At 61.5% G+C, this 57527-nt stretch carries 52 protein-coding genes and 2 pseudogenes (2 of these 54 only partly in view); 25 read left to right on the forward strand and 29 right to left on the reverse strand.

The features are described 5' to 3' along the window. The 6 genes from ACP146_RS14245 to ACP146_RS14270 form a co-directional block, all read left to right on the forward strand. Nucleotides 1-348 carry the final stretch of an ABC transporter permease gene (locus ACP146_RS14245; protein ID WP_422367414.1) on the forward strand. 642 nt of this gene lie to the left of the window's left edge, so only the last 348 of its 990 coding nucleotides appear in the window; its start codon lies beyond the left edge, outside the window; the stop codon is at nucleotides 346-348. 9 nt (nucleotides 349-357) lie between these two features. Further along, nucleotides 358-1527 carry an ABC transporter permease gene (locus tag ACP146_RS14250; protein ID WP_422367415.1) on the forward strand — a complete coding sequence of 390 codons (1170 nt, stop codon included), beginning with the start codon at nucleotides 358-360 and terminating at the stop codon, nucleotides 1525-1527. Between the two features lie 4 nt (nucleotides 1528-1531). Continuing rightward, the gene (locus tag ACP146_RS14255; RefSeq protein WP_422367416.1) at nucleotides 1532-3307 is read left to right on the forward strand and encodes an ABC transporter ATP-binding protein; all 1776 of its coding nucleotides are present in this window, start codon (nucleotides 1532-1534) and stop codon (nucleotides 3305-3307) included. A 28-nt stretch (nucleotides 3308-3335) separates the two neighbouring features. Continuing rightward, a complete protein-coding gene (locus ACP146_RS14260; protein ID WP_422367417.1) occupies nucleotides 3336-4442 on the forward strand; it encodes a CapA family protein in 1107 nt (368 codons plus the stop codon). Between the two features lie 25 nt (nucleotides 4443-4467). Continuing rightward, nucleotides 4468-5646, forward strand: coding sequence for a mandelate racemase/muconate lactonizing enzyme family protein (locus ACP146_RS14265; protein WP_422367418.1), 1179 nt, complete (start codon nucleotides 4468-4470; stop codon nucleotides 5644-5646). Nucleotides 5647-5722: 76 nt separating this feature from the next. Next, nucleotides 5723-6895 carry a mandelate racemase/muconate lactonizing enzyme family protein gene (locus tag ACP146_RS14270; protein ID WP_422369655.1) on the forward strand — a complete coding sequence of 391 codons (1173 nt, stop codon included), beginning with the start codon at nucleotides 5723-5725 and terminating at the stop codon, nucleotides 6893-6895. Between the two features lie 512 nt (nucleotides 6896-7407). Here the strand turns inward: ACP146_RS14270 and ACP146_RS14275 are convergent. Further along, the gene (locus ACP146_RS14275) at nucleotides 7408-9042 is read right to left on the reverse strand and encodes a Na/Pi cotransporter family protein (protein WP_422367419.1); all 1635 of its coding nucleotides are present in this window, start codon (nucleotides 9040-9042) and stop codon (nucleotides 7408-7410) included. Between the two features lie 54 nt (nucleotides 9043-9096). Then, nucleotides 9097-9882: a glycerophosphodiester phosphodiesterase family protein gene (locus tag ACP146_RS14280; RefSeq protein WP_422367420.1), complete on the reverse strand. Its 786-nt coding sequence runs from the start codon at nucleotides 9880-9882 to the stop codon at nucleotides 9097-9099. Between the two features lie 185 nt (nucleotides 9883-10067). On the opposite strand from ACP146_RS14280, the gene ACP146_RS14285 reads away from it, so the two are divergent. The 9 genes from ACP146_RS14285 to ACP146_RS14325 are packed head-to-tail and all read left to right on the forward strand — an operon-like array spanning nucleotide 10068 to nucleotide 19153. Further along, complete coding sequence (locus tag ACP146_RS14285; protein WP_422367421.1) at nucleotides 10068-10925, forward strand: MurR/RpiR family transcriptional regulator; 858 nt, start codon at nucleotides 10068-10070, stop codon at nucleotides 10923-10925. 33 nt (nucleotides 10926-10958) lie between these two features. Beyond that, nucleotides 10959-12563, forward strand: coding sequence for an ABC transporter substrate-binding protein (locus ACP146_RS14290; RefSeq protein ID WP_422367422.1), 1605 nt, complete (start codon nucleotides 10959-10961; stop codon nucleotides 12561-12563). Between the two features lie 49 nt (nucleotides 12564-12612). Continuing rightward, on the forward strand, nucleotides 12613-13443 hold the full coding sequence (locus ACP146_RS14295) for an ATP-binding cassette domain-containing protein (RefSeq protein WP_422367423.1): 831 nt from the start codon (nucleotides 12613-12615) through the stop codon (nucleotides 13441-13443). Continuing rightward, nucleotides 13440-14453 carry an ABC transporter ATP-binding protein gene (locus ACP146_RS14300; RefSeq protein ID WP_422367424.1) on the forward strand — a complete coding sequence of 338 codons (1014 nt, stop codon included), beginning with the start codon at nucleotides 13440-13442 and terminating at the stop codon, nucleotides 14451-14453. Before ACP146_RS14295 ends, ACP146_RS14300 begins: the two co-directional genes overlap by 4 nt. Next, entirely contained in the window at nucleotides 14431-15183 is a 753-nt protein-coding gene (locus ACP146_RS14305) for a glycerophosphodiester phosphodiesterase (RefSeq protein WP_422367425.1), read from the forward strand. The genes ACP146_RS14300 and ACP146_RS14305 overlap by 23 nt, the downstream gene beginning before the upstream one ends. Continuing rightward, the gene (locus ACP146_RS14310; protein ID WP_422367426.1) at nucleotides 15180-16664 is read left to right on the forward strand and encodes an alkaline phosphatase family protein; all 1485 of its coding nucleotides are present in this window, start codon (nucleotides 15180-15182) and stop codon (nucleotides 16662-16664) included. Before ACP146_RS14305 ends, ACP146_RS14310 begins: the two co-directional genes overlap by 4 nt. Continuing rightward, nucleotides 16661-17599 (forward strand): ABC transporter permease, encoded by a 939-nt coding sequence (locus ACP146_RS14315; protein WP_422367427.1) that lies wholly within the window; start codon nucleotides 16661-16663, stop codon nucleotides 17597-17599. The genes ACP146_RS14310 and ACP146_RS14315 overlap by 4 nt, the downstream gene beginning before the upstream one ends. Before the next feature lie 7 nt (nucleotides 17600-17606). Continuing rightward, nucleotides 17607-18521, forward strand: coding sequence for an ABC transporter permease (locus ACP146_RS14320; protein WP_422367428.1), 915 nt, complete (start codon nucleotides 17607-17609; stop codon nucleotides 18519-18521). Between the two features lie 2 nt (nucleotides 18522-18523). Beyond that, a complete protein-coding gene (locus ACP146_RS14325) occupies nucleotides 18524-19153 on the forward strand; it encodes a histidine phosphatase family protein (protein ID WP_422367429.1) in 630 nt (209 codons plus the stop codon). A 244-nt stretch (nucleotides 19154-19397) separates the two neighbouring features. Here the strand turns inward: ACP146_RS14325 and ACP146_RS14330 are convergent, their stop codons facing one another. From ACP146_RS14330 to ACP146_RS14365, 8 genes and pseudogenes are all read right to left on the reverse strand, one after another. Next, nucleotides 19398-20039 (reverse strand): hypothetical protein, encoded by a 642-nt coding sequence (locus ACP146_RS14330; RefSeq protein ID WP_422367430.1) that lies wholly within the window; start codon nucleotides 20037-20039, stop codon nucleotides 19398-19400. Beyond that, nucleotides 20036-23146, reverse strand: coding sequence for an HsdM family class I SAM-dependent methyltransferase (locus tag ACP146_RS14335; RefSeq protein WP_422367431.1), 3111 nt, complete (start codon nucleotides 23144-23146; stop codon nucleotides 20036-20038). The genes ACP146_RS14330 and ACP146_RS14335 overlap by 4 nt, the downstream gene beginning before the upstream one ends. Beyond that, nucleotides 23143-23616 (reverse strand): hypothetical protein, encoded by a 474-nt coding sequence (locus ACP146_RS14340; RefSeq protein WP_422367432.1) that lies wholly within the window; start codon nucleotides 23614-23616, stop codon nucleotides 23143-23145. The genes ACP146_RS14335 and ACP146_RS14340 overlap by 4 nt, the downstream gene beginning before the upstream one ends. A gap of 146 nt (nucleotides 23617-23762) precedes the next feature. Beyond that, a pseudogene (locus tag ACP146_RS14345) lies at nucleotides 23763-24053 on the reverse strand (DUF736 domain-containing protein). A gap of 3 nt (nucleotides 24054-24056) precedes the next feature. Next, the gene (locus ACP146_RS14350) at nucleotides 24057-24314 is read right to left on the reverse strand and encodes a DUF2274 domain-containing protein (RefSeq protein ID WP_422367433.1); all 258 of its coding nucleotides are present in this window, start codon (nucleotides 24312-24314) and stop codon (nucleotides 24057-24059) included. Further along, nucleotides 24311-25528 carry a TrbI/VirB10 family protein gene (locus tag ACP146_RS14355; protein ID WP_422367434.1) on the reverse strand — a complete coding sequence of 406 codons (1218 nt, stop codon included), beginning with the start codon at nucleotides 25526-25528 and terminating at the stop codon, nucleotides 24311-24313. Before ACP146_RS14355 ends, ACP146_RS14350 begins: the two co-directional genes overlap by 4 nt. A gap of 69 nt (nucleotides 25529-25597) precedes the next feature. Next, nucleotides 25598-26158 carry a hypothetical protein gene (locus ACP146_RS14360; RefSeq protein ID WP_425032757.1) on the reverse strand — a complete coding sequence of 187 codons (561 nt, stop codon included), beginning with the start codon at nucleotides 26156-26158 and terminating at the stop codon, nucleotides 25598-25600. Nucleotides 26159-26294: 136 nt separating this feature from the next. After that, nucleotides 26295-26489: a heavy-metal-associated domain-containing protein gene (locus ACP146_RS14365; protein ID WP_422367436.1), complete on the reverse strand. Its 195-nt coding sequence runs from the start codon at nucleotides 26487-26489 to the stop codon at nucleotides 26295-26297. A 250-nt stretch (nucleotides 26490-26739) separates the two neighbouring features. Between ACP146_RS14365 and ACP146_RS14370 the strand changes: the two genes are divergently transcribed. Further along, entirely contained in the window at nucleotides 26740-29070 is a 2331-nt protein-coding gene (locus tag ACP146_RS14370; protein WP_422367437.1) for a heavy metal translocating P-type ATPase, read from the forward strand. A gap of 162 nt (nucleotides 29071-29232) precedes the next feature. On the opposite strand, the gene ACP146_RS14375 is transcribed toward ACP146_RS14370, so the two are convergent. After that, nucleotides 29233-29871 carry a GNAT family N-acetyltransferase gene (locus ACP146_RS14375; RefSeq protein WP_422367438.1) on the reverse strand — a complete coding sequence of 213 codons (639 nt, stop codon included), beginning with the start codon at nucleotides 29869-29871 and terminating at the stop codon, nucleotides 29233-29235. Between the two features lie 106 nt (nucleotides 29872-29977). Here ACP146_RS14375 and ACP146_RS14380 point away from each other — a divergent pair, with 106 nt between their 5' ends. Beyond that, nucleotides 29978-30160 (forward strand): hypothetical protein, encoded by a 183-nt coding sequence (locus tag ACP146_RS14380; RefSeq protein ID WP_422367439.1) that lies wholly within the window; start codon nucleotides 29978-29980, stop codon nucleotides 30158-30160. Between the two features lie 69 nt (nucleotides 30161-30229). On the opposite strand, the gene ACP146_RS14385 is transcribed toward ACP146_RS14380, so the two are convergent. The 9 genes from ACP146_RS14385 to ACP146_RS14425 form a co-directional block, all read right to left on the reverse strand. After that, a complete protein-coding gene (locus ACP146_RS14385) occupies nucleotides 30230-30547 on the reverse strand; it encodes a DUF3325 domain-containing protein (RefSeq protein WP_422367440.1) in 318 nt (105 codons plus the stop codon). A gap of 5 nt (nucleotides 30548-30552) precedes the next feature. Further along, complete coding sequence (locus tag ACP146_RS14390; protein ID WP_422367441.1) at nucleotides 30553-32133, reverse strand: PepSY-associated TM helix domain-containing protein; 1581 nt, start codon at nucleotides 32131-32133, stop codon at nucleotides 30553-30555. 1 nt (nucleotide 32134) lies between these two features. Next, nucleotides 32135-32440 (reverse strand): hypothetical protein, encoded by a 306-nt coding sequence (locus ACP146_RS14395; RefSeq protein ID WP_422367442.1) that lies wholly within the window; start codon nucleotides 32438-32440, stop codon nucleotides 32135-32137. Continuing rightward, a complete protein-coding gene (locus ACP146_RS14400; RefSeq protein WP_422367443.1) occupies nucleotides 32437-34251 on the reverse strand; it encodes a tetratricopeptide repeat-containing sulfotransferase family protein in 1815 nt (604 codons plus the stop codon). The genes ACP146_RS14395 and ACP146_RS14400 overlap by 4 nt, the downstream gene beginning before the upstream one ends. Before the next feature lie 71 nt (nucleotides 34252-34322). Beyond that, nucleotides 34323-36896 carry a TonB-dependent siderophore receptor gene (locus ACP146_RS14405; RefSeq protein ID WP_422367444.1) on the reverse strand — a complete coding sequence of 858 codons (2574 nt, stop codon included), beginning with the start codon at nucleotides 36894-36896 and terminating at the stop codon, nucleotides 34323-34325. A gap of 164 nt (nucleotides 36897-37060) precedes the next feature. After that, complete coding sequence (locus tag ACP146_RS14410; protein WP_422367445.1) at nucleotides 37061-37357, reverse strand: hypothetical protein; 297 nt, start codon at nucleotides 37355-37357, stop codon at nucleotides 37061-37063. Between the two features lie 71 nt (nucleotides 37358-37428). Beyond that, entirely contained in the window at nucleotides 37429-40005 is a 2577-nt protein-coding gene (locus ACP146_RS14415) for a TonB-dependent siderophore receptor (RefSeq protein WP_422367446.1), read from the reverse strand. Between the two features lie 139 nt (nucleotides 40006-40144). Beyond that, nucleotides 40145-41251, reverse strand: a complete 1107-nt coding sequence (locus ACP146_RS14420; RefSeq protein WP_422367447.1) for a FecR family protein — start codon at nucleotides 41249-41251, stop codon at nucleotides 40145-40147. A 118-nt stretch (nucleotides 41252-41369) separates the two neighbouring features. Next, nucleotides 41370-41951 carry an RNA polymerase sigma factor gene (locus tag ACP146_RS14425; RefSeq protein WP_422367448.1) on the reverse strand — a complete coding sequence of 194 codons (582 nt, stop codon included), beginning with the start codon at nucleotides 41949-41951 and terminating at the stop codon, nucleotides 41370-41372. A 412-nt stretch (nucleotides 41952-42363) separates the two neighbouring features. Between ACP146_RS14425 and ACP146_RS14430 the strand changes: the two genes are divergently transcribed. The 4 genes from ACP146_RS14430 to ACP146_RS14445 are packed head-to-tail and all read left to right on the forward strand — an operon-like array spanning nucleotide 42364 to nucleotide 44836. After that, nucleotides 42364-43209, forward strand: coding sequence for a MotA/TolQ/ExbB proton channel family protein (locus ACP146_RS14430; protein WP_422367449.1), 846 nt, complete (start codon nucleotides 42364-42366; stop codon nucleotides 43207-43209). Next, nucleotides 43166-43606 (forward strand): ExbD/TolR family protein, encoded by a 441-nt coding sequence (locus tag ACP146_RS14435; RefSeq protein ID WP_422367450.1) that lies wholly within the window; start codon nucleotides 43166-43168, stop codon nucleotides 43604-43606. The genes ACP146_RS14430 and ACP146_RS14435 overlap by 44 nt, the downstream gene beginning before the upstream one ends. 10 nt (nucleotides 43607-43616) lie before the next feature. After that, nucleotides 43617-44033 carry an ExbD/TolR family protein gene (locus tag ACP146_RS14440; protein ID WP_422367451.1) on the forward strand — a complete coding sequence of 139 codons (417 nt, stop codon included), beginning with the start codon at nucleotides 43617-43619 and terminating at the stop codon, nucleotides 44031-44033. Continuing rightward, a complete protein-coding gene (locus tag ACP146_RS14445; protein ID WP_422367452.1) occupies nucleotides 44033-44836 on the forward strand; it encodes an energy transducer TonB in 804 nt (267 codons plus the stop codon). The genes ACP146_RS14440 and ACP146_RS14445 overlap by 1 nt, the downstream gene beginning before the upstream one ends. A gap of 95 nt (nucleotides 44837-44931) precedes the next feature. Here the strand turns inward: ACP146_RS14445 and ACP146_RS14450 are convergent, their stop codons facing one another. Then, the gene (locus ACP146_RS14450) at nucleotides 44932-45726 is read right to left on the reverse strand and encodes a helix-turn-helix transcriptional regulator (protein WP_422367453.1); all 795 of its coding nucleotides are present in this window, start codon (nucleotides 45724-45726) and stop codon (nucleotides 44932-44934) included. A gap of 86 nt (nucleotides 45727-45812) precedes the next feature. Here ACP146_RS14450 and ACP146_RS14455 point away from each other — a divergent pair, with 86 nt between their 5' ends. The 4 genes and pseudogenes from ACP146_RS14455 to ACP146_RS14470 all read left to right on the forward strand — a co-directional run bounded on the left by ACP146_RS14455 (nucleotide 45813) and on the right by ACP146_RS14470 (nucleotide 50629). Further along, nucleotides 45813-47384 carry an MFS transporter gene (locus ACP146_RS14455; RefSeq protein ID WP_422367454.1) on the forward strand — a complete coding sequence of 524 codons (1572 nt, stop codon included), beginning with the start codon at nucleotides 45813-45815 and terminating at the stop codon, nucleotides 47382-47384. A 345-nt stretch (nucleotides 47385-47729) separates the two neighbouring features. After that, nucleotides 47730-48371, forward strand: a complete 642-nt coding sequence (gene maiA / locus ACP146_RS14460) for a maleylacetoacetate isomerase (RefSeq protein ID WP_422367455.1) — start codon at nucleotides 47730-47732, stop codon at nucleotides 48369-48371. A 22-nt stretch (nucleotides 48372-48393) separates the two neighbouring features. After that, nucleotides 48394-48900: pseudogene (locus ACP146_RS14465) on the forward strand (efflux RND transporter permease subunit); the annotation flags it as partial. A gap of 283 nt (nucleotides 48901-49183) precedes the next feature. Then, nucleotides 49184-50629 (forward strand): TrkH family potassium uptake protein, encoded by a 1446-nt coding sequence (locus ACP146_RS14470; RefSeq protein WP_422367456.1) that lies wholly within the window; start codon nucleotides 49184-49186, stop codon nucleotides 50627-50629. A 936-nt stretch (nucleotides 50630-51565) separates the two neighbouring features. Here the strand turns inward: ACP146_RS14470 and ACP146_RS14475 are convergent. The 8 genes from ACP146_RS14475 to ACP146_RS14510 form a co-directional block, all read right to left on the reverse strand. Beyond that, on the reverse strand, nucleotides 51566-52879 hold the full coding sequence (locus tag ACP146_RS14475; RefSeq protein WP_422367457.1) for a TRAP transporter large permease: 1314 nt from the start codon (nucleotides 52877-52879) through the stop codon (nucleotides 51566-51568). A 1-nt stretch (nucleotide 52880) separates the two neighbouring features. Continuing rightward, nucleotides 52881-53375 (reverse strand): TRAP transporter small permease, encoded by a 495-nt coding sequence (locus ACP146_RS14480; RefSeq protein WP_422367458.1) that lies wholly within the window; start codon nucleotides 53373-53375, stop codon nucleotides 52881-52883. A 50-nt stretch (nucleotides 53376-53425) separates the two neighbouring features. Then, entirely contained in the window at nucleotides 53426-54430 is a 1005-nt protein-coding gene (dctP, locus tag ACP146_RS14485; RefSeq protein ID WP_422367459.1) for a TRAP transporter substrate-binding protein DctP, read from the reverse strand. Nucleotides 54431-54522: 92 nt separating this feature from the next. After that, nucleotides 54523-55032, reverse strand: coding sequence for a flavin reductase (locus tag ACP146_RS14490; RefSeq protein WP_422367460.1), 510 nt, complete (start codon nucleotides 55030-55032; stop codon nucleotides 54523-54525). A gap of 11 nt (nucleotides 55033-55043) precedes the next feature. After that, nucleotides 55044-56009 carry a PDR/VanB family oxidoreductase gene (locus tag ACP146_RS14495; protein WP_422367461.1) on the reverse strand — a complete coding sequence of 322 codons (966 nt, stop codon included), beginning with the start codon at nucleotides 56007-56009 and terminating at the stop codon, nucleotides 55044-55046. Next, a complete protein-coding gene (locus ACP146_RS14500) occupies nucleotides 56006-56752 on the reverse strand; it encodes an SDR family NAD(P)-dependent oxidoreductase (protein ID WP_422367462.1) in 747 nt (248 codons plus the stop codon). The genes ACP146_RS14495 and ACP146_RS14500 overlap by 4 nt, the downstream gene beginning before the upstream one ends. 11 nt (nucleotides 56753-56763) lie before the next feature. Next, a complete protein-coding gene (locus ACP146_RS14505; RefSeq protein WP_422367463.1) occupies nucleotides 56764-57261 on the reverse strand; it encodes an aromatic-ring-hydroxylating dioxygenase subunit beta in 498 nt (165 codons plus the stop codon). Then, on the reverse strand, nucleotides 57258-57527 hold the end of the coding sequence (locus ACP146_RS14510; protein ID WP_422367464.1) for an aromatic ring-hydroxylating oxygenase subunit alpha. It continues 1005 nt past the right edge of the window; 270 of the gene's 1275 nt are visible here — the last part of the coding sequence; its start codon lies off the right edge, out of view; the stop codon is at nucleotides 57258-57260. The genes ACP146_RS14505 and ACP146_RS14510 overlap by 4 nt, the downstream gene beginning before the upstream one ends.

Genomic DNA, 57527 nt, shown 5'->3' on the forward strand with positions numbered 1-57527 from the left:
ATGCGCGCCAACCTGGCCGACGAACTGAACAAACCCTATGTCGAGACCGCGCGCGCCAAGGGCGTCTCAGAGGGCCGGCTACTGATGCGCTATCCGGTCAGGCTGGCACTCAATCCCTTTGTAAGCCAGGTTGGCTGGGAACTGCCCTCGCTGGTTTCCGGAGCCGCGATTACATCCATCGTCTTGAACCTTCCCACAACCGGCCCCGTCCTGCTGATCGCTCTGAAGTCACAGGATATGTACCTGGCTGGCAGCTTCATTATGATTCTGAGCATTCTGACGGTGATCGGCACCCTGGTTTCCGACCTTCTGCTGGCGTGGCTGGACCCACGCATCCGCTACAAGTGAGGCGGCACCATGACCGTTTCTGACAACGCAGACAGGCTTCCCCCGGGCGGACCGGGCGACGGCAGCGTTCCGGTGACCGCGGCGCAGGGGGCCGACTATGCCAGCCAGTGGCAGCTCATGTGGTGGCGCTTCAAACGTCACCGCCTCGCCGTGATCAGCGCCCTGGTGGTGCTGGGCATTTATTTTGTGGCCATCTTCGCCGAGTTTCTGGCGCCTTTGCCGCCGAACCAAACAAGCACAAGGCACACCTATGCACCGCCCCAGGCGGTCGGTTTCCTTGTTCCCGATGAAAACGGCGGCACCCGGTTTCAGCCCCATGTCACCGGCTACAAAGTCGAAATCGACCCCATCGCCATTCGCCGCACCTTCGTTCCCGACGATACCAAGGTCATCCCGATCGGCTTCTTTGTGGCCAGTGATCCCTACCTGCTTCTGGGATTCATCCCTCTGCAGACCAAATTCATCGGTCCGGTCAACAAGGACGATCCATTTTACCTGCTCGGCGCCGACCGGCTGGGACGCGACATGCTGAGCCGGATCGTCCATGGGGCCCGGGTTTCCATGTCCATCGGTCTCGTCGGGGTTTTCGTCAGCCTCTTCGTCGGCGTACTGCTGGGTGGGATATCCGGCTACTACGGCGGCTTTGTCGACGACGCCATCCAAAGAACCATCGAGTTCTTGAAAGCGATTCCGACGATCCCGCTGTGGATGGGCCTAGCCGCGGCGATCCCACAGAACTGGTCGCCACTCATGGTCTACTTTCTGATCACCGTGCTGATTTCGCTGATCGGCTGGACCTCCCTGGCAAGGGAGGTGCGCGGACGCTTCCTCTCGATGAAAACCGAGGATTTCGTCGCAGCAGCGAAGCTCGACGGTGCAGGCGAGGTAAGAATTATCCTGCGCCACATGGCCCCCTCGTTCCTGAGCCATATCATCGCCACCCTGACGCTGGCTATCCCGACCATGATCCTGGCCGAAACCGCTTTGAGTTTCCTCGGCATCGGCCTGCGTCCGCCTGTGGTCAGCTGGGGCGTTCTGCTCCAGGAAGCGCAGAATGTGCGGGCAGTGGCCACGGCGCCCTGGCTGTTGCTGCCCGGCCTCTCCGTGGTGGTTGCGGTCCTGTCTTTGAACTTCCTGGGCGATGGCATGCGCGATGCCGCCGACCCCTACGCGGACTAGCGCTATGGACCGATCATTGAGCGAGGCCGAGAGCGCGGTTTCAGTGCTGTCCCAGAAAGCGGAGCCCACTGGCGACGTGGTTCTCGAGGTCAGAAACCTTTCCACAGAGTTCAGCCTTCGCACCGGCGCCTTAAAGGCGGTGGACGATATCAGCTTTACCTTGCGGCGCGGCGAGACCCTCTGCATCGTCGGTGAAAGCGGCTCCGGCAAGAGCGTGACGGCGCGCTCGATCCTGCGGATCGTACAGAGCCCTGGACGGGTTACGGCCGGCGAGATACTGCTGCATGGCGTAGACGGCGATCCGGCAAGAGCCGTCGATATGGCAAGGCTGGATTCGCGCGGCCGTGAAGTTCGCAGTATCCGGGGTAAGGAGATCTCCATGATCTTCCAGGAACCCATGAGCTCGCTGTCTCCGGTTCACAAGATCGGTTTTCAGATCGACGAGGCGCTAAAGCTTCATACCGATCTGGACAAGAAAGACCGCCGCGCCCGAACCATCGCACTGCTGCGCCGCGTTGAGATTCCTGACCCCGAGACGACGGTGGACCGCTACCCTTTCGAGTATTCCGGGGGCATGCGCCAGCGCGCCATGATTGCCATGGCTTTGGCCTGCAACCCCTCGGTGCTCATTGCCGACGAACCGACAACGGCCCTGGACGTCACCACCCAGGCCGAAATTCTCGATCTCATCAAGGAACTGCAGACCGACTTCGGCATGGCGGTCATCTTCATCACCCACGATATGGGGGTGGTTGCGGAAATTGCCGACACTGTCTGCGTGATGCGGCATGGCGCCATGGTCGAAAGCGGCCCGGTGGAAGCGCTCTTCAAGAATCCCCAGCATCCCTATTCCCGGATGCTGATCGGTTCCGCACTGCGGTTGGAAAGACCTGCCGAACAGCGGCTATCGCGACCTCGAATCGACGAGCGCAGGCCACCGATCTTGCGGGTGGAAAACCTTGAAAAGGACTTTGCCGCCCATAAGGGCTTCTTCAGGCGCACTCAATCCGTGGTGCGCGCCGTCGCCGATGTCAGCCTGCAACTACGCGAAGGTGAGAACCTTGGGATCGTGGGGGAGAGCGGGTCCGGCAAGACCACGCTCGGCCGCTGCCTCCTGCGCATGATCGAACCGACCGCCGGATCGGTATTCTATCGCCGGCCCGACGGCTCGGAGATCGACATCAGCCGCGCCGACAGGACTGAGCTGCGCCAGATCTATCGCGAGATCAGGATGATTTTCCAGGACCCCTTCGGCTCCCTCAACCCTCGCATGACCATCGAACAAATCGTCGGCGAGCCGCTGCTGATGATGGGCTGGAAGCCTAAAGCCATTCGCGAGCGGGTTGTCGAACTGATGGAGCGGGTCGACCTGAAGGCGGCCTTTCTGGAGCGCTACCCCCATGCATTTTCCGGCGGCCAGCGGCAGCGTATCTCTATTGCGCGCGCGCTAGCGTCCTCGCCCAGGGTGATCGTCGCTGACGAGGCGACGTCGGCCCTGGATGTCAGCCTGCGCGCTCAGGTTCTCGACCTGCTGCTATCGCTTCAGGCGCAGATGAACCTGAGTTTTCTTTTCATCAGCCACGACATCAGCGTGATCCGCTATTTCTGCGACCGGGTTGCGGTGATGTACCGGGGAGAGATCGTCGAGATCGGCGACGCGCTCGCGGTCTGTGACACCCCCCAACATGCTTATACCAAGGCGCTTCTGTCGGCCGTCCCACGACCGGACCCAACGCAGCGCAGGATTCATGAACGACACCGTTACGTGGCCAACGGATGAAGTCCAAGAGAGGATGGAGGTGACAACCATGACGCATGCCGCAGACGCCTGGAACTGGTCTCAACAACCCGAGAGCGACGACGCCACCCTGATCCTGGTCGGCGATACCAACATCCAGGGCCGCGACGACCCGGCGTCTGCGTTCAAGCATGTCAGCGCGACGCTGAAAGCTGCCGATCTTCTCTACGGCCAGTTGGAGGGCCCGCTCAGTCCCCCCTCGGAAGATCCGCAAAACCCGGATATCGCCCATAAACTGCTATGGCGCCACAGCGAGCCGAGAATGGTTGAGGGATACAAGGCCGCTGGCTTCAAGGCCTTCGCCTGCGCCAGCAATGTCTGCTATCCGCCCAGCGCCGCCCTTGCCAGCAATGCCACGCTGGATCTTGCCGGGATCGCGCATTGCGGTGCCGGCATCAACCTGGAAGAGGCACGCAGACCGGCGGTTCTGGAGGCAAATGGAATCCGTTTCGGATTCCTCAGCTACACCTCGGTCTTTTGGCATGTCAATCATGCGGCGACGGCGGACACCGCCGGCTGCGCAACCATCAAAATCCACACCGGCTATCAGCCGGGACGGCGGGCCTTGGAGATGCCCGGCACGCCGCCGCTCATCCTGACCGTTCCCGACCGCGAAGAGCTTGCGGCGATGGAAAACGACATCCGGCAGCTCAAAGAGCAGGTCGATCTGGTCGCGATGTCCTGCCACTGGGGAATATCCGGCAGCCCCGACATCGCCGACTACCAGCAAACCGTCGGGCGCGCAGCCGTCGATGCCGGCGCGGACATCGTTTTCGGCCATCATCCCCACGTCGTTCAGGGTACGGAGCTCTACAAGGGTAGGCCGATCTTCTACAGCCTGGGCAACTTCGCCTTCGACTGGGCCCGCATGCTGGGCCGCAATCTCGACGGGATCATGGTCCGGCTCATCGTTTCGAAACAGGGGGTCAAGGATGTCTCTGTCGTCCCGGTACGGCGCGATCAGGACAACCTGGTCGCCGTCCTCGATCCCTCGACACCACAGGGCGATGCAATCGTTGAACAGCTGGCGAAACGCTCACTGCCATTCGGTACCGCCATCGAAAAACGGGGTTCAGATCTGGCCTTGACTCGTGATTCCTCCGCCAAGGCAGCCTGACCGAAAACCAATTCCAGGAGCCGCAATGAAAATCAAGTCTGTCACGCCGGTCTTCGCCGACCGCTTTCTCTACGCCGTGATCGAGACCGAGGACGGCCTGACCGGATACGGCGAGTGCGGTGCCTGGGGCCAGTTGGAGCCGGCCGCAACCGCGGTTGAGAAATGCGGCGACTACCTCGTCGGCAAAGACGCGGGCGCCATCGAACACCATTGGAACGTGCTCACACGGTGGTCGTATTTCCGGGGGGCGGCGCTCTACGGCGCCGTGTCGGCGATCGATGTGGCGCTCTGGGACATCAAGGGCAAGGCCTTCGGGGTTCCGGTCCATGTCCTGCTCGGCGGGCCGACGCGCCGCAGCGCGCGCGTTTATGCACACGTCAAAGCCAAAAGTCGTGAGGAGATGATAGCCCGCTGCCTGGAGCTGAAGGATCTCGGTTTCACGGCGATCGGTCACCTTAATCCGTTTCTCGACGAGGATCGCTCGATCCCCTACGACCGCACCCACGCCCGCAAGATCGATGAGGCCGTGGCGGTGGTTCGCGATCTGCGCGAAGCCCTGGGCCCGGAGGTCGACCTCTGCATTGAAATCCACCGCCGCCTGACCCCGGCGGAAGCCATTGTATTCGGCAACGAGATCGCCCCTTATCGGCCAATGTTCTATGAAGACCCCATGGCCCCCACAGCCCCGGACTCAATGGCGCGCATCGCCGAAAAGGTTACGGTGCCTATCGCTACCGGGGAGCGCCTGTTCTCGCCCTACGAGTTCCAAACCCACATCGCCCGCAAGGCCCTGGCCTACGCGCGGATTTCGGTCTGCCTTTGCGGCGGCATCACCGGGGCGCGCAAGATTGCGGCTCTGGCCGAAGCGCAGGATATCCAGGTGATCCCCCACAATCCGTTATCGCCGATCTCGCTGGCCGCCTGCCTGCAGCTCGACGCGGCGATCCCCAACTTTGCCATCCAGGAGTACCCCACCGTGGGATTGGACTTCTCGGACCCGGCCGCGGCCGACCGCCCGGATCACCAGCTGCACGGCTTGAAACTGGTCGACGCGGTTCCGCCGGTGCAAGATGGTTTCATCAACATCCCGTCGCGTCCGGGAATCGGCATGAACCTCGTCGACGACATAGAGAAGGTGGCACCGAAGGTCGCGCGGCGGGTTTCCATGCGGGCCCACCGAGACGGCTTTGTCGTCGACCAGTGAAGAGGCGGCAGAACAGGGTTCCCACAGCGCAGGAAGGCACCAAATGACAGCAATCGTCACGGACAAGTCCGCATGCGTGAGAATCGTCGACCTGCGGGAAACGGTGGTTCCGATCAAGTCGGATCTGCGCAACGCTTACATCGACTTCAGCCAGATGACCGTCAGCGTCGTCGCCGTGGTCACCGACGTGATACGGGATGGCCGTCCGGTCGTCGGCTACGGCTTCAACTCCAATGGCCGCTATGCACCGAGCGGCCTGCTGCGCGAGCGTTTCATGCCGCGCCTGCGCGATGCCGAGCCGCAGACTCTGATCGACGAGGAAAGGGAGACTCTCGATCCTTTTCGAATCTGGGACTGCCTGATGGCCAACGAAAAGCCCGGCGGCCATGGTGAACGTTCCGTGGCCGTCGGCGTTCTCGACATGGCGGTCTGGGATGCCGTCGCCAAGATCGCCGGCCTGCCGCTCTACCGGCTCCTAGCGGATCGCTACCGCGGCGGCGAGATCGACGAGAAGGTCTTCGTCTATGCCGCCGGCGGCTACTACTATCCGCAAAAGGGCCTGCAGGGGCTGCGCGACGAACTGCGCAGCTATCTCGACCGCGGTTACCAGGTCTGCAAGATAAAGATCGGCGGCGCCTCGCTGGCCGAAGACATCGAGCGTATCGAGGCGGCGATCGCGGTGGTCGGAGCCGCGGATCGTCTCGCCGTCGATGCCAACGGGCGCTTCGACTTGGACACTGCCATTGCCTACGCCCGCGCCTTGGAGCCCTATGGCCTGTTCTGGTACGAAGAAGCGGGCGATCCCTTGGACTATCAGCTTCAAGCGACTCTCGCACAGTATTACGCCCCAGCCATGGCCACCGGCGAAAACCTCTTTTCTCACCAGGATGCGCGCAACCTGCTGCGCTACGGCGGACTGCGCGCCGACCGCGACTGGCTGCAGTTCGATTGCGCGCTGAGCTACGGCTTGGTTGAATACCTCCGCACCCTGGAGGTTCTCGCCGCACATGGCTGGTCAACCCGGCGCTGCATTCCGCACGGGGGACACCAGCTCTCCCTCAACATCGCGTCCGGCCTCGGCCTCGGCGGCAACGAGAGCTACCCCGACGTCTTCTGGCCTTTCAACGGATTCGCCGAGGACTGCGCGGTAGAAAACTCCTATGTCGGGCTACCGGATGCGGTGGGGATCGGGTTTGAGCGCAAGCCGGAACTCTATGCCGTCATGCAACAGCTGGGGAAATCCCGATAGACTCTGGCACCGGTTATCGTACCCAAAACAGCCTACAAGGCATGGACACGCTAACTGTCACGATCGCGAGAATTCTTCCAACTTGAACCGATATCGCCGATTTCTCTGGATGCGGGGGCCCGCAACCACCGAAACCGATACTCGCTTGCGGCACCGGTCTGACTATGATCTTCGGGCGCCAATGCCCCTCCCTCTCCAAAGCACTCTTTTCAGACAGCCTGAGCAGGAATCTCTAGCGGCACTTTTCGCCGAAGGAAGCTGCTTCTTCGGTGGCAATCCGGAGATCCAGGTTGTCCTCACGAAACGCCATCGTTCAGAATAAGATAGCGCGGAAGGAAGGCTTCAAAAACGACGCATGGATTCTCTCTAAATTTTCGCAAGATGAGGGAGCCACTTGACAAGCAGCGCTTCACGCTCATCACGATCGTGATGGACAAGCTTCGGTCCTGTACTCCTGCCCTCTGCGGAGATGTATGCGACAATGCCACGCCCAAACCACCAAGTGAACTTTCTTACCTATGAAATCCTGATTCCTCGGTCATCAACACGGCATAGCCGATGGCTGTGACGTGGGAGTGAATGCGTTTCAGGTCGCGGACCAAACCGATGTGCAGCCCCGACGTCTCTATGCTCTCGATCCTACCGCTGCGCAAGCGATCCAGATGGCTTTCTCCGGCCTCCCGCTCCAGCACCCTGATCTCGCGCTTTTCGTCGATCAGCTGGCGAGCCGCGGCGGTATCCCGCATAACGAACGCACTGAGCGCCAGTTGGTAGTGGTCGGCAACGCGTGCGTGAAGCTCCATCAGCTCGCGCCATCCTTCGTCAGAAAAAGTCAACTTGTTGCGGATCTTCTTCTGCGCGCCCTTGCGCAGATTCTTGCTGATGATGTCGCCAATATGCCCGAGGTTGCTGGTAAAGGACAGCAGTTCCTTGCAGTTACGGCGCGCTGCCTGGTCCAGGGGTTCACGGGAAAGGTCAACCAGAAAAAACTTGATCGCCTCGTGCAGCCGGTCAAGCCGACCGTCCAGGGAGTTGATTTCGTCCACCGCCGATTGGCCGCGCGGTTCAAAAGCATTCACGACTTTAGCCAACATTTCTTCAGCGATGTCGGCCATTCGCATCGCTTCGCGCATTGCGGATGCCAGGGCCAGTGCCGGAACCTGCACCGCGTCCTTGTCGAGATAGCGCGGCGCCTCGGGGGCCTCTACCTTGGATGATGGAAGCAGGTACTTGGTCAACACGGCCATGAGCCGGACCAGCGGCAGACCGGCCAGCACCAAGACGAGGTTGAAGAGGCTATGGAAGTTGGCAACCTGCCGCGTCGGATCTTCTTCGAGGCCGGCAACAAGGGGACCCAGAAGATCGAGCAGAGGTAGCACCAGGACAACGCCCAAGAGCCGGAAAAGCAGATTGCCCAGCGGTATCCGCCTGCTTTCCCTGTTGCTACGCAGGGTCAGCACCAGCGGGATGATCCCAGAGCCGATGTTTGCCCCCAAAACCAGAGGGAAAGCGCCTTCCGGCGTTATCAGGCCGCTGGAGACGAAACCCACCAGCAGCAACACCAACGCGACGCTCGAGTGAAACACCCATGCCAGCGCCGTCCCCAACAGCACGGCAATCACTGGTTCCTTCGTGAGAGCGAGAAGGATACTCACCAGGGCTGTGCTCGACCGCAGTTGATCTGAAGCGGCAACCGTCAGGTCGAGGGCAAGAATCATCAAGCCGAGACCAATGGCCACGCGGCCCAGATGCCGTGCCGTCGGCACCCCGCCGGCCATGAACATGAGCACGCCCAGAAAGAGGAGCACGGGAGACAAGCCATTGAAGCCGCTGGACAGGAATTGAACGACCATGGTCGAACCGAGATCCGCTCCCAGCATGAGCGCCAGCCCCGGCGCCAGCGCTATCAGCCCCCGTCCGGCCAAAGAGACCACCAGCATTGCCGTCGCCGTCGAACTCTGCAAAGCGCTGGTAACGGCGAAACCGACACCCGCGGCGGTGACCGAGTGTCGCGTGGCGCGGCCGACGACCCTGCGCAGTTCCGCCCCAAAAGCCCGCAGCAGCCCGGTTCGCACCATACGGGCCGACCACAGCAGCAAGGCAACCCCACCTGCCATGTGAAGCAGAACCTCGTGCCCGGCCATCATTACCTCTTGGATTTGGGCTCCATCGGATTCCGCAGGGAAGAACCGGTCCCTGCCTTAGGAGCCGTTCATAGCCTTTCTGAGCCTGAGCGCCACATCCGGCCGATCCGTGGTGAAGACACTGACGCCGAGTTCCAACATGCGCTGAATCGCATCGGCATCGTTGGTCGCATAGGCACCAAGACGCAGACCCGCTGCGCGGACCGCCGATACCACGTTCTCCGTAATTTCCGAGTGTTTCAACGCAAGCTCGTCGATCTGATGATCCTGCGCAATCCGAACAACTGAAGCGATACCGCCAACCTGACGCAGGATCAAAGGCTTCACCAACCAGATGAGGCCTTTGGAAGAGGCGTTTTCGCGATATCTGATCAGCGCTTCGAGAAAGAAGGAAGAAACAACGGTCCGCCGGAGCACGCCGGCAGCAGAAAGCTCCTCTGCGATCTTCTTCTCGATGCCCGGATAGGGTTCGCGCTGACGGTCGGCCTTGATTTCCAGGCGCAGATCGATGGCCGTCGGCGCGAAGATGGCGATGACATCCCTCAACAAAGGCAACTGCTCGCCGCCGGTGTCATTGACCTTGACGCTCTGCAACTCGGCCCAGGGCATGGAGGCAATCGGTCCCTCCGCGTTCGTCATCCGCTCCAAGGTCGGATCGTGATGAACGATCAGCTGGCCGTCGAGAGACAGGTGAACGTCGAACTCAACATAGTCGAGGGCCATAAGGCTGGTGTTGCGGAAGGCCGTGAGGCTGTTTTCCGGCCATAGCCCCGCGCCGCCACGATGGGATGCGATGGCCGTCTGATGGGAAGACTGTGTTTGCAACGCAGAACTGTCGGACACGCAAGGCACCCCCTTTTTTCAACCAAGCCATCGGCAACCTAGCGGTGCCGTCACAATAACGCAACAATTGGTGCGCTTTTTGTAATTTGCAATTATTGTTGCAAACTCTTCTTCCGCCGCTATACTCTCGGGCAAGCCTCTGCTCTGTACGGAGAAAAGGCGGCGCCAACGGGAGGACGGGGTCGATGAAGCTGCGAGACATCGTCGAGAAATACGATGGCCGGCTGACCGGGGCGGATCGAAAGCTCATCTCGGTCCTGCTTTCTGATCCGAAAGGCAGCGCCTACCTCTCGGTCCATGATCTGGCGAAAGCGGCGGGCGTGCACGGCACGTCAGCGGTTCGGCTGGCGCAGAAGCTTGGCTTCAACGGCTACCCGGAGATGCGCGCACAGCTGCGCGATCAGCTGACCTCCGATGGCGACCCGGCTCTGCGGGTGCGCCAACGGCTGGACAAGATGGGCGACGGCTCCCTTCTGGAAGCCGTGATCGAGAGCGAGATCGAGGCGCTGCGAGACGTGCCGACCCACATCGCGCAGGAGCAGATCGATGCCGCCGTTGACGCCCTGATGGCCGCCAAGGAGATCCGGATCTTCGGCCGCGGGCATGCCTCGGCTTTGGTCGATCTTCTAACGCGCCGCCTGACACGTTCCGGCTACCAGGCCCGTGGTTTCAAGCATATCGACTGGGAAACGCCGGAGCAGATCACGCCGCTCGAAGCGGACGATGTCCTCATAAGCTTTGCTTTTCGCTCCATCCCCGCCGGACTCCAAGAACTCATGTCGTTCGCGGTCGAGCGCGGTGTCCGGTGCATCGTCATCAGCGATCTGATCGGTCCCATCATTCGGCCAAAGCCGGACATTCTGCTCGCCGCGTCCCGCGGTCCGGAGGGCACATCGCAGTCACTGACCGTGCCGATGGCGATCTGCAACGTTCTGATCCTCGAGCTGTCACGGCAGGACGACGGGAAGTCGATGCGATCCCTCGAACGCCTGGCTGACACGAACAAGCGACTTGGCAAACGCCGTGGCGAGACTGACCGATAGTCACGACCCGCAGACAACAAGGGAGACTTAGAAATGACGGGTCTAGGTAAGAAAGTTCTCGCCAGCGTCCTGGCAATCACTTCCTCGACGATGTTCGCACCGCTGGCCCTTGCCGAGGAACGACCGGGGATCACCGTCGCGGTGAACAAACTGCCGCGCGCGCTGGACCCCGGGGATCAGACGGGCACCGTCGACGTTAGGGTCTACTATTCGATCTTCGATACCTTGATCCGACGCGATTTCATAACCCCGGCGGCAGACGGCGGCACGCGGCTGCTGCCGGGTCTCGCGACCTCCTGGGAGCGGATAAACCCGACAACCCTGGAGTTCAAGCTGCGCCAGGATGTCACCTGCCACGATGGCAACCCTTTCACCGCCGACGATGTTGTCGCCACTTTCTCGCCGGAGCGCCTGCGTGGTGCCGGTTCCTTCTACCCAAAAGGCCGAATCTACTTCAGCCACGTTGCCGAGGTGCAGAAGGTCGACGACTTTACCGTCCGCTTCGTGACCGAAAGGCCGGACCTAGTGCTTGAGCACCGCCTGTCCAGCTACACGTCCTTTATCGTCTGTGACGAGGCGTTGAATGCCTTTCGCAAAGACGGGGTCGAAGCGGCGCTCTGGCTGGATGAAGCCGCGAAGGCGCTGCGCTGGAACCCGGTGGGAACCGGGCCCTACAAGTTCAAGGACTATCAAAAGAACGATCGCGTCACCCTGGTTTCCCACGACGACTACTTCGAGGGCAGGCCGAGCGCCGAGTCGATCACCTTCAGGGAAGTACCGGAAGTATCGGCCAGGATCGCCGGCGTCGTCAGCGGCGAGTACGATATTGCCGTCGAGGTACCGCCGGATCAATGGGCGGTGCTCGATCGCTACGACGACGTGACGATGAAGACGGTAACCCTGGACAACAGCCATGTGCTGGTCTTCAACACCCAGCATCCGCAGCTGCAGGACAAGAAGCTGCGCCATGCCCTTAGTCTTGCCATCGACCGCCAGAAGCTGATCGACGGTCTGTGGAAGGGCCAGACCTTCACACCAAAGGGCCATCAACTTCCTTCCTTCGGGCCGATGTACGACAGCGACCGTGCCGGCTATGTCTTCGATCCGGAAAAAGCCAGGCAGCTCATCAAGGAGAGCGGATACGATGGGGAGGAGATCGTTTACCGCCTTATCCCCGGCTACTACCTCAACAACGTGAAGACCGCGCAGGCGATCCAGGAGATGTGGCGCGATGTCGGGATCAACTCAAAGCTCATGTTCGTCGAAAGCTTCAAGAAGGTACGCGAAGAAGACACCATGATCTATGCCTGGTCCAACACATACCGTATTCCGGATCCGACCGGCGCACTGATCGCCAACTGGGGCCCCAACGCATCGACCCAAAGAAAGTACAAATACTTCCAGCCGGCCCCCGCTTTCAACGAAATGGCAGACCGGTTGTTCGGGATGGACAACATGGCCGAGCGCAGAGATGTGTTCACGGAGATGCTGGATATCTTCGAAGACGACATGCCGATGACCATTCTCTACAACCCCCTTGTCAGCTTTGCGATGAACAACCGGGTCGACTGGACGCCGTACTCGCTGTTCTTCATGGACTTCCGCCCGTCCAACTTCACATTGCGGACAGATGGATGAAGCCGCGGCCGCCGTGGAGAGGCTCCACGGCGGCCCAGAGCCCGGCCCTGTGAAAACTCTGCTCAAAGTCGAAAACCTGGACATCGCCTTCCGTACGGAAGAGGCGATTGTCCATGCCGTGCGGGACGTATCTTTCTCCGTCGCGGCCGGTCGCACCCTCTGCATCGTCGGCGAAAGCGGCAGCGGAAAGAGCGTCACTTGCCATGCGCTGCTTGGGCTGACACCGAGAAACGGGCGGGTGCGTGCGGGCCGGATTCTGTTCGATGGCAATGATCTGCGCAGTTTGCCGGAAGCGGATATGGAGAAGATCCGGGGCCGGGCGATATCGATGGTGTTCCAGGACCCGATGAGCTCGCTCAATCCGGTCCACACCATCGGCCAGCAAATCGTTGAGAGCCTGAAACTGCACCGTGGCCTGACCGGGAACCCCGCCACGACCGAGGCGAAGAGCCTGCTGGATCGGGTCGGGATACCGGAAGCGGCTCAACGCTTGCGGGAGTATCCGCACCAATTGTCCGGTGGCATGAATCAGCGCGCCATGATTGCCATGGCCCTGGCAGGGCAGCCCCGTCTGCTGATTGCCGATGAACCAACGACGGCTCTCGACGTCACCATTCAGGCCCAGATACTGGACCTTTTGCGCGATCTTCAGAGCGATCTGGGCATGGCCATCATCTTTGTCACCCATGACTTCGGCGTTGTTGCCGAGATGGCCGACGACGTGGTGGTGATGCGCCGGGGCGAGGTGGTGGAGGGCGATACCGCCGAACAGCTTCTTGCCCACCCCTCTCACCCTTATACACAGGAGCTCTTGCGGCTCGTGCCGCGCCTTGATGCCCCATCGCCGGTTTATGGAAACCCGGCCCGGGAGGCCCCGTGACAGCGGTCGCGGCCGACATCCCTTCGCCGAGCGTGCTGCAGGTCGATGGCCTGACGCGGCATTTCATGAAACCCCGCCGCATGCCCTTCGCGAAGCGCCGTTTCGTGCGCGCGGTCGAAGGGGTCAGCTTTGCCATCCGGCCCGGGGAAACACTGGGGCTGGTCGGAGAGAGCGGTTGCGGGAAGTCGACGACCGGCCGAATCGTCGCCGGCATCGATCAACCGACCAAAGGACGCGTTCACTATCGGGGCATAGACCTGGCCGGGCTCTCAAGAGAAGAGCTGCGACTGCTGCGCCGCGAAGTGCAGATGATCTTCCAGAATCCGCTCTCGGCGCTCGACCCGCGCCTGGCGATCGGCAGACAGGTCGGCGAAGCCCTGGAAATCCATGCTATCGGCAACGCGAAAGAGCGCGAAGAGAGGGTCGATGAGATGCTGGCGGCCGTTGGCCTCTCCGCCGACATCAAAGCGCGCTTTCCGCATGAAATCAGCGGCGGTCAGGCGCAGCGTGCTGTGATCGCCCGCGCCTTGGTTCTCAACCCCAGGCTCCTGATCTGCGACGAGCCGGTTTCGGCGCTCGACGTCTCCGTGCAGGCGCAGGTCGTGAGCCTTTTGGCTACGCTTCAACGTGACCTCGGCCTCTCCTACCTCTTCATCTCCCACGATCTGAAGGTGGTGAAACAGCTCTGCCATCGGGTGGCCGTCATGTATCTCGGTCAAATCGTTGAGGAAGGCCCGTCGGAGCAGGTCTTTCAAAGCCCCCACCACCCCTACACCAAGGCCTTGATATCGGCGATCCCGGTTCTCGATCCCTCGTTGAGGCAGGAGCGCATCGTCCTGAAGGGGGACCCGCCTAGCCCCCTGAATCCCCCATCCGGCTGCCGCTTTCATACCCGCTGCCCCTTCGCCCTGCCACATTGCGCCACCGAGCCACCGAAGGTTACCGACCTCGGGTCCGGCCAGCGTGCGGCCTGCCACCTTCTCACTGATGAGCCGCCTCGCGATGCCTGAGTTTCTCGTCATCGCGCACCGTGGCTATTCGGCCCGGTTCCCGGAAAACAGCCTGCAAAGCCATGCAGCGGCCCTGGAGATCGGTGCCGACCTGATCGAGACGGATGCCCGTTTGACGGCGGACGGCGCGGTCCTGTGCTGCCACGATGCCGACTTGTCGAGGCTGACGGGTCATCGGATCGAGATCGCCAAGAGCCCCGCCGACCACCTTCGGCAGATCTCGGCAAGTAGCCAGCCCCTGGCGTTCCTGCCGGAAGTGCTGGCACTGATGACGCTGGATCGGGCGCGCGACAGGCGGCTGCTGGTCGACCACAAGACAAAGGATCTCAGGCTGCTCGATGCAGTCATTCGGGCTGTGGTTGCAGCGGAAATGTCGCAACGTACGGTCTTCGGGTTGAGGGCGCTGGATCAGCTTGTCTACCTGGGCAGAGTGCTGCCGCAGGCCCGCAGTCTCGCGCTGCCGGGTGATTACGAGGATCTTGATGGTTGGCTGGCGGCCGGCGCCGATGCCATCAGGGTTTGGGAAAATGAGCTCGACCTTCCGGCGATACGCAAACTGCGACAGGCGAACCATCCGATTTGGGTCACCGCCGACCGGCGGAAGAATAGCACGACCGTCGGTGAGATCAGTCCGGCGCGAATCGCCAAGCTGAAAAACCTGGGCATCCAGGGTCTGCTGCTCAACGACCCCTCCCTTGCCGTAGAGACGAAGCGAGCGGTAGCACCGTGAGAGACGCGACTAGTTTCCTGATCGTGGTGCTGGACGGCCTGCGGCCCGATCTGCTGAACGCCGAGCTGACGCCGAACCTGAGCGCTTTCATCGAGGCTTCTTGCACCTTCACCGAGAGCCGTTGCGTCTTTCCCTCCGCAACTAGGGTGAACGCCGCCACCCTGGGGACCGGCACACAGCCCTCGCGCCACGGCATCGTGGCGAACAAGTTCTTCGACCCTTGCGTCTTCCCCGACCGGCTGCTGCACAGCGGCGAGCGCGAGTCGATCCAGCGGGCGGAGCAGGCCTACGCCGGGTCCTTCGTTACCGCGCCTGCCCTTGGCGACCTCCTCGCCAAAGCGGGCAAAAGCCTTGCGGTGGTCTCCTCCGGCAGTGCCGGCACGACCCATCTGGTCAACCCGCGCGCCAGGCAAAACCGGCAGATCAGCCTGACCCTGCGCGACTGGGCAGCATCCACGCCAGACGACGTCGCCGCAGAGATGCAGCGGCTTTTCGGCCCCCCGGCGGCGGCGGGCTTTCCCAACAGCGCGCGTATGCGACAGCAGACGACGATTTTCCTGGAAGGCATCTTTCCGCGCTACCGGCCGGACGTATCCTTGCTCTGGTACAACGATCCCGACCACACCTTTCACCACTGCGGGCTGGGGTCCGAGGCGGCCGAACAAAGCCTCGCGGCGCTTGACGAGGAATTTGCGCGGCTTATCGACTGGGCGAATTCAGCCGCAGTTGGCGGGCCTATCCAGATCGTGTTGATTTCGGACCACGGCCACATTACGGCGCGCGAGAATATCGATCTGAGCAGCGCGCTGAGCAGCAGCGGCATCGGGGTCAGCGGTAACTTCGAGAACGGCAACGCCTTCGCCGGTGCCGCCGGCTATGTCGGCGCCCTTCATTGCGCCAAGCCGGATCAGCGCGCGGTCACGCGCTTCGTCGCCTGGTTGACGGACCAGCCTTGGTGTGGCCTGGTCTTCACAGCCGGTGGGAACGGGATCGAGGGGGGCGTGGCGGGCACCTTCGACCCGGAACTGGTCTTCAACGACCACGCCCGTTCACCGGAACTCTTCTTCCTGATGCGCGCCGACGATCGGCCCAACGCGGCCGGCATCGACGGCAGCTGCTTTTTCGCCGGCGAAGTTCCCCTCGGCGGCTCGCTTCACGGGGGCCTGCATCGGCGCGAGGTGAAGAACCTGCTGGCCTTGAGTGGCGATCTCTTCAGAAGCCGAGCCAACCTCGATGCACCAGCCGGGATCGTCGACATCCTGCCGACAGTGCTGACAGCCTTGGATCTGCCGATACCCGAAGGTGTCGATGGCCGGGTCCTTCATGAGGCTTTCCTGAACCCCGCTGGCAAGGCCGACGGGGAAGTCCGATTCCAGCACCATGTCATCGAAGCCCGGCATGGCAGCCAGCACCTGAGAACTGCGCGTTTCGGCGGGAGCCAATACATCGTCGAGGGCTTCTTGGAGAACACAGGGCGATGAACCTGAACTTCCTTCTCATCAAGCTGGTCCGCGCTCTGGTGACGGTCTGGTTGATCGTGACCTTCACCTTCACGGTACTACAGGTCTCCGGCGACCCGATCACCGCCATTGCCGGTGACGAGGCACCACCGGAGGTGATCGAGCACTACACCAAGAAATACGGCTTCGATCGGCCCCTGCACGAACAGTACTTCAGCTACATCGCCAACGTTCTGGTCGGTGACTTCGGAATCTCGCTATCCGACGAGACACCCGCCCTGGATCTGGTTGTCGGCGCGATCCCCAACACCCTTCGCCTCGGCCTTACTGCCTTTCTTCTGGCCGTTATGCTCGGGATTCCCCTTGGAATCCTGGCGGCACTGAACCGCAACCGGCCGATAGACCGCTTTGTCATGAGTTTTGCCGTGTTCGGCTTCAGCATTCCGAATTTCTTTCTCGGCATCATCCTTATTCTGGTCTTCTCCCTCAGCCTGCGGGTTCTGCCAAGCAGCGGCAGCGGAACCGCCCTGCACATCATTCTGCCCGCCGTGACGCTGGGCACCCACATCGCCGGCACCCTGGCGCGTTTCACGCGATCGGCGATGCTTGAGGTCCTGAACAAGTCCTACATGCGCACAGCAAAGGCAAAGGGCCTTCCGCATGCAACGCGCATCCGCTGGCACGCCCTGCCGAACGCCGCAATCCCAATCGTCACGGTGATCGGCCTGAAGCTCGGGGATTTGATCGCCGGTTCGATCATTGTCGAGACCGTCTTTGCCTGGCCCGGCGTTGGACGTCTTCTTGTGAACGCCGTCAGTTCGCGTGATCTCGCTGTGGTTCAGGCAGTGCTCATCATCGTCGCCTGCTCCATGGTCCTGACCAACCTTCTGGTCGACATTCTCTATGGCTGGATCGATCCGCGGGTCCGTGCCAGCAGCGCCAGCGATCAGGAGTAATCGGTGCATGTTCCAGACACTGCGACCGTTCAGCAAGGATCACCCGAACCCAAGGGGTACGGTTGACGACGATACGGACCTGCCGGTGCGGGCAGCCAAGTACCCGCCGCTGGTCATTCTGGCCCTAGCGTTTCTCGCCGTGGTTTTCTTCACCTTCGTCTTCGCCGACCTGATCGCGCCCTACGACTACCGCAGCCAGGATCTGCTCGAGCGTCTCAAGCCGCCGGTGTTCCTGGGCGGAGACGTCAAATACCTGCTCGGCACCGACGATCTTGGTCGCGATGTGCTCAGCCGCCTGATCTATGGAACGCGCTTCAGCATCCTGATCGCCCTGCTTGGCGCGACCATCGGCGCCGTCGTCGGAACCGTACTGGGATTCCTCGCCGCGCACTTTCGCGGCGCCGTCGAAGAGGCCATTATGATGATGGTCGATGTGCAGGCTTCCCTGCCCTTCATGCTCATCGCCCTGGCAATTCTCGCCTTTTTCGGCGGCGGGCTCGTGCTCTTCATCCTTGTGATGGGCATCTACGGCTGGGAAACCTTCGCCCGCCTGACAAGAGGGATGGTGCTCTCGGCGAAAACCCATGGCTACGCGGTGGCGGTCAGTTCTCTCGGGGCCCGGCCCGGCCGCGTCTATGCCTTTCACATCCTTCCGAACATCCTGAATGTCTTGATCGTGCAGTTCACCTTGAACTTTCCGCAAACAATTCTGCTGGAAACATCGTTGAGTTTTCTGGGCCTCGGAATCCAACCGCCCCTTACCAGCCTGGGGCAGATGCTGGGCGCCGGCCGTTCTCATCTCCTGCTCGCCTGGTGGATTGCGGTGCTGCCGGGTTCCATGATCTTTCTGACCACCCTCTCCATAAGTATCGTTGGAGACTGGTTGCGCGACCGCCTTGATCCGACCCTGCGCGGACAGTAATCATGGCAACTGAACACTCACTTTCCGAAAAGGACGAGATTGCCTCGCCGAGCGATGCGCAGGTTATTGAACGTCGACCGTTCCTTTTCATTCGGCACGGGCAGACCGAATCAAATCTCCGTAAGGTCACGACAGGACAGCGCGACGTAGCCCTCACGGCCCGTGGCGTCGAGCAAGCTGAGGCCGCGGCCGCCGTTTTGAAGCGCCTTACCTTCGATATGATCTGCACCAGCCCGTTGAAGCGGGCCCGACAAACGGCCGCGATCATCGCAGAGCGTACCGGCCACCGTGTCGCCGATCCCATCATTGACCTGATGGAGCGACGTTGGGGCGAGGCCGAAGGCCGGCCACGTGCCGAAAAAGTCGAGCACCCACTTCCCCTCGGCGCGGAGCCCCTGGATCAGTTCCGCGCCCGGACCTTCAGCGGCTTGCGCGAAGCAACCGAGCTCGGACAGGTTCTGATCGTCGCCCATTCCGGAATCTATCGGGTTATTGCGCAGAAACTCGGCCTGCTGCCGCAGCTTGTGAAACTGCCCAATGCCCAGCCGGTCATCATCAGCCCCAGCGCCGGATCCGCAAGCTGGCAAGTCGACGTCTGCGCGATGCCAAAGGAGGCGAGTCGGTCACGATAGCGTTTCGAGATCGACGAACCGTCAGGTAAATGTGTCACCGGTTTCCCGCAACCAATAAAGCCTCCTGGCGGACCAGGAGGCTTTAGCAAAAACACAAGGACCCGCCAAATAGCGGGTCCTTGTGTTTTGGTTGCGGGGGCACGCAACCGTCGTCAGCAGCAGGGCCTTTTCCAAGGCGCGGCTTGATACACCGACCATAGTTTCCGCATTGGACCGAGCCAAATCGGAGCGGCCAGGACAGATATCAACATGACATGCATGAGACCAACGAATGTCGTACCTCGATCAGCAATCCTGACTTCGCGCGCTTATGCCTCGAACTGAAGCGAAGCGCGGATTGGATGCTTTCTAAATCAACGGGTTCACCATCAAGAGCGATCTGCAACTCGTGTTTTTTTAAAGCACCTCGAACCTTCGCGTTTGCGTCAGGCACATCACCATCCAAAACATAACCGAGCATACATCCCATGGGCAGGCCTTCAGAATACTGCTCCGTAACGAATCGATGAACGCCCTCTTTCACATATTCTGTTGCTAGTGACTTCTTGCTAGATCCACTAGGAATGTTCAGACGCTTACACTCGTACGCGAGATAGATTTTGCGAGTGCGAGAAAAGTGGGCAACGAAATCTATCTCGCCAGTACTTTTTTCGCTACCTATCTCGTCTACCGTTGACGGATGATGTTGATACTCGAAAAACACTATCCCTCGTGCAATGGGATCAACAGCAAGCCGATTGACGAGATTTAGCGTGATATCATCTTCGAGCGCATTCCTACCCAGCTTCGCGACGCATTTAGGTACGATCCGAACAATCCGCGGTAACAGTCGCTCATCAAATCGACGAAACTGATTTATCCAGGCCTCCGCATCCCCAACTATCACGCGGTTTGGCCTCGGATACTCGCAGAACTCGCAAGCGTCTCAAGATCGATGGCGATGCTGTCAGCATCAGCCAAAGCCCTAGATCTGAGCCAGAAGCGCCGCTGGAGTGGCTTTACTAGATAGAGGCATTCACCGACAAAAAACCTTAGGTCGGGTATGAGTACGAAGTTCTCGTTGATCGGTCTTCCAAGAACTTTGGATAGGCGATCAATAACTTCAGCTAGAGCCGTGCTCTCATCTTCTGAGTAATCACGCTTCTTGCGACTAGAAGTCAAAGACAACTCCAAGACCGCAAAATCCAGATTCTTTGCGACGAGGCGGATGTTCGGATTGTTGCCATTTTGAAGCCAAACGGAAAGACGGGACCTCAGCGACTCGGCATATTCCTCACGTTCCTGCGAAAGAGTATGACGCCAATACTCCGGATAGGTTCCGGCATGAGGTTGAGCTGCTGGAAAAATGTAATTGGCAGCATCTTCGACCAAAACAATCTCGTCTTCGGTTAATCCGAAGTACCGATAGACCAGCCAATCAATCTCTCGAAGTTCGACCTCTTCGTCGTTGACGGCCGTCAGAATCTCATTTGATCTGGCGAGTCTCCGGTCAACGAGTGCTATCAGATCAGATCTTGCCCGTCTCGCAGCCTCTTGGTCCACCAGGTCGTCCGGCGACGGCAACGGGAGGGTCAGCAATTCCGCTTGCTGTACCTTTGGCCGATCGACGCCAATATAGCCAGTGCCGTGGAACGCGAACCAAATCGCCAACCTACTATTGATGTAGGCGGCCAAGAATTTCGCTTGATCAGCTTCTTCGCTGGGCGCACGTATCGCTTGGATACTATCCTGAAATGTCAGCGGTGCCTCTACATAGGTGGCACCCAGCCTCCATCGCGAGGTCTGAACGCCCTGTGGCACAAGGACTCGCGGCCCAATGAAGCCATCTTCGAATCCAACTCGGCGGACTACATTAGTATCCCATGGCTCCAGGTTGGCATGCCCCAGGGCAATCGCCTGAAGTGCAGTGATTGGCAGGTGCGGCACCGTCCCAACATGCTCGCTCGTTTTCGCAGTCGGAGAATCACTCTCGTTACGCAGCGGCTGAAAGCCCTGTCCGATTACCCACTGATCGCTGCGGATAGTCTTGGTACGGGTCATCGTCCCGTGTTGTTCGACAAAGTCGCCCAAGCGTGGAAGTTTGGAAAGAAACGCGAACAGCTTTGCGTCGGGGTCGTGCATCCAAAGTCGATACTTAAAAAGCAATCCGTTGCCGGAAACCTCTGATGACTGCAGCACAGCTTTGTCGGCGCTGCTAAGCGTGATGAACCTTTTGATGGACAGATTCAGATCTGCTTTTGGAGTCCAATACTCAAACTCGTAGTTATCCTCAGGGTCCGGATTGGGACCAAAAACGAGAAGAGCCGCCGGCTTAATCGCGCCTTCGAAGAGTTGGAAACGAAGATCAGAAAAATTCACAACGCGAAGAACACGCGCATCTTCAAACAGCCTTACACGGGCAGCTACACTTGCTGCGGAGTGATTATGTAAGAACCCCATTGCAGGAAGAAGGAATGCCGCAACGCCATTACGTTCAAGGTGGCAGAGCGCTTTCCATGTGAAAGCCCAAGCCTCTTCCTTACTGGGGTTTGGATAGCCGTTCTTGACGCTCCAACGAAAGGCGGTTCGATCCCCACCGCGACGGCTAGTCCAAGGAGGATTACCGACAATCACGTCATAGCGATCATCATCATTTTGCTCGTCGAAGAAATCACCCGCAACGAGCGTTCGGCCCCACAAAGGCGGAAGCAATCGCCCTCTATCTAGCAGCCTTCGCAAATCAGGTGGCGAAACCTGCTCTAACAGCGCAAGGTACAAGGAAAAAACTGCTACGCGAACGGCACCAGAGTTGATGTCGCGACCGTGAATACGGCCGAGCATTTTTTGCAGACTATCCCATCGAATGGTCAGGTGATTTCGGCTTTCGCGCCAATGCTCGCAAAGCCGTTGAAAGCTCCGCACGAGAAACACTCCTGACCCGCAAGCGGGGTCAAGGAATGTCCCCTTCTCCTTCTGAACCTCACTCAGAAATGGCCAAGTTGACGAAACCACGCTGTCTGCAAGAAACATCGGCGTATAAAACGCACCGGTCTCTTTTCGTGATGATACGTCGTGGCCAAGAAATCGATCGTAGACCGCACTAATGAGTTCGACGGGTATATACCTAAAGTCATACCCCCAAAACTGCATTTGGCCACCCGAGCCAGCCATCTCTTCTTTACCCAGACGAAAGCGCTGAAGAATGTGAAGGTGGTGGTCCTTAACAGGTGTGTTACCGTCGACCTTAGAGAAGGAGCAGGGCGCGACGAAAAGGTCGCCGTTGAAGTCATTTCTTAGCTGTCTGAACAAAAGTTCCATTGCCGGAACATCGCCAGTCGCCAGCAAGTCGGCCCACGCTGTGTGCGCACCTTGTGTCGCCTGTTGGAAGTAATCCGCACCAATTACATTGCGGTCCTCAAGATAGGCAATGAACATTGTTTGTATGAGGATCGCTTGCGCTTCATTTGGCGAAAGCGCCAAAGAAGTCAACAAATCATGCGTCTCTTCTAAGTTGTTTAGAAGAACTGCGTCGATTCGTTCATTTGGACGAAAATACTCGCGACGTTCATGCCAAAGACGGCCAGTCTCCGCACCAGAAACAAGCGACTGCAATTGCAGAGCGGAAGCTGTGGCGTCGAGTGTCTCAATTAAGCAGTGGTCTTCAAATTCAGCGTCATTATCTCTTTCGTGAGCTTTCGCGAGTGAAAACACCCGGACGACGTCTCCGGTAATGATGACAAGTACGCTAGCAAGGCCCTGATTCCAAAGTGCCGCGTGAATCTGCAAAACCTCATTCTGATCGTACTTATCGCTTTGCCGGATCGCGATAGTCGGAACACCATTGACGCAGAACACCGTGGATAACCCGAGTTCGCCGAGGCTAGTACGCACGGCGTCAGCGTAGGGCGTATCGCGAATGTCATCGCCGACTTCGAAAACATCGGGCGCGTGTCGATTCATAAGATCGAGCTTGGACTTCCAGTCAGCGCTTAGTGGTTCGGGCGGCGCAATCATGACTTGCCGGCCTTTCGTTTGCCTGACGACGAAACTTCAGTTGGAAGCAAATAGAGCGGCTGCTGGGGATCAACGCCGTTCCGTGTAAGCGCAGCACTCAGTTCAGCAAGAATCGGCTTCAGCGGCATCACGATGAAGAGACCGTCGCCTTCTTTAACAGTCCGATCGGACTGCAATACGCAAACACCCATGCTCACGTCGAGGATGAGGACACGCTCCAGCATGATCGCCCAAGGCTCCTTGCCGCAAGCTTCTCCCAAAGCCAGCGATAGCTCGGCGAGGCTAGACACCTTGACGCCCAACTGAGTACGCAGTTGTCGGATCACGGCTCCTGTGACGAGGTCGCCGATTGAAAACTCTGGTGCGTAACCGGGACGGTTTTGGAACACCGGCAGTACCTCCCGCCAATGGCGGAAAGTCTCCTGGGTTACGCCGACCGCGTCCCTGAACTGCGCAGGTGTGTACTTCATAGCAACGCATCAGATTGTTGTTAGCAACAAACTGAACTGCTTCGACACCTTTGTCAATCGACAAATGCTCATATTTTGTTCTCTATCTCGATTGTCAACCCTGTCGATGTCACGCGCCTCCGTTGCGCCTACCCGTCCCGCCGGTTCTAAACGAGGAAGGCCGCACCATCGTCTTCGAACAGCGCCGCGCGGATCGGCTCGGGGAAGCTCGGGTCGTCGAGCTAGACGCTGAGATAGTCACGCGGTTCCTCGCCATTGGTCTGCGCTTTCCACGCAGCGCCGAGTTCGGCCCGACCAGCGTAGACCCGGAAGTCCGGGGCGCCCTCGCTCTTTTTCTGATCGTTGGCGACGATTTTCGCCTTCACATTGACGGTCAGGGTGCGGATCGTGCCGCTATACCCGTCCGGAATAGCGGTAAAACTGCCTATGGTCGCCATATCTCAAACCTCCGTTGTTTTGGTTGGCGGGGATGATGGGCGCGCAGTTTCCAGTTGCTTGCGCGCCCGCTTGAAGCCGGGGTCGGCGTTCATGAACGCGTCGAGCATGAACGGGATCAGTTCGGCGACGCTTTCGTTCTTGCCGTAGGTCTGGCGGTAGATTTCCGCGTAGTCGTTCAGCGCCGCCTTCAAATCGGCGTCTGCCGTGAAGGTGATCTTCGCGCTTTCCCGGTCGGGCAAGGGTCCGAGCTTGAGGGTCATCTGATCACTCCCGGATCGCGGTATGGTCTCAAGACCATGTCCTTGTTGACGATGATCCTGAGCGGCCAGCCGGGCCGGACGGTGATGGTCGGCTGGATGTTTAGATTGCGCTCGGTGATGCGCTGGCCGGCCTGGTTCACACTATTCTGCGTCGACTGGCGGATCGCCTGGACGAGATCGCTTTCGTCATCGCCGAAAGTGATTTCTGTGGAGACGCCCAAGAGCGTCGAAAGCGCGACGCCCTGCAACAGCCGCCAGGTGTGGAAGTTGACCTCGTCCTCAAGGCCCGCATAGCCCGCCATATCCGTCGCGGGCAGGTTCTCGATCACGACGGACGAACCGTCCGGCATGATGATCCGCTGCCAGACGACAAGCGCGCGTTCCTGCCCGAAGGCGATGACGCTGTCATAGGTCCCGATGACGCGCGAGCCCTGCGGGATGAGGACGTAGCGTCCTGAGACAGTGTCGTAGATGTTCTCCGTCACCTGCGCGATGACGCGGCCCGGCAGGTCTGAATTGATGCCCGTGATCAAGCTCGCGGCGATTACCGTTCCCGCCATGACTTGATAGGGTGAGGCCGGGTCTTGGAGGGTATGCGGATTGTAAATCGCCGAATCGACCTCTTCGCCGAGAAAGTCGAGCTTGCGGCCCTGCAAATTCTGATCGTTCTGGAGATCGAGCCCCAGTTCTCCCGACACGGCATCGCCGCGCGCGATGTCGAAGGGACTGCGCGCATCCTCGCCGGCGGCGCGGGCGATATCCGCGACAGACCCCGGCGCACCTGTGCCGTCCCTAATGCCGGCCGTGCGCGAGGTAAGCTGGAAGAAGACGCTCGACTCGCGCCCCTGCTGCGCAAGACGCGCTTGGCGGATGCGTTCAGCCCGCTCGGCGTCGTCCTCGGGATTCGGTCGGAACGGCATTTGTCCCGGCGGGGCGATGCCGAGGTCGCGTTCGGCGCCGACAACGGCCGGACCGATGTCGCCGGCCAGCGGCGGCCCCAATTCAACCGGCGGTCTCGGGATCTCGCTGTAACGGCGCGGCAGCGCTTGCAACCCTTCCGGCGTCGGATTGTTATCGGTGCGGATAAGCTCGCGGCCAGTGTCATCGTCATCAAACAGGCGTGGCGGATCGAGAGCGAAAATCGTCGCGCCGAGGATCAGGAGCAGCCCCGTCCCGGAAAGCAGGAACAGGACGCGCCGGTTGATCCGTGTCACGGGGCGCGGTTCACGCGAGCCCAGCGCCGCCGAAGGCGGCGGGCGCCCTTCTTGAGCGGCGTGTGAAGACTATTCCTCCGAGGGCGGATCGAGAGTCTCGGAGTCACCCCACTCCAGAATGAGTTGCGAGGCCGTCATCGGAACGACCCCGGCCTGTATCAAACGGGCGGCGACCGGCGAGTTGTGGACATCCAGAAGGCCGTTGCTGAGATCAAACAGAACGTAGACATCATATGCCTCGCCCAACGCATCGAGCGCGGCTTGCGCCAGCGACCCTTCGGGCCAGCCGCCTGCGAGAATCAGACAATGCCGCTTTAGCGCGGAGACGGTTTCCCAATGGCGATCATCCCTACAAGGGTTGACCACCGAGCGGCGCAATTGGGCCTCTTCCGGCACAAGCTGGCTCAATGGCGAATGCAGGCCCGCCGCGTCTTCCGCGCCCATATAGGAGAGAAAAGCGGGAACCGAAAGATCGACAGCCTTGGTCAGCACCGCGCAATGGGCCGGACCGATCGTCGGCGGATCGGACCGTAGACCCGGCACCGTCCCGCCGAAATCGATGAACAGAAGGCAGGACTCCTCCGGATCGAGCAGCGCCGAGTTTCCCTTCGTGTTTTTCCATCTGGCCATCGTCATATTGTCTCTGCCGCCGCGCTGACGGTCGGGGAGCCTGACGGCCGGTTTCATCGGCGATAAGTCCACGGGCGCGGCAGGCGTGCTCGACCATTTTCCGCAACCGACGATGGCCCTTACAACGGTTGTAAGGTCAAGCCCTTAGGGGGCAGCCGGCCTTCTCCATGGCCTCGATCAGGACGGCGCGGTCGGCCCGGCTTTCGACGTCGACTTTTCCGGTCGATGTTTCGACCGAGACGCGCGCCTTCGGGTCGATGTCCTGAACGGCCCTGGTGATCGCGGTAACACAGTGGTTGCAGGTGATGCCTTGAAGAACGAACGTCTGCATCGCCGGTGTCCTTTCCTCGCGTGTTGAGACGAAAGGAACCTACCGCCTGTCATTGTTGGAAGGTCAAGACGGGACAGGGCGTCTGCGCGACCGTCGTATGGCCGCACGCGGCCAGGTTCAAGCCAACCGCTGTCCATGCTGCCAGCGCAGTATGCGTGAGCCTGCAACGCCGCCACATCGACGCGCTTGACCTTCCCATCATTGGAAGCCTCATCTTGTCATCACAGTGCGGTGAAACAGGAGGTTTGCGATGTCCGAGGAAGCTGTCCCCATGCCGCCTCCGCCTGCGGGCCGGTCCCTGTCTCTCGGCGTCGAGGGCATGAGCTGTGCGTCTTGCGTGGGCCGCATCGAGAAGGCCCTGAGCGCCGTTCCCGGCGTGGCGGCGGCGCGGGTTAATCTCGCCACGGAACGTGCGGACGTCGATGTCGCGCCCGGCGCCGTCGACGCGGCGCAATTGATCGCTGCGGTTCAAAGCGCCGGTTATGACGCAAAACCCCTGGAAAGCGGGATCGACGCGACAGACCGGGAACGCGAAGCGCGCGACCGGGAGATCAAGACGTTGAGACACTCGGTCTTCATTGCGGCGGCGCTCACCCTGCCGGTCTTCGTGCTGGAGATGGGCTCACATGTGATCCCCGGCATGCATGACTGGGTGATGGCGACCATCGGCCATCGCGCGAACTGGTATGTGCAGTTCGCTCTGACGACGCTGGTGCTATTCGGTCCCGGTCTCGTCTTCTTCCGTAAGGGCATCCCGGCCTTGCTGCGCGGCGCGCCGGACATGAACGCGCTTGTCGCGCTCGGCACGGGCGCGGCGTGGAGTTATTCGGTGGTCGCCACCTTCGCCGCCGGTTTACTGCCGGACGGTGCGCAGAATGTCTATTTCGAGGCGGCGGCGGTCATCGTCACGCTGATCTTGGTGGGCCGTTATCTTGAAGCGCTCGCCAAGGGGCGGACCAGCGAAGCGATCCGCCGGCTGATGGGATTGCAGGCCAAGACGGCCCGCGTCGTGCGAAATGGCGTGGAAATCGACGTCGGCATCGATCAAGTGCGTCTCGGCGATCTGGTGCAGGTGCGGCCGGGCGAGCGCATCCCCGTCGACGGGGCGGTCAGCGACGGCCGCTCCTATGTGGACGAATCCATGATCACCGGCGAGCCGGTTCCGGTATTGAAGGAAGCCGGCGCCGAGGTCGTCGGTGGGACGATCAACAAGACCGGCGCCTTCACCTTCTGCGCAACCAAGGTCGGCGCCGACACGGTCCTTGCCCAGATCATCGGCATGGTCGAGCAGGCGCAAGGCGCGAAGCTGCCGATCCAGGCGCTGGTCGACAAGGTGACGGGCGTCTTTGTGCCCATCGTCATGGGGGTTGCGATCCTGACCTTCGGCGTCTGGTTCCTCTTCGGGCCTGAGCCGGCGCTCACCTTCGCTCTCGTCAACGCCGTCGCGGTGCTGATCATCGCCTGTCCCTGCGCCATGGGGCTCGCCACGCCGACTTCGATCATGGTCGGCATGGGGCGTGCAGCCGAAATGGGCGTCCTGTTCCGCAAGGGCGAAGCGCTGCAAACCTTGCGCGGCGCGCGCATCGTCGCCCTCGATAAGACGGGCACGCTGACCCCCGGCCGGCCCGCGCTGACGGACCTGATTACCGCCCCCAGCTTTGACGAGGCCGACGTGCTGTGCCTCGTCGCCTCGGTGGAACGAAAATCTGAACATCCGGTCGCCGAGGCGATTGTCGCCGCCGCCGAGGAGCGCGGCCTGTCCCTTGCCGACGCGCACGGTTTCGAGGCGGAACCGGGCTTCGGCGTCGCCGCCATGGCGGACGGTCGCCGCGTGGCGATCGGCGCGGACCGCTACATGGAGCGTCTCGGGCTCAACGTCTCATCCTTTGCAGCGGACGCCGCGCGTCTGGGCGACGAGGCCAAGACGCCGCTCTATGCGGCCATCGACGGCCGGCTGGCCGCCATCATCGCCGTCGCCGATCCAGTCAAGGAGACGACGCCAGCCGCCATTGATGCACTGCATGTGGAAGGCTTGCGGGTGGCCATGATCACCGGGGACAATCAGCGCACGGCGGCCGCCATCGCCGCCCGCCTCGGCATTGACGACGTAGTCGCGGAAGTCCTGCCGGACGGCAAGGTCGACGCGATCAAAAGCCTTCAGGCGGACGGCGCGACGGTCGCCTTTGTCGGGGACGGGATCAATGACGCGCCGGCGCTCGCGCAGGCCGATGTCGGTCTCGCCATCGGGACGGGTACGGATGTCGCCATTGAAACCGCCGACGTCGTGCTGATGTCCGGCGATCTGCGCGGCGCGCCCAACGCCATTGCGCTGAGCCGCACCACGATGACGAACATCCGGCAGAACTTGTTCTGGGCCTTCGCCTATAACGCCGCCTTGATCCCCGTGGCGGCGGGCGTTCTCTATCCGGCGTTCGGCCTGCTGTTGTCGCCGATCTTCGCCGCCGCCGCGATGGCGGCGTCCAGCATCTGCGTTCTGACCAATGCGCTCAGGCTCAAGCGCTTCACGCCGCCGCCAGGCGAAACAGCAACGGACACTGGCGCCCGGCGTCGTCATCAATGAGGTCGCCAAACCGATGTGACATGTCTTCGATCACTCGCCTTTTTTCAGGTCACGAACTGTTCCAGAGAGCGCCGAAACCTGAGCGAAACCAGGCATCCAATGCCGACTGACCGCAGACGGGGTATCGCGCGACATCGGACAGACGTCAGAGAAGTGGGGTGGCTACCGGCTCAGGAGAAGCAAGTCTGGCCATCCATAGGCGATCTCGTGCAGTGTGGCATTCGGCCTTACGTCTTCCCTCTTGCCAACAGGGCTTCCGCCCAGTGCTTCGTAAAAGCGTCGAGCCGGCGCGTTTGTGTCCAGCACCCAAAGCGAAGCACCCCGATGTCCACTTGACACCAGATGCTCGGCTGCCTTTCGCATGAGCGCCCGCCCGACACCTTGCCGCTGGGCACTTTGAAGGACGTACACCGCAGCCATCTCTGCGCTGAAACCCTGAGCTTGAAGCGCGTCGTCGCGCTGTGGCACCGCACAGATGAAACCACATGTCTGGCCATCTGTCTGCGCCACGTACACACAGCCGTTCTGGGATTCGGAAAGATCGGACAACAACGTTGTCCAGTTCATGGTCCGCTCGGAAACGTTAAAACGCGAGATCATCTCGTCCGGTAAAAGTCCCGTGTAGGCCTCGACCCAGGATTGGACATGCACAGAGGCGATGCTTTCTGCGTCTCCCTTCTCGGCTGGCCGGATTGTGAGGTTTGACAAAGTCATTTCGCTAGACCTGCTGACGCGTTGATTAAGATCCGTACGAACATCGTGACTCGTCGCGTGAAGAGCTTCCTCCTCATCTGCGCCCATTCAGGACGGCATCTATGTGCTGATCTATCGATACCGCGTTCCGGGTAACTAAGAAACGATCATCGGAGTGTGCTCGAAAAGCTCGGTCCCAATCGTGGCCGACCTCATGACCCGCGCATCGGCGTCCGGCAATGCCTTCACCTTCCTGATGGCCGGTGTCGCCATCGACGACACTAAGGTCATCATCTTGCGCGAGGTCACGGGGCGGCTGAAAGCAGCACTTCTGCTACCGCTCCTCACCGTGCCTCAGGTGATTGCCATCGGATTGGTGTTGAATGGCCTGGGGTGAGCCGTCGCGGACTGCGGCGGCGTGTCGGAGGCAAGACGAGCGGAAAATTGCGCTGGGAGGGGATGATGATCAGCGGGCGACGCATCGCGCGAGCGGGCGCAGGAGAGTCGGGCGCCAGGCCAGCGTGAAGGCGACGGCGAGCGCGGCGAGGCTGATCGCGGTTGCCCAGAGCAGGCTGCCGAAGCTCGGCCCGTCGCGTGTAAGTGCCAGGACGAGCGAGAGCGCGATCATCGCGCCGCCAACACCGCGGAGGACGATCACCTGCATGCGGCACGGCGCTCCGGTTCCGGCAACCGCGCTCCAGTGCCGCCGCTGGCTGAGCGCCAGCAGGGTGAAGCCGAGATAAGCGGCCATTGAGAGGACAATGAGGAGCAGCGCGCTTGTCATGATCGCTATTCAGCCGCTTCGAGCACGTCGCGTTCGTTCTGATCTGCTTTGGTCGCGCCGCAACGGTAGAGGCGCCACGCGATCATCCCCGCGGTGGCCGCACCGATGAGGAGCAGGAGGTCCATACCGGCGACGGGCCAGTAGCCCTCCGAAACCGTCTCAATCAGGTGATCGCCAGTGGTGGTCCAGTTCAGCACCGGGGCCAGCAACGCCAAGGTCGCGATCGCCCCGCACTGCTCGCGCCAGCCGGCCGTCCCTGGCCGTGCCCAAGCGTGCGCGAAAGTGGCGAGCCAGACGAGGTAGAAGGTCCAGACCTCCAGTGCTGCGCGCTCGGCGCCAGCGAAGCTCGCGTTGAGCGGCAACAGCCGGTTGACGACGAAGAAGGCGAGCGTGGCGATGACGATGCCGGTGACCGAGCCTACCGTCAGCCCCTCGACGATGCGGACGCCCGGCAAGCCAAGCGCCGCGTGCTTCTTTCGCCGCGCCTCCAGCCAGTAAACGTAGCCGGTGGCGATCATCACGCAGCCCGACAGGCCGAGGACGAAGTAAATCCAGCGCAGCGGCCAATGGTCGAATTGGATTAGGTGAAGGCCGGCGAAATAGCGCTGAACGTGGACGACGGGCGGCGCCGTGTGCGTGTGTAGCACGTCACCCGTAGAAGAGGCGAAGTGCACGGTATCGGCATTCAGATCAATCGAGCGCGCCGCAGTGCGGCGCATCTCGACCGTGGCATTGGCGTCGCCCGGGTGCCAGACGCGCATGAACCACGGTGGGTCGCCGCCCCAAATCCGCGTTGCCTCGGCCGCCATCGCATCGAGCGAAGCCAGCGACCCGGGCTCGCCTGCGGGCTCACGTTGGAACGTCCCGACGGCATCGCGACTAAATGCGGCGCGGTCGTCGCCGAAAACAGTGTGCTCGACACTCGGAAAATAGATTCCGTAGAAGATGATCAGGCCGGACAACGTGATGACGAAGTGGAACGGCAGGCCCAGCACGCCGGTCAGGTTGTGCAAATCGAGGCTGGAGCGCGGCAGCCGGCGCTCCCGCCGGAAGGTGAAGAAATCGACGAAGATCTTGCGGTGGATGACGACACCGGAGACCAGCAGGACCAGCATCGCCATCGCGGCCAGGCCGACCAGCCAGTAGCCGAGGTTCATCCAGCGGAGGTGGAGGGAATAGTGGAATGGATAGAGGAAGCCGGTGCCGGCGTCCGTTTGCGGGACGGACAGGCGTTCGTGCGTCCGGGGATCGAGGAAGAACGGTCCCCGCCATTCCGCCTCCGCCCCGGCGCCGAGGTACCTGAACTCGGTCACCGGCAGGCGGCTGCTCGGACGCTCGAACCAAAGGATCTGCGCCCGGCTGAGGTCGTGCTGCCGCCGCACCGCGTCCAGCGCAGCGTCATGGGAATAGCCCGCTCCTGCCTCCGCATCCCAGGCAATGCGCGTCTCCGGCATCATCCAGCGGTCGATCTCCTGGTCAAACACGGCGAGCGTGCCCATCCAGAAGATCGCGACCAGCAGTGCGCCGAGCACCACCCCGGCCCAGGTGTGCAGCCACGCCATCGACTCGCGGAAGGTACGGCCCATCTCAGACGCCCCCCGCGGCACCGATCGTCTTGGCCAGGGCGAAGACGGCGACGCCGCCCGCCCCGAACACCGCCCAGAGCCGCGCGGGGCGCCGCTCAGCGAAACCCCAGAGCAGTAGGCCGAGATAGACGACGAACACGAGCATCGCCATCAGCATCACCGCCTCGGCCCGCGGCATCGCCTTGGCGAGCGCCGCGGCGGCGAGGCCGCTCGCCCCGGCGGCCAACAGATAGCCGCCGCCGAGGATCAGCACGAGGCGCAGCGCGAGTGGCGCGCCCTTTGGTATGGCGGCGTCCCGACGCTTCATGCAACTCGGTCCGCGAAGGCACGTTCCAGCTCCGGCAGGTGCGGCGCGTAGCGTTCCCACCGCCCGACCGAGCGGGTGTAGATCGGCTGACGCACCTGCCAGCGGCTCGGCGTTTGCACCGCGCGGCCGGAACTGTGGAAATCGAGGCAGCGGTCGTCCCACGGAACGCCGAGGAAATCGAGCAGGCACCGCGCCTGCCCCTCGACGTCGGCCACGGTGTCCTCGTAGGCGACCTCCAGGATCGGCAGCGGCAGCGCGTCGCGCCAGTGCGCCATCAGGCGCCGGTACTGCGGGGCGAAGAACGCGATGTCGTCGAAGTCGGTCGACCATTGCTGGTCAGGGCTGAAGTTCTCCATCCATACCGAAAGCGCGTTGTCGCGGATGTCGCGCGTGCAGTGGATGACCCGCGCGTTCGGGAACAGAAGCGTGGCGAAGGCCAGGTGGAAGAAGTTGAGCGGTGACTTGTCGCTGATACGCATCGCCTTGTCCGGCGCGCCCCGGCGCAGGGCCTCCAGATAGGCATGGGCCGCCGTAAGGCTGCTGCGCTGGTCGAGCGCGAGCGCCGCCCGCCAGGGCGTCTCGTCGGGTTCCGCGCGGTGCTGCATCGCCAGCCGGGCGAGGTCGGGCAGCTCGCCTGCGCCGTTCAGCAAAGGGTGGGCCGAAAGGATCTGCTCGACCAGCGTGGTGCCGGAGCGCGGCAGGCCGACGATGAACACCGGCTGGTCCGTGCCGACGCCGTAGCTGCGCCGCTCGCGAAAGAAGTCGGCGGTGTAGGTCGCCGCGATGCCGTCGACCCGCACCGCGAGCGCATCCCGGTTGAGCGGGCCCGCCGCACGTCGCCGCGCCGCGTTGGCTTGGCGCCCGGCCTCCGCCGCCTCAGCATACGCGCCACGCCGGTCGTGATGCTTGGCGAGGCCGTAGCCGATCAGCGCCCGCGCCTCGTCGGGGGTGTCCGACGTATCGATCCGGCTCGCGGCCCGAGCCGGCAGGCCGGCCGGGTCGGCGTCCTGGGGCAGTAGGCTCAGCGCCCGGCCCAACGCCGTGGGATGCGTGGGCGTCAGCGTCAGCACCTTGCCGTAGCAGGCAAGTGCGCCGTCTGCCTTGCCGCCGATCTCAAGAACATTGCCCAACGCTAGCCACGCCTCGACATTTTGCGGCTCTCGCGCCGTCGCCTGCCTTAGAAGTGCTTCCGCCTGCGCGACTTGGCCCAGACCGGCCAGTTCGTGCGCGAGCCGGTTGCGGGCATCGTGCTCCCCGCTGTCGTATTTGACCGCCCGCTCGAAACACCCGATGGCGTCGTCGATCTGTCCGGCGTCTGAGAGAAGACCCCCGAGGGCCAGCCAGCAATCGGCCCGCGTCGCGTCGATGGCAATGGCCCGTTGCAGCGCCTCGAACGCCTGTTCCGTGTGCCCCAGCCGCTTCAGCGCTGAGCCCAGATTGTGCCACCCATCCGCATAGGCAGCGTCGAGGACAACTGCTTTGCGGAAGCACCGCGCCGCTTCCGCCAGCGTCTCGCGAGCGGCATGCACACGCCCGAGGTCGGACCAAGCGCGCGGGTCGTCCGGCGCCAGCGCCGTCGCCCGTTCAGCCGCGCCGAGCGCGTCGTCCAAGGCGCCTTCGGCCACCAGCAGTTGGCCCAGATGGCGATGCGCGTCCGGGTCCTCGGGTGTGGTCCGGACCCGGCGTTCGCAGAGCCGGCGTACGCGCGGCCAGTCCCGCGCCTGGATCGCCACGGCGACGGCCGATGGAAAATCGTCTTTCCCGTGCGGGTCGGATCCTTGATCGGCGAGTGGAGACGCTTGAAGTGACAATTAACTTTTCCAATCCGCCATGATTCGAAGGTACGTTGTGCTTCGATCTGAGTTCATTGTGTGGCCCTTGCTCAAAACTTGACGCGAAGCGTGCCGACGACATTCCGAGGCGGGCCGAACTGATTGAATGCCCCATACCGATTGGGCCGTTCGACATATCGGGCGTTGGTGATGTTGTTGGCGTTCAATTGAAGACTGACCCAGGGCGCCGGGGAATACTGCAGGAACGCATTGAGGCGAACGAAGCCAGCGAACTCATCGTCGAGAGCAAAAAAGGCTTCGTTCACTTCGCTTTTGTAGTACACCGACCCTCCGATCGCTAACCCCTTCAACAGAAGATTGGACAGATCATACCGCCCGGTCGCGCTGAACACGTGTCTTGGTGTATTCCACGGCCTGGCACCGACCACGCCAGGGCTCGTACTTTCCGTGATTTCGGCATCGAGGTAGGTATAGGCGAGATTGAGACGAACATCATCGACAGGGCTACCTTGCAACTCAACTTCAATACCCTGATTGCGCTGACTCTGCCCGCCGATACTGAAATTGTTGTTATCGGGATCCGGAGAGGACACGTTTTCCAGATCGGTCCGGAACAGCGCGAGCGTTGCTCCAAAACGCTTGTCAAATCCCTCCCATTTCGCGCCGACTTCGAAGGTCTCTCCCGTTTGGGGATCGAGAATCTCGCCATCGGCTGTTACACGTAGAGAATTTGCGGTCTCAAAACTCTTGCCGTAGAGACCATAAATGCTGAAGCCGTCCAGAATCTCCTGCGACACGCCAATCTGCGGGCTGAATGCCCGCTCGTTCCTTTCCTTGGGGCCGGCGGACCCTGCCGGGAAGAAGACTGAATCGGCTTTCGCCGTCAGCCAATCATGCCGGAGCGCCAAAAGCACCGTCGTTCTTTCCAGGGGCCGGATCAGCCCCGAAACGAAGACACCGATTTGTTCGCTTTCGAATCTGAAGTCAGGAGAGGCTGGCTGATCCAGATAGCCGATCGGAAAGGTTGCCGTAATGACAGGATCGGCAATATTCCCGGTGCCAATTAATTCTTCAGGACGGGACGCTGAATCGAACTGGTTGTCGGCATAGTCCGCACCGATAGTGACCGAACTTCGGTTGCCCACGAAAGAGAACTCCTGGGTGGCGCTAATTTCTCCTGCAAATGATTCTCTGCTCTGCTCGGTGCTATAGGCATAAAGAGAGAAATCTCCATCTGTGCCTATCCCACCCGACTGATAGGCGTAGATATACGCATACTCCGTGTTGTCGTGCGAATACTGGCCTTTCGCGTTCAATCGCAAACCGTTCGCGAACTTCTTGTCGGCTTCGATATGCGCGCTCTGATAGTCGAGTTTCAGAAAGTTCTCGTTACCGAGGAGACTGTCCTCAATGTCGCCGATGATGTTTCCCTCGGTGTCCGTCGGCGTGCCGTAATAGCCCTGCCCGTCGAGATGCTGGATGTTTCCGCCGAGCGTGAGCGTGAAGTCGTCGGGGCCCCTGTACCGAACCGAGGGAAGCACCGAGACGCGCTCATCGCCCGTATTCCTGAAGAACTCGGCGTCATCGTTATAGGCTACGACCAGCCGACCGGAGAAAGCGTGGTTGCCCTCGAGCGCGCCGTTCGCGTCCATCGTCACCCGCTTGTGGCCGTGCGTGCCGCCGGCGGCGCTCCCTTCGATGAAATTCTCGGGTTGAGGCGTCTTCAACACACGATTGACGAACCCGCCGGGGCTCGCGTTGCCGCTGGTGAAGGAGGCCGGCCCCTTGACCACCTCGAAGCGATCGAAGAGAACCGGATCGGCGACGTAGTTGTTAAACGCCGATAAGCCGTTATCACGTACGAACCCCGCAGAAACATAGGCAGGGGTGAAGCCTCTGATTGTGAAATTGTCAGTGGCGCGCGCGGAAGATTGTGTAACACTCAGGACGCCGGCAACGCCCTCCAGCGCCTGATCCTGGGTGGTCACGCCGCGATCGATCATGCTGTCCTGAGTGACGACACTTACCGACTGTGGCAGCTCCTGAATCTCAGCCGGTACGCGGGTCAGGGCGTCCGTGTAATCTGCTTTGTAGCCCTGCCCAGGATCGAGAGACGGTGGCGGCGCCTCCGCTGTACCCTCTACTGTGATCGGCCCGAGCTGAATCGGCCCATCGCCGTCCTGTGCGCCGGCCTTCGCCAGCGTCACCGTGTCGGCGCTGGTGAACTGGAAGGTCACACCGGTGCCAGCAAGCAGCCGGATGAGGGCCTGGCGCGGCGCCAATTCGCCGGAGACGCCGGGGGACGGAACGCCTTCGAGTTGGCTGGTGATGTAAGCGAAAGAGATCCCGGTCTGTTCCGAGAACCGGTCGAGGGCCGATGGGAGCGGCTGCGGGCCGATGGCGAAGCGCTGGGTAGGTTCCGCCTGCGCGACCTGTCGGGCGACGATGGGAGGTGTGACGATGTCCTGCGCCAGGGCGGGCAGCGGCGAAAGGGCCAAGCTAACGACTAAGGTCGGCGTTAGCGCTGTGGTCACGCGCAGCTGGGAGGCCAAAGGTTGCTGTAGCGGGCCTCGGATGCGGCGCGCTGCGCGCGGTTTGGAAAGTGATGTCGCCGATGGCATGTATGCTGTCGCCCTGTCGAGTTGTGATGCTGCGCTCATCATGCGAGTGCGTCGCATTCGCTGTGTGATCATCTATGAGACGAGTGGGCGCGCGGGCATCGGTGCTCATCGGGCGATTTTTTTTGAAACTTTATTCTTCGTCGCCCGCCGGGCGTCCGACTCAGGCGGTTCGGTGCCGCCCTAGCGGATGAGGACGAGGTAGTTGGTCACGCGCGTGACCCGCAGGTTCTGAGTGGCGGCCAGTGTGTCGAGGCCGCGATCGATGGCGCCCGGTCGACAGCCTTGCCGAGCGCGTCGTCCAAGGCGCCTTCGGCCACCAGCAGTTGGCCCAGATGGCGATGCGCGTCCGGGTCCTCGGGTGTGGTCCGGACCCGGCGTTCGCAGAGCCGGCGTACGCGCGGCCAGTCCCGCGCCCGGATCGCCACGGCGACGGCCGAGGGAAAATCGTCTTTCCCGTGCGGGTCGGATCCTTGATTGGCGAGTGGAGACGCTTGAATTGACAATTAACTTTTTCAATCCGCCATGATTCGAAGGTACGTTGTGCTTTGATCGGAATTCATTGTGTGGCCCTTGTTCAAAACTTGACGCGAAGCGTGCCGACGACATTCCGAGGCGGGCCGAACTGGTTGAATCCCCCATACCGATTGGGCCGTTCGACATATCGGGCGTTGGTGATGTTGTTGGCGTTCAATTGAAGAGTTACCCAGGGCGCCGGGGAATACTGCAGGAACGCATTAAGGCGAACGAACGCATCGAATGTCTCATCGCTGAAAGGAACACGGGCATTCACTTCGCTTTTGTAGTACACCGACCCTCCGATCGCTAACCCCTTCAACAGAAGATTGGACAGATCATACCGCCCGGACGCGCTGAACACGTGTCTTGGTGTATCAAACGGCCTGACACCGACCACGCCAGGGCTCGTACTTTCTGTGATCTCGGCATCGAGGTAGGTATAGGCGAGGTTGAGACGAACATCATCGACAGGGCTACCTTGCAACTCAACTTCAATACCCTGATTGCGCTGACTCTGCCCGCCGATACTGAAATTGTTGTTATCGGGATCCGGAGAGGCGACGTTTTCCAAATCGGTCCGGAACAGCGCGAGAGTTGCTCCAAAACGCTTGTCAAATCCCTCCCATTTTGCCCCGACTTCGAAGGTTTCTCCCGTTTGGGGATCGAGAATCTCGCCATCGGCTGTTACACGTAGAGAATTTGCGGTCTCAAAACTCTTGCCGTAGAGACCATAAATGCTGAAGCCGTCCAGAATCTCCTGCGACACGCCAATCTGCGGGCTGAATGCCTGCTCTTTTACTTCCTTGGGGTCAGCGGACCCTGCCGGGAAGAAGACTGAATCGGCTCTCGCCGTCAGCCAATCATGCCGGAGCGCCAAAAGCACCGTCGTTCTTTCCAGAGGCCGGATCAGCCCCGAAACGAAGACACCAATTTGTTCGCTTTCGGAGCTGATTACAGGAGAGAATGGCTGATCCAGATAGCCAATTGGAAAGGTTGCCGTAATGACAGGATCGGCAATGTTCCCGGTGCCAATCAATTCAAGAGGACGGACCGCTGAATCCTGCTGGTTGTCGGCATAGTCCGCACCGATAGTGACCGAACTTCGGTTGCCCACGAAAGAGAACTCCTGGGTGGCGCTAATTTCTCCGGCAAATGATTCTCTGCCCCACTCCTCGCTAGAGGCAAAAAGAGAGAAATCTCCATCTGCGGCGATACCACCCGACTGATAGGCGTAAATATACGCATACTCCGTACTGTCGTGCGAATACTGGCCTTTCGCGTTCAGCCTTAAACCGTTCGCGAACCTCTTGTCGGCTTCGATATGCGCGCTCTGATAGTCGAGCCTTAGAAAGTTCTCGTTCCCGAGGAGACTGTCCTTGATTCCGGCGGGGATTTCGCCCTCGGTGGTCGTCGGCGTGCCGAAAAAGCCCTGCCCGTCGAGATGCTGGATGTTTCCGCTGAGCGTGAGCGTGAAGTCGTCGGGGCCCCTGTACCGAACCGAGGGAAGCACCGAGACGCGCTCATCGCCCGTATTCCTGAAGAACTCGGCGTCATCGTTATAGGCTACGACCAGCCGACCGGAGAAAGCGTGGTTGCCCTCGAGCGCGCCGTTCGCGTCCATCGTCACCCGCTTGTGGCCGTGCGTGCCGCCGGCGGCGCTCCCTTCGATGAAATTCTCGGGTTGAGGCGTCTTCAACACACGATTGACGAACCCGCCGGGGCTCGCGTTGCCGCTGGTGAAGGAGGCCGGCCCCTTGACCACCTCGAAGCGATCGAAGAGAACCGGATCGGCGACGTAGTTGTTAAACGCCAATAAGCCGTTATCACGTACGAACCCCGGAGGACCACCGACTAAGGGGGAGAAGCCTCTGATTGCGAAGCTGTCAGTGGCGCGCGCGGAAAATTGTCCAGTACTCAGGACGCCGGCAACGCCCTCCAGCGCCTGATCCTGGGTGGTCACGCCGCGATCGATCATGCTGTCCTGAGTGACGACACTTACCGACTGTGGCAGCTCCTGAATCTCGGCCGGTACGCGGGTCAGGGCGTCCGTGTAATCTGCTTTGTAGCCCTGCCCAGGATCGAGAGACGGTGGCGGCGCCTCCGCTGTACCCTCTACTGTGATCGGCCCGAGCTGAATCGGCCCATCGCCGTCCTGTGCGCCGGCCTTCGCCAGCGTCACCGTGTCGGCGCTGGTGAACTGGAAGGTCACACCGGTGCCAGCAAGCAGCCGGATGAGGGCCTGGCGCGGCGCCAATTCGCCGGAGACGCCGGGGGACGGAACGCCTTCGAGTTGGCTGGTGATGTAAGCGAAAGAGATCCCGGTCTGTTCCGAGAACCGGTCGAGGGCCGATGGGAGCGGCTGCGGGCCGATGGCGAAGCGCTGGGTAGGTTCCGCCTGCGCGACCTGTCGGGCGACGATGGGAGGTGTGACGATGTCCTGCGCCAGGGCGGGCAGCGGCGAAAGGGCCAAGCTAACGACTAAGGTCGGCGTTAGCGCTGTGGTCACGCGCAGCTGGGAGGCCAAAGGTTGCTGTAGCGGGCCTCGGATGCGGCGCGCTGCGCGCGGTTTGGAAAGTGATGTCGCCGATGGCATGTATGCTGTCGCCCTGTCGAGTTGTGATGCTGCGCTCATCATGCGAGTGCGTCGCATTCGCTGTGTGATCATCTATGAGACGAGTGGGCGCGCGGGCATCGGTGCTCGTCGGGCGATTTTTTTTTGAAACTTTATTCTTCGTCGCCCGCCGGGCGTCCGACTCGGGCGGTTCGGTGCCGCCCTAGCGGATGAGGACGAGGTAGTCGGTCACGCGCGTGACGCGCAGGTTCTGAGTGGCGGCCAGTGTGTCGAGGCCGCGATCGATGGCGCCGGTCGACAGCCTTGCCGTCACCGGCTCTAGCCGCTCCGTGTCGGCCAGGAGCACGATGCGGCCGGGATGGTAGCGGTCGATCTCGGCGAGCGCCTCGGCGAGCGGCAGGTTCTCGATGACGATGACGCCGTCGCGCCAGGCGAGCGCCTTGGCGGGGGCCGGATGTACGGGGCCGAGCGTGGCGCTCTCGCGGTAGGCCACCTGTTCGCCCGCACTCAGCACCGCGCGGGCGGCGGGATCGGCGGGCGCGGCGTCGGTTTTGTCGGCGGGCGAGACGACCTCTACGCGGCCCTCGCTGACGATCACCGTCGTCGCCTCGACGCCCTGTTCCCGCACCGCGAAGATGGTACCGATTGCGGTCGAGCGTCCGCCATGGGCCGTGACGGCGAAGGGGCGTTCCGGGTCGCGCGCTACCTCGAACTGGGCCTCGCCGCGCAGCAGCGCGATCCGCCGATCGCTGCCGTCGTAGTCGACGGCGATCGCGGTGTCGGTGTTGAGCCAAGCGACGGAACCGTCGGGCAGTGCGACGCGCGCCTGCTCGCCGACGCCGGTTCGGTGGTCGGCGGCGAGCCGCGTCGTTACCTCGGGCGCGGCAACGACGGCGAGCACAACGCAGGCGGCTACGAGCCCGCCCCAGAGCGGTTGCCGCCGGCCGAGCCGCATGCGGGTGTGGCGGGTCGTATGGCCCGGGAACCTGTGGTGGGGCCGCGGGGATGCGTGATCCTGGACTTGATCGGCCCGTGCCGACGGCGGGGCGAAGGCGTCGCGCAGACTGTCGATGTCGTCCCAGACCGCGCACAGCTCGTCATAGGCGGCGGCGTGGCGCGGATCGGCGTCGCGCCAGGCAGTGAAGCGCGCGTGATCGTCTTCAGTCACAGTGCTCTCGGCGAGGGTGAAGAACCAGTCCTGCGCCGCCTCGTCGATCGCGGCCTGACCGGTGGCATCGGCTGAATTGGCATCCGCGCCGGCTTTTCGTTCGGTTGGCTTCTCGGGGCTTCCGTCGTGGCGGTCGGTCATCGTTCCCATCCCATGGCGGCGCGGACGGATGGGCCGCCGGCCGCCGGGTTCCCGATGGGACCCGCCTCACCCGTCTCCCGGCGCCGGCGTGCCATCCTCATAGAATAGACGAGTGGGATCATCCGATCCCGTGCTCGTCGGTCGCATTGCCTGCGTTTTCTTGGCTTTGGCCGTCCTGCCCGCTGTCGGGCAGGTGGCCGCGGAAGCGCCGCCTGGCCGCGACCAGCGCCGCCATGGCGGTCTTGAGGTCCTTATAGACGGTGGTGACGCCGATGCCGAGGCTGTCCGCGATTTCCGCCTGGGAACGGCCCTCATAGCGGTTGAGGTAGAAGACTTCGCGGCAGCGCGCCGGAAGGGCGGCGATCACCGTTTCCAAATAGGCGAGCTCCGCCCGTGCCATCGCATGGCGCTCGGGGGTCAGCTCGTCGGTCTGGCGCCACACCGTGCCGTCGGCCGCGACGCGGATCTCGCCGCGCCGCTTCTCCACGCGCAGATGGTCGGTCGCGAGGTTGGCCGCCATGGTGAACAAATAGGCCCGCCCGTCACGGACCGTCGCCGGCGGCTCGATCCGGCACAGCTTGAGATAGAGGTCGTGGGCGAGGTCGGCGGCGAGACCGGCCGAGCCGAGGCGCTTGCCGAGAAACCTCAGCAAGTCCAACTCGTGCTCCAGATAGGCCTCCAGCAAAACAGAGTGCCGCATACGCCGTTGCGCCTTCGTTGCGCCGTGCCCGCCGCGCGCTCGCGGACAGGTCGACCGTGTCGCCGTGAATGGCAGTGTTCATGAGTGTCGCCACTCTTTTTCATCGTCGACAACGCTATGGCAATTGAGAACTATTCTCAACACGAATTCCGACACCTCGACTTCAGTTCGGGTTTTGCGGGCAACGGTTTGGCGGCGCCTACTCGTCTATGTTGTGAGAGCGCAAGGTCATCGAGCGCCGAAGGCAGGGGGGAGTTCGCCGGCCGCTGCCTGTGCTTGCTTGTCTTGTCCGTCCGGAGAGAACGCAAAATGGAGAAGAAAACAGTAGTCAATGCGTATTGGGGTAGAAGAAATTATGGAAGACGAAGACATAATGAATGAAAGCGCGGTTGAGGTTTTGCAAGAGACGGATATGCCGGCCGTGGACGGCGAAGCATCGCCGGCTGACGAAACAGCCGGGACGCGCGAGACCAGTGATGGTGATATGGCGCCCGCCGATAGAGTCGCCGGCGACGCCGCGCTTTCCGAGGACGGGGTGAGCGAAACCTCAACGCCCGCAGCGGAGATCGGTATCGACGCGGCGCTGGACTTGCTCCAGGCCGGCGGCCCGGTGGTCATGATCCTGATCGCCATGTCGGTGCTGGCGACGGCGGTGATCCTGTTGAAGCTGTGGCAGTTCAGCCGCACCAATGTGGGCCGGAGTCGCAACGGCCGCAAGGCACTTCATCTGTACAAAGAAGGAAAGACACAAGAAGCGCTGGCTGCGGCCAAACGCGCCCGCAGCCCCGTCGGCGAAGTGCTGGCCCGCGCGATCCGCGGTCTGGAGCACGGCGTGCCGGAATCGAAGATCCGCGAAGAGCTTCTCCGCTATGGCGGCGAGGTACTTGAAAATCTCCGCGGCGGTTTCCGCATATTGGAGGTGATCGCCTCTCTGGCGCCGCTGCTCGGCCTGTTCGGCACCGTGCTCGGGATGATCGAAGCCTTTCGGCAACTGGAAGCCGCGGGCAACCAGGTCAACCCGGCCATCCTGTCGGGTGGCATCTGGCAGGCGCTTCTGACCACCGCCGTGGGCCTTGCCGTCGCCATTCCCGTGGTCGCGGTTCTGAACTGGCTGGAGCGACGGGTCGATGGCCTCGCCCACGAAATGGACAATCTGGTCACGCAACTGTTCACGGAGGATTTGTCCGAGGACGCCCTCAAAGAGAAAGACGCGCATGATGAACGGTCCGGTCCCGCCGCTACCGCTGCTGCTGAGTAAGCCTGCAAAGAAACGGCCGCTGGTCAGTCTGACGCCGCTGATCGACGTGGTGTTCATCCTGCTGATCTTCTTCATGCTGGCGACGAGCTTTCTCGATTGGCGCGCGATCGATCTCTCCGCCCCGGTACAGGCCGCCGCCGGTCCGTCCGCCGAGGGCGACGCCTTGCTGATCGAGATCTTGCCGAACGAGCTGCGGTTTGCGTCCGAACCTGTCTCCCTCGATGCGCTGACAGCCCGCGTTGCCGAGCGTGTTGCCGACGCGCCTGAGCAGCGCGTCGTCATCAAACCATCGACAGGCGTGCCGTTACAGCGCACCGTCGCCGTCCTCGACCGCGTGAAGGCGGCCGGCCCCTCCGACGTGACGCTGATCCGCGGCGCCGAACCGTCCGGAGAGTGAGGCCGAGCCCATGCGTTTCGATCCGCCCCGACCCAATAGCGATGACGAGCGCATTCTGCCGCTGATCAATGTTGTCTTCCTGCTCCTGATCTTCTTTATGCTGACTGGACAACTGTCCGCCATCGATCCGATCGAGGTGACGCCGCCGGTCTCGGCCAGTGAAGGTGCAGTCGAGGCACGCGAGTTGGTGGTCGTGCTGGGCGCCGGCGGACAGCTCGCCCTCGACGACGCTGTGATCGACGAAGAGGCGCTGAAAGCCGCGCTGGCAGAGCGGATGGAAGCGAATCCGGCGGCGCAGGTCTGGCTCAAGGCGGACGGCGCCGCGGACTCGACGGATGTGATCGCGCTTATGGAGACGCTGCGCGAGGTGGGTGTCGAGCGTCTGAAACTCCTCACCGTGCCGGCCGCAAGCGATGGGGCCGGCTGATGCGGATGAAGAGCCGTCACTGGATGATTGCGGTCGTCATGGCCATCGCACTTCACGCAAGTATCACCGTGGCGATGTTCTGGCCGCGCACCGAAGACGGCGCGCAGGCGCCGGGGATCGGCGGCATCGAGATTGCGCTCGGCCCCGCCGGCGGCGCGCCCGGCGGACCGGAAGACGCGCCGGAAACACCGGACCTCGAAGAGCAGCCGGAAGAACCGACAGAAGCGCCCCCGGCCGAGGAGACGGCGGAACCGGAGCCACCTGAACCGCCGGAGCCCATCGCCGAGCCTGAGCCCGTCGAACCGGAAGACCTATCGGAACGGGTTATCGAGCCGCCCGTGCCGGTGGCGAAGCCGAAGCCTCCATCGGAGGCCGTCCCAGCAGCGGTCATTGCCCCGGAACCGCCTGTCGAGCGCGAACCGCAAACGGCCGGCGCCGGCGGCAAGGCCGGTTCCGAAGACAGTACGGAAGCCGGCGCAAGCGGGAGCGATATGTCGGCCGGCGGCCGGCCCGGCGCCGTTGCCGACTACAGCGCCATCGTTTTGGCCTGGCTTGAACGGCACAAGGAATATCCGCGCGGGGCGCAACAGCGGCGCCAGGAAGGCGTGGTTCTCCTGTTCATCGCGATCGACCGCGAGGGCCGCGTGCTTGAAGCCCGCATCGAGCAGAGCTCGGGGCGCGACGTTCTCGATCAGGCCGCCCTCGACATGCTGGAGCGCGCGGCCCCGCTTCCGCCCGTGCCCGACGACATGCCGCAGCAACGGCTCGAAATGGTCGTGCCGGTACAGTTCTTCATCACTTGAGCGTGGAACGCAGGAGGCATGTAAAATCTGCCTACTGGCGCATCCGACACGTGGGGAACGAGAACCCAGAAGTAAGCAGCTTTCTCTGACAATCATTATGCTACGGATGGGAAATAGACGATCATGCGGAGATGACGGTGCTCATCGATCGTCATCATTTCATGCTGGAAACGGGTCAGCGTTTCGCCGGTCAAGAGGGAACCGATGCCCCGGCTATACTCTCCGGATGACGGTTGGCCCCACCACCGCTTGAAATCGGGCGACAGCTTTTTCAGGTCTTCGACAAGCGACAGAAGCGCCGGATTTTCTGGGGCCACGGCGAGGTCATATCGAAAGTTCGCCAACAAAGGCGGGCCGTCGTTTAGGAATGACGGTTGGCGGGCGCGCAACTGAGGGTCAGTGAAGACCATTCTGAGAAAGTTCCGGCTCACGCGGTCTCGGGATGAAAAGCCGAACAAATGATCGGCATTCGCGTTCCAGGCGACGACATCCCAACCGAGATTGATGACGTAAGCAGGCTTCGTCGCCAGTTCGTCCATAATCTCCTGGATTCGCGGGTGCACTGACGGCCAGTCGTAGATATCTGCCGGAGGCGGCCGCTTGTGGGCCAGAAGAAACAGATGACAGCACGCGACATCGTCGAGTTTCAACGCCTTTGAGACGTTGAGCAGAAAGCTCTCCGAGACTTGAATGTCCCGGCCTTGCTCGAACCATGTGTACCAGGTCAGCCCGACGCCCGCGAGTGCCGCCACTTCCTCGCGCCTGAGGCCCGGCGTGCGCCGACCGCCCGTCGTCGGTAGTCCGACATCGGCAGGCTTAAGCCTCTTTCGGTGGCGCGTGACGAAGTCCGACAGATCGTTTCGCGTGCGCGCAAGAGTGCGGTCAGACAAGACTATCGCTCCTGGTAACAGGATAATTACTTATATTGTAACAGGAATAGTCTGCCCGGATTGTGCGCCTTCGACAAGGAGGCGACATGACGATCCAGTGCGATACAGCGACTTCGACCCCGGAAGAGATAGTGCAGGCCGAGGCGCCGTTACCGAGCAAGGCCGGGGCGCGCGAATGGCTCGGGTTGGCGCTGCTGGCGTTGCCGACGCTGATGTTGGGGCTCGATCTCACCTTTCTGCCGCTTACCTTGCCGGCGCTGGCGGTGGACCTTCAGCCGACCAGCACCGAGGCGCTCTGGATCCTCGACGTGTCTGGTTTCATGTTGGGCGGGTTTCTCATCACCATGGGCACGCTGGGCGACCGGATCGGCCGGCGCAGGCTGTTGATGATCGGCATGGTCGCGTTCGCCGTCGCTTCAAGCCTTGCCGCCTTTGCCACAAGCACGACGATGCTAATTGCGGCGCGCGCGGCTTTGGGGATCGCGGCCGCGACGTTGATGCCCTCAACGCTTGCGCTGATCAGCGATCTGTTCCGTGACCCGCGCGAACGGGCCTTGGCTTTCGGCATATGGGCAACGCTGTTTGGCGTGGGCTACGCACTCGGGCCAGCGGGAGGTGGTTTCCTGATCGAGCGGTTCTGGTGGGGGGCTGCCTTTCTCATTCCGGTTCCGCTTGCCGCCTTGCTGCTGATCTTCGCGCGATCGCTCCTGCCGGAACACCGAGCGTCCGACCGGGCAAGTTTGGATTTTCTCAGCGTGGGCCTCTCACTGGTCGCGATGTTGTCGACAATCCACGGCGTCAAGGAGATCGCGCGGTTCGGGATCACCCCGGAGGCCGTGATTGCCATAAGCGTCGGCGTCGCGGTCGGCCTGGTCTTCGTGTGGCGACAAAACCGGCTCGCCGACCCGCTGCTTGATCTCCGGCTGTTTTCCAATCGCGCGTTTTCGGCGTCATTGATCGTGCTGCTTGTCGGGCTGATCGCCGTTGGGGGAACGATGATGCTGACCGCGCAATATCTGCAACTGGTTGCCGGCCAGCCACCCTTCCTTACCGGCCTCTGGATGGGGCTCGCTGCCCTTGGCATGATCGCGGGCGGCATCGGCGCACCCATCATCGCCCGGCGTATCCGTCCGGGGTTTGTCGTTGCTTCTTCGCTGGCGCTTTCTGTCATGGGATACCTGATGCTGGCGGCCGTCGGTCAAGGCGTCGTCGACCTCGGTCTGGTCATCGCTGGGCTGGCGCTCGCCTATCTCGGCAATGGCGCCATCGCCGCCCTCGGCACCGATCTTGTCGTCGGATCGGCGCCGCCCAAGAAGGCCGGATCGGCCTCGGCGATGTCCGAGACCGTGCAGGACATCGGGGTTTCTCTCGGCATCGCCATTCTCGGCAGCATTGCCACTGTTATCTATCGCAGAACCTTGTTCGATAGTCTGCCGGACGCGCTGCCTGAGGATATCGGTGTGGCGGTCGGTGACAGTCTCTGGGCGGCGTCCGCCATCGCAGCCGAGTTGCCCGCCGGGCTGATCGAAGACGCACGGAGTGCTTTCGTTGCAGGGTTCCACAGCGCGGCGATCTTCAGCGCCGTCAGTGTTACGGTGCTGGTCATCTTGGCGGCTGTGGCCCTGCGGCATGTCGGAACGATTGGGCGATCCGATTAACCGCCGCGATTCCCAGGAGCTATATCATCTCCGCATCTTCTTGATCGCTGCTGATGAGGTGAGCCTTCGACAGGTCGTTGCGGCGCCAACACTGTGTTTCCCGTGTCAGGATAAATCATTTGACAGCGCACGAAAAAGGCCGGTGAGTTGTTCATGCGGTTTCATGTCGAGATGATGGCTACCACCAAGACGGGTATGGATTGCCAGCGATCTGACCGGCTGGCTTGAGACCGCACGGCGACGGTTCGCCGGCTACCGTTGTTAAACTCCGGCTACGAACGAGCCGGTCAGACCGTGAAGCTGTCCAAGAACTCTCGGCTTGAACGTGAAGCAAATGGGCGTTGAATGCGACTCTACACATATTTTCGTTCCTCTGCCGCTTATCGCGTGCGCATTGCGATGGCCTTGAAAGGGCTTTCGTATGAGCAATCCTACGTGAATACGCTCCGGCAGGAGCATCGGACGGATGCCTATGCGGCGGTCAACCCGCAGCGTCTCGTGCCAGCGTTGGACGACGACGGGCTCATCCTGGCCCAGAGTTTGTCGATTATCGAATATCTCGAAGAAAAGCACCCTGAGCCGCCGCTTCTGCCTAGCGACCTTCCGGGCCGCGCCCGCGTGCGGGCGTTGGCCCAGACGATTGCCTGCGACATCCATCCGATCAACAATCTGCGGATCTTGCGCTACCTCGAACAGGCGCTGGGCGCCGACGAGGCTGCCATAACCGCCTGGTATCGTCACTGGATCACAGAGGGTTTTGACGGTTTCGAGGCCCTGCTCGCGTCAAGTCCGGATACGGGAAGTTTCTGCCACGGCGACTCTCCGACATTGGCTGACATATGCCTGGCGCCGCAAGTCTATAATGCCGAGCGCTTTGGCGCCGATCTTTCCGCTTATCCTATTGTGCGGCGAATCAATGCGGCCTGTTTAGAACAGGCGGCGTTCGCCGATACTTGGCCGGACCGCCAACCGGATGCTGATATCTGAGTGTGTTTTTTGTGTCGGTGACTTGCTGCTGATCTTCGGTATTCTGATGATGTTGTTTGGGACCGTGCGGGATGCGGGCGTCATGTTCACCGGCGTCCCTCTGGCCTTGACGGGCGGTGTCGCAGCGCTTGCCCTTCGCGACATGCCGTTGTCGATCTCGGCGGGCGTCGGGTTCATTGCGCTGTCGGGCGTCGCCGTTCTCAATGGAGTCGTGATGCTGACCTTCATCAAGGAGCGTCTCGCCGAAGGGATTCATCTGGAAGACGCGATCCGCATCGGTGCCATGCAGCGTCTGCGGCCGGTTCTGATGACGGCGCTGGTGGCGAGCCTCGGCTTCGTGCCCATGGCGTTCAATGTCGGCGCGGGCAGCGAGGTGCAGCGCCCGCTGGCGACCGTCGTTATCGGCGGGATCGTTTCTTCAACGCTCCTGACGTTGCTCGTCTTGCCGGCGCTCTACCGGATTGTCGGCGGCGTCAAGCGCCGAGTCCACTGCCGGACCCGGTGGCGACACCATAGACGCGGCCTGTGATGGGCGAACCAGGAAAGCGACCCCAGCGCTGACCGTGCTGGGGTCGAAAGCGCGGGGCTATTAGAATGGGCTGGACAAAGAACTGAATGAAATGAGGAAAGAAGAGCGAATTGGAGAGGTCGCTAAAATACGTAAAGGAGTTAGTGCACAACCGAAATAGAGCGTTGGGCCATGGCGCGTCCATTTCCTGCGCTGTATGTCGGCCGCTTTGCGTCGCCGCACTACCCGTTGGCTTCAGGCGGCTAGTATGTCACGAGTTAGGGTTTAATTTGGAGGCAATGCAATGATCGATCTGCGCCGGGTGCTCTATCTGGCTGGTCTTCTAACGTGTTTTGTCGGGGTCGCCCTATGCGTTCCTGCGCTTATCGACTTCTCCCAGAAGAATGCCGATTGGGAACATTTCATGTTTGCGGCTGTGATCTCCCTGTTTCTCGGCGGTATGTTGGCGACCGCGACACGACAAGACGGTCGGGTGCAGATCGGCATTAGGGAGGCGTTTCTGGTCACGATATTTGCATGGATCATCGTCGCCCTTCTTGCCGCAATTCCTTTTCTGGCACTCGGCATTAGCTTCACCGATGCCGTCTTCGAATCCATGTCCGGCATCACCACGACCGGCTCAACTGTTCTCACAGAGCTGGATTCCTTACCCACCGGCATTTTGTTTTGGCGCGCGTTCCTACAATGGATCGGCGGCATCGGCATTATCGCGATGGCGATTGTCCTGCTGCCTTTGATGCGGGTCGGCGGCATGCAGATTTTCCGGATCGAGAGTTCCGATACGACGGAGAAAATTGACTCATCGGTAGGCAAGATTGTTGCAAAGCTGTTCCTGGTCTATACGACGCTGACCTGTCTGTGTGCATTTCTGTATCTTGCTTTTGGAATGTCGGGCTTCGACGCGATCGCTCACGCGATGACGACATTGTCGACAGGCGGTTACTCCACGCACGATGCGTCGTTCGGATACTTCTCGGAACCCGGTCTCCACTGGACAGCAACGGCCTTCATGCTGGCAGGGGCGATCCCCTTCGCCTTGTATATCAAGACGGTGCGCGGCAATTTCAATTCGATTGTTACAGACGAGCAAGTCAAAGGATTCATTGTTTTTATAGTGGCGATAAGCGCGATCATGGCCTGGTGGCTCATGGAGCAACGCGATATCGGATTCTTCCAGGCTGTGACGTTGACCTCGTTCAACATTACGTCCGTTGTCACGACGACAGGCTATGCGTCCGACGACTACACCGCCTGGGGGCCGGGCGCAGTTGGCATATTCCTGGTGCTGATGTTTGTCGGCGGGTGCTCCGGGTCGACGTCCGGTGCGATCAAGATTTACCGGTTTCAGATACTGTTATCGATCATTCGCACTCATGTTCGGCACTTGTACAGCCCTCATCGCATTCAGATTTTGAAGTATAATGGTAAGAGGCTGGACGATGATGTGCCTTATTCAATCCTTTCTTTTCTCGCTGTCTTCATTGCCACGATCGCCGTCTCTACCGCGGCGCTGGCGTTGGCCGGATTGGATATCGTTACCGCTTACTCGGGAAGTGTGACGGCGATCACGAATGTCGGGCCGGGATTGGGAACCGTCATCGGCCCATCCGGAAACTTTCAATCATTACCCGATGCGGCAAAATGGATACTGACAATCGCCATGCTCGCCGGACGCCTCGAAGTTCTCGCTTTACTAGTCGCCCTCGATCGCGACTTTTGGCGATCCTGATGGTTGCGCCGAGAGTTAGCCAGTATCGCCCGAATTTCACATAAGGTGGAGACTTGCAACCGTTAAAGTCTGTTGCGCCACTATTGGCCGCAAGTAGTTTTCTGGGCCGTCGCAGTGTTCGATTGTCTGATGTGCTCTGCGGCGGGGTTAGCGGCTGCGAACCGAGGCAAAGCTTATTCCAGCCTAAGGCCTCACGACGCTTTTCTATTTCGTAGGCAAACGGTGATTACTTGTCGGGAGCGGCGTCTTTAATGAAGCGGTCGACAATCTTGACGCGTCAGAGCCCTTCAGGAACTCTCGGATCACTTCCGCTCGACGGTGCGCTTCATCCCAAAGGTCGTCATCAATTTCGTCGGGAAGTGGCTCGGACATGGCAAACATCACGGAAAATTCTCCGCGCCATGATTCTCAAGTTAAGTGCCAAAGTCCAGCAATGATTCTCAAATTAAGTGCTAATTATCATAGTTAAGTGAAACGCTAACCCATTGAAATCACAGAAGCCGAGTTATTGCCATTTCGTGCTACGTCACATCTGCTTTGATTCGTCAGTCCTATTCGGCTGGGACGTTCCCGTGACCTGATCTCGGTCGAACTTTTTCCTGGCTCGTTAAAAAGGGGCGACACCGACTGCGTCGATGCCGCCAGAGGTTCGCCCACAGGGAGGTGGTAGAGGACGAAACCTATTGAAAATATGGGGATTTCATTTGGCGCATAATAAGACTTATGTAAATAATCTTCATTATCGGCCTCAGCACTCAGCCTAGTCATCTGCATTTTCTAACCTGCCGAAGCGCAGAACGAATCGCTCCGATCCTCCATTCAGCGTAATGAAGGACACTGTCCCGGCTGTCTTTGATTGGTAAACGTACTGAGGGATGGGACGAGTTAAGTAGAACCACTCGAAAGGCACGACCTCGGTACAGGGGTCTTGACGTCTCACCGCATTAGACCGGGCAACCAAGTTGCGATCGGCGGTGCCAGCACCAGCAGCAGGATCAAGACGAGCGTTGCGCCGACAAAGGGCAGCGTGGCCAGAACCACCTGCCTCATCGTTGTGCCCTTTGGAGCGACGCCCAGCATCACGAAGAGCAACAACCCGAAGGGCGGCGTTGTCAAAGACAGCTCGAGCGCTAGAAGCATGACCACCCCGAACCAGATCGGGTCGAAGGCGTAGTGCAGCACGATGGGCATAAAGATTGGCAGGGTCAGCATCATGATCGACAATTGGTCCATGAACATCCCCAGAACGATCAGGACGATCAGCATGGCCAACAGCATCGCGTACGGTCCAAGCTCGAACCCGGTGGCGAAACCTACCATGCCCCGCGACGCACCCGAGAAAGCAAGGATCTGCGAGAAGGTTGTGGAGCCGAGGATGATGAACAGCATCATCGCGGAAACCCGCAGCGTGCCCATGAGGGATTTGCTCAGAACCTCCCAGGTCAGGCAGCGGTTGAAAGCTGCAAGGATCGTGACGGCGAGTGCCCCGCAGGCGGCGGATTCCGTAGGGCTCGCCCAGCCGAGTAGGATCATCCCCACGACGGCAAAGACCACTAGGCCCATCGGCAGCACGTCGCGGAGCATTGCAAAGGCGATTTCGGCGAATGAATGGCGCTCGGCAGCATAGGCGGGCGCGGCGTCGGGGTCGATCTTGATCGCCACCGCGATGATGACAACGTAGAAGACTGCGAGGATCAGCCCCGGCAGAAGGCCAGCGATCAATAGCGCACCGACATCTAGCCGCGCCAGGGAACCCAGAAGCACCGCAAGCGACGACGGCGGGATAATCATCGCCAACCCACCCGTCGCAAGGATCGGCCCCATGATGATATAGGGCTTATAGCCGCGCTTAATCATGTCGGGCATGAGCGTCGTGCCCAGCATAGCCGTGTTCGCCATGGACGATCCCGAAAGCGTGGCAAAGATCGTGCCGCCGCCCACCGTCAGATAGGCGAGGCGCCCCGGGATCCCGCCGAGCAGCTTGTCGAGTGCGTTGAAGACACGGAAGGCAAGGCCGGAATGAAACAGCAATTCCCCCATGATGAGGAAGAGCGGCACCGGCACCAGCGCGAAGCTTGTCACCGACGAGGTTGCGTTGGCCACGAGTTGCTCTAGCCCCGGCACCCCACCCATGAAGATCATCACGCCCGCGGCGTTGACGACGAGAAAGGCGATGGCCACGGGGAAGCCCAGGAACATCAGGAACAGAAGGCCGCCGATCAGAAGCAGCGCCGCAGTATACCAGTCCATGTCAGTGCCCGCCTTCGCCGCTATATGTTTCGCCCCGGATCAGCAGGCGCAGGAATTCGGTGGCCATGAGCAAGAAGCCGAGGGTCAGCATCGCATAGAGGATCCAGCCCGGCAGCGGGACCGAGCGGATGTCGGTAGAGCCGGAGGCAAACTGTTCCAGCGTCAGCTGGCCCGCCACGACCGACAGAAGGAACAGCGTCGCCGCGCTGACGATCAGAACCGCGCGGGCCGCGATGGTGCGCAGGCCTGCGGGAAGCAGGTCGACGATGGCAGTGACGGCGACATGCCCGCCGTTTCGCACGAGCCAGGGTCCAGCCAACATCGTGGAAAACAAGAGCATGTACTCGACGACCGCGCTCGACCAGCGCAACGCGGGCAGCGCCAGGTTCCTCGAGGCTACGCCATAGGCGATCAGCAAAGTGATAAAGCCGAGAGACGCCGCGCCGGTGACGGCGAGCCCGCGGATCATCGTGTCGTAAAGGCGTAGAATAGCCACGGCAGGTCTCCTGCGACAAGGGCCCGGCCAGGGCCGGGCCGTATTTCAGGTCACTTGGGTTCGCGGTAGTAGTGGTCGCGCAGGGCCTCGTAGTCATCCGAGCCGGACGCTTTTAGACGGTCCCAGGACGCCCCGAAGGCGGTGTCCAGAAAGGCCTGCCGGCCTGCGCCTTCAAGCGCTACGACCTGCATGCCAAGGCCTTCGAACTTGGCGTTGGCCTCTTCAGTCACCTGCTGCCAAAGTTCGTAGGACGTTGCCTCGAATTCAACCGCCGTGTCGGTGAGAATCTGGCGCGACTCGTCGCTGAGGGCGGCCCATTTCGACGGGTTGATGTAGATGCCAAGGTCGGTCTGCATGAAACCGGGGTCGAGCCGGTATTTCAGGAAGCGATCCCAGGACCAGCCGTCGATGGCCGAAGGCGGGAAGCCCATCCCGTCGAAGGTGCGGCGTTCCAGCCCCGAGTAGATGTCGGGCACGGAAATGGTCACCGGCACGGCGCCAAGTGCTTCGTAGAGCGCATTATAGAGCGGCGAGGCACGCATCCGCAGCCCGCTGAGGTCGAGGTTCCCGTCGGCGTCCACCTTCGGTTCGTCGACGAAGTAAAGCGCTAGCGGCGCAGCCGGGGCAAAGCGCGACAACACGTGTACCCCCAGCTTTTCGGCTGCAATCGACTGGACCAGTTCGAAGCCGCCGTTTTCACGCGATTCCATCGGCGTCAGGTTCGAGCCGACCCAGGCATCGCCTTCCGGGAACACCCCCAACGAGTAGCTGATCGGGGCATAGGTCATGTCGATGGTGCCCCGGGCCACGGCCTCGGTTTGCTGAAAACCCGGAACGATCTCGGGTCCGCCGACGATGTCGATCTCCAAAATGCCCGCGCCGCGCTCGTTCACCAGTTCGACGAATTCGGCATAGAGCGCTGCCGTGGCATCGGAGGACGGGAAAGCCGTGAGGCTGCGCAGCGTGTCCTGCGCCGAGGCGCCGGACGCGCCAAGCGCGAGGATGGATACTGCCATCGCGGTGAGCAATGTATTGAAAGGTCTGATCGTCTTCATGGTCTTCTCCTTGTTGGGACGCAGGTTTCTTTGGCGCCGCTTTTATGAAGACCGCCCTTGTAGCGGGGCGGTTACATATCTGGCGCGGTAGTCTAGGCCGCCGAATCCGACGGTGCGTGCAGGTGATGAAAATCCCGACTGAAATATACGAGTCCCGGCCGGACGATGGTGCCGAGGTGCACCGCCTTGACTTCGCAAAACATCACCGAATGCGAGCCCTGCTCAATCAGCGACCCGATGCGGCAGTCAAAAGCGACGTTGGCATCCTCTAGCACCGGACAACCTGTCTCTTTGGTGATCCAGCTGCCCTGCGCCCAGCGGTCGACGCCTTTGATGTATCGGGCGAAGGTGTTGCAGAGGTCCTGGTGCTGAGCCGCGAGGACGTTGACGCAGACATGGAAGTTGTTCAGAAACCGGTCGTGGACGAACGCCTTGCGATTGATGCAGACAAGCAGCGTCGGCGGCGCGTCGGTCACCGAACAGACCGCCGAGGCGATCAGCCCGTGCTTGCCCGCAGGCCCGTCGGTCGTGATCAGGTTCACGGCTGCGCCCATTCTGCTCATGCCCTCGCGAAAGGCGATTTGGTCGTCCGTCAGCTGCATCCCCGGCCCGCTCATATGTCCAGCACCAGCTTGCCGCGGCCGCGCGAACAGCAGACGCACATCTGGTCGCCGTCTTCGCGTTCGTCGATGGTCAGGAATTGGTCGCGGTGATCGATGTCGCCTTCGATGACATCCGTGACACAGGTGCCGCAGACGCCCTCTTCGCATTTCACTTCGACCTTGATCCCGTGCTCCGCCAGCTTCTTCGCGATGGTGTCGTCCGGGCCGATGGTCAGCGTCAGACCCGAAGCGCGGGCTTCGACCTCGAAGGTTTCACCGCTCAGATCGACCTCGGACGAGAAATATTCGCGGTGCACATTGGCGGTGGCGTGACCGGCGGCCTCGGCCGAGGAAATCACCCAGTCCATGAACCCCTGCGGGCCGCATACATACAGGTGCGTATCCGGCGACGGCGCGGGCAAGTCGCGGTCAAGGACCAGCTTCTGCGCCGCATCCTCGTCGTCATGGTGAAAGACGATGCGGTCAGCAAAGGGGGCCGCCTTCAGCTCGTCGTAAAAGGCCGTGACCTCTTGCGAACGGGTGCAGTAATGCAGCGTGAAATCCTGGCCGATGGCGTGCAGGCGCTTGGCCATGGCGATCATCGGGGTGATCCCGATGCCGCCGCCCAGCAGGACCGTGGTCTTGGCCGTTTCATCCAGCGGGAAGTGATTGCGCGGGCCTTCGACGGTCAGGGTCGCGCCGGGTTTGGCGACGCGATGCACCTCGACCGAGCCGCCGCGCGACGCCGGATCCTTCAGCACGCCGATCTCGTAAAAGCCGGTCTCGGCCGGATCGGAGCACAGCGAATACTGCCGCCACATGTTGATCCCTGACAGGTAAAGATCCAGATGCGCCCCGGCGGTGACCGGCGGAAGGCTATCGCCCACCAGCCGGATGCGGGCGATGCCGCCCCGGTCGTCGATTCGTTCGGAGACGGTCAGCGTCATGGTCTGATTGTCGGTCATATCGAGGCTCATCTCATGTAGATCCCGCCGTTGACGTCCCAGCAGGCGCCGTTGACGAAAGCGGCTCGGGGCGCCGCGAGCATCGCGACCAGTTCGGCCACGAATTTCGGATCGCCCAGGTCTCCGACGGGAATGTTCTTCTTTGCGGCGTCGATCTTGTCGCCCAGCACGTCCCGGACCATCGGCGTGTCCATCGGCCCGGGCGCGATTGCATTGCAGGTCACGCCAAAGGGGGCGAGGTCACGGGCAAAGATTTTGGTCAGCGTCAGGATCGCCCCCTTGGAGGCCGCGTAATGCGCCCCCGTCGCCGTGCCGCCATTCTGCCCCGCAAGCGAGGCCATGTTGACCAGACGGCCATAGCCGCGGTCCTTCATGTGGCGCCCCAAGATCTGGCATCCCGCGAAGGTGCCCCCCGCATTGGTCGCCATCACCTCGTTGAAGAAGGCCGGGTCGATGTCCAGAAGCCCCTGGATGGCGGTGCGTGCGGCGTTGTTCACCAGCACTTCGACCGATCCGTAGAACTCGATGCACTTGTCGAGGACGGTTTGGAAATCCTCGGGTTTGGTGACATCCAGCGTGGCCGTGATCGCGGTCTCACCCGACAGGTCGAGCTCGGACGCCAGCGCCTTGGCCGGTTCCGGATCCATGTCGGTGATGACCACGCGAAACCCGTCACGGTGAAGCGCGCGCGCGACCTCGGCTCCGAAGCCGCGCGCGCCGCCCGTGATAACGGCCGTCTGGATATGATCAGGCAAGGGCGCTGCCATCAGAAGAGGTAGCTGAACGAATTCAGCATCCCGTCAGAGTTCAGCAGCCGGATCACCTTCTGATGCAGCTTGAAGCTGCCATCTTCGGTCACCTTGAGCACGTACCAGACGTTGCCCGCCCAGACCCGCTGACGCCCGAACTTGTCCTCGACCAGGTGTTCGGCCGCCCGAACCGTGATCAGGTCGCCTTCGGCGCTGTCGATCACGATCCGGCTGACGGTGCGCACGGTTACAGCTGGCGGGGCCGACGAGATAGAGAGCCCCGCTTGAAACCGTCCAATCCGGTCACGCCGCATCTTGGCGTTATCATAGCAGAGGTTCAGCTGGTTGGCGTGATCATCACCCTCGCCGATGGGCATGATGTATAGCCCGTCCTCAGTCCACAGCTCCAGCCAGTCGTCATAGGCGCAGGCGTCCAGCAGATCGGCCTCGTGCCAGACAAAGCGTGTGACGTCGGCCAGTAGGGCCTGGGTGTCAATCTTCGACATCTCGGTCATGCCATCATCCTCTTCCACATCTGGTAGGCGGCACGCATGCCGGTCTCGGCGCTGATATGGCCGCGCGGTCCTGCGGTACCCGGCTCTTCGTCGACCATGCCGCGGTTCACCAGGATCGGCAGTTGCTCTCCGCCCTTGGTGCCGCGTTGCACGCGTTCCCAGACCTCGGCGTCATCGGGCGACCCAAAGCCCATGGGCCCTTGGAAATGCTCATGCAGGCGCAGACGCATCCGGTTGGCCGCCGCCGGGCCGCCGTCCATGCCAAG

The organism is Pelagibius sp. (assembly GCF_965249265.1).
GTDB lineage: Bacteria > Pseudomonadota > Alphaproteobacteria > Kiloniellales > Kiloniellaceae > Pelagibius.

Excerpts from the sequence above, each read along its gene's own strand:
- ACP146_RS14250 (WP_422367415.1), top strand. The coding sequence starts at position 358 with ATGACCGTTTCTGACAACGCAGACAGGCTTCCCCCGGGCGGACCGGGC.
- ACP146_RS14255 (WP_422367416.1), top strand. The coding sequence starts at position 1,532 with ATGGACCGATCATTGAGCGAGGCCGAGAGCGCGGTTTCAGTGCTGTCC.
- ACP146_RS14260 (WP_422367417.1), top strand. The coding sequence starts at position 3,336 with ATGACGCATGCCGCAGACGCCTGGAACTGGTCTCAACAACCCGAGAGC.
- ACP146_RS14265 (WP_422367418.1), top strand. The coding sequence starts at position 4,468 with ATGAAAATCAAGTCTGTCACGCCGGTCTTCGCCGACCGCTTTCTCTAC.
- ACP146_RS14275 (WP_422367419.1), bottom strand. The coding sequence starts at position 9,042 with ATGATGGCCGGGCACGAGGTTCTGCTTCACATGGCAGGTGGGGTTGCC.
- ACP146_RS14285 (WP_422367421.1), top strand. The coding sequence starts at position 10,068 with ATGAAGCTGCGAGACATCGTCGAGAAATACGATGGCCGGCTGACCGGG.
- ACP146_RS14290 (WP_422367422.1), top strand. The coding sequence starts at position 10,959 with ATGACGGGTCTAGGTAAGAAAGTTCTCGCCAGCGTCCTGGCAATCACT.
- ACP146_RS14305 (WP_422367425.1), top strand. The coding sequence starts at position 14,431 with ATGAGCCGCCTCGCGATGCCTGAGTTTCTCGTCATCGCGCACCGTGGC.
- ACP146_RS14315 (WP_422367427.1), top strand. The coding sequence starts at position 16,661 with ATGAACCTGAACTTCCTTCTCATCAAGCTGGTCCGCGCTCTGGTGACG.
- ACP146_RS14320 (WP_422367428.1), top strand. The coding sequence starts at position 17,607 with ATGTTCCAGACACTGCGACCGTTCAGCAAGGATCACCCGAACCCAAGG.
- ACP146_RS14325 (WP_422367429.1), top strand. The coding sequence starts at position 18,524 with ATGGCAACTGAACACTCACTTTCCGAAAAGGACGAGATTGCCTCGCCG.
- ACP146_RS14335 (WP_422367431.1), bottom strand. The coding sequence starts at position 23,146 with ATGATTGCGCCGCCCGAACCACTAAGCGCTGACTGGAAGTCCAAGCTC.
- ACP146_RS14340 (WP_422367432.1), bottom strand. The coding sequence starts at position 23,616 with ATGAAGTACACACCTGCGCAGTTCAGGGACGCGGTCGGCGTAACCCAG.
- ACP146_RS14350 (WP_422367433.1), bottom strand. The coding sequence starts at position 24,314 with ATGACCCTCAAGCTCGGACCCTTGCCCGACCGGGAAAGCGCGAAGATC.
- ACP146_RS14360 (WP_425032757.1), bottom strand. The coding sequence starts at position 26,158 with ATGGCCAGATGGAAAAACACGAAGGGAAACTCGGCGCTGCTCGATCCG.
- ACP146_RS14365 (WP_422367436.1), bottom strand. The coding sequence starts at position 26,489 with ATGCAGACGTTCGTTCTTCAAGGCATCACCTGCAACCACTGTGTTACC.
- ACP146_RS14370 (WP_422367437.1), top strand. The coding sequence starts at position 26,740 with ATGTCCGAGGAAGCTGTCCCCATGCCGCCTCCGCCTGCGGGCCGGTCC.
- ACP146_RS14375 (WP_422367438.1), bottom strand. The coding sequence starts at position 29,871 with ATGGGCGCAGATGAGGAGGAAGCTCTTCACGCGACGAGTCACGATGTT.
- ACP146_RS14380 (WP_422367439.1), top strand. The coding sequence starts at position 29,978 with ATGACCCGCGCATCGGCGTCCGGCAATGCCTTCACCTTCCTGATGGCC.
- ACP146_RS14385 (WP_422367440.1), bottom strand. The coding sequence starts at position 30,547 with ATGACAAGCGCGCTGCTCCTCATTGTCCTCTCAATGGCCGCTTATCTC.
- ACP146_RS14390 (WP_422367441.1), bottom strand. The coding sequence starts at position 32,133 with ATGGGCCGTACCTTCCGCGAGTCGATGGCGTGGCTGCACACCTGGGCC.
- ACP146_RS14395 (WP_422367442.1), bottom strand. The coding sequence starts at position 32,440 with ATGAAGCGTCGGGACGCCGCCATACCAAAGGGCGCGCCACTCGCGCTG.
- ACP146_RS14405 (WP_422367444.1), bottom strand. The coding sequence starts at position 36,896 with ATGATGAGCGCAGCATCACAACTCGACAGGGCGACAGCATACATGCCA.
- ACP146_RS14415 (WP_422367446.1), bottom strand. The coding sequence starts at position 40,005 with ATGATGAGCGCAGCATCACAACTCGACAGGGCGACAGCATACATGCCA.
- ACP146_RS14420 (WP_422367447.1), bottom strand. The coding sequence starts at position 41,251 with ATGACCGACCGCCACGACGGAAGCCCCGAGAAGCCAACCGAACGAAAA.
- ACP146_RS14425 (WP_422367448.1), bottom strand. The coding sequence starts at position 41,951 with ATGCGGCACTCTGTTTTGCTGGAGGCCTATCTGGAGCACGAGTTGGAC.
- ACP146_RS14430 (WP_422367449.1), top strand. The coding sequence starts at position 42,364 with ATGCCGGCCGTGGACGGCGAAGCATCGCCGGCTGACGAAACAGCCGGG.
- ACP146_RS14435 (WP_422367450.1), top strand. The coding sequence starts at position 43,166 with ATGATGAACGGTCCGGTCCCGCCGCTACCGCTGCTGCTGAGTAAGCCT.
- ACP146_RS14440 (WP_422367451.1), top strand. The coding sequence starts at position 43,617 with ATGCGTTTCGATCCGCCCCGACCCAATAGCGATGACGAGCGCATTCTG.
- ACP146_RS14445 (WP_422367452.1), top strand. The coding sequence starts at position 44,033 with ATGCGGATGAAGAGCCGTCACTGGATGATTGCGGTCGTCATGGCCATC.
- ACP146_RS14455 (WP_422367454.1), top strand. The coding sequence starts at position 45,813 with ATGACGATCCAGTGCGATACAGCGACTTCGACCCCGGAAGAGATAGTG.
- maiA (WP_422367455.1), top strand. The coding sequence starts at position 47,730 with ATGCGACTCTACACATATTTTCGTTCCTCTGCCGCTTATCGCGTGCGC.
- ACP146_RS14470 (WP_422367456.1), top strand. The coding sequence starts at position 49,184 with ATGATCGATCTGCGCCGGGTGCTCTATCTGGCTGGTCTTCTAACGTGT.
- ACP146_RS14475 (WP_422367457.1), bottom strand. The coding sequence starts at position 52,879 with ATGGACTGGTATACTGCGGCGCTGCTTCTGATCGGCGGCCTTCTGTTC.
- dctP (WP_422367459.1), bottom strand. The coding sequence starts at position 54,430 with ATGAAGACGATCAGACCTTTCAATACATTGCTCACCGCGATGGCAGTA.
- ACP146_RS14490 (WP_422367460.1), bottom strand. The coding sequence starts at position 55,032 with ATGCAGCTGACGGACGACCAAATCGCCTTTCGCGAGGGCATGAGCAGA.
- ACP146_RS14495 (WP_422367461.1), bottom strand. The coding sequence starts at position 56,009 with ATGAGCCTCGATATGACCGACAATCAGACCATGACGCTGACCGTCTCC.
- ACP146_RS14505 (WP_422367463.1), bottom strand. The coding sequence starts at position 57,261 with ATGACCGAGATGTCGAAGATTGACACCCAGGCCCTACTGGCCGACGTC.